Origin of the sequence: Amycolatopsis coloradensis, assembly GCF_001953865.1 — a bacterium.
In the GTDB taxonomy this organism is placed as follows: domain Bacteria; phylum Actinomycetota; class Actinomycetes; order Mycobacteriales; family Pseudonocardiaceae; genus Amycolatopsis; species Amycolatopsis coloradensis.
In genome coordinates, this window is record NZ_MQUQ01000014.1 from 55,894 (window position 1) to 112,221 (window position 56,328).

Genomic DNA, 56,328 nt, shown 5'->3' on the forward strand with positions numbered 1-56,328 from the left:
GCCGGATGGTGCGTCCCTGGTCGGCCATCCCCCTGGTGATGGCCTGGCGGATCCACCAGGTGGCGTAGGTCGAGAACTTGAACCCCTTGGAATAGTCGAACTTCTCCACCGCGCGGATCAGGCCCAGGTTCCCCTCCTGGATCAGATCGAGCAGCGGCATCCCCCGGCCGGTGTACCGCTTCGCGAGCGAGACCACGAGGCGGAGGTTGGCCTCCAGCAAGTGGTTCTTCGCGACGTGGCCGTCACGCACGAGAGCGGACATCTCGGAGCGCCGCTTCGGCGTGAGGCTCTCGGCGGTGTCCAGCATGTGCTGGGCGAACACTCCGGCTTCGATGCGCTTCGCCAGCTCCACCTCGTCGGCGGCGGACAGCAGCGCCGTCTTGCCGATTCCGTTGAGGTACACGCGAACGAGGTCCGCGGCCGGGCTCTGGGCGTCGAGGTCGGCGTCGGTGAGGGCCCCCGCGCTCACCGGCTCCTGGGTGGATTGCGCCGGGATACGGCGCTCGCGAATCCCGCGCGCTTCGCGTTCGAGAGTCTGGACTGACATTCTGCCTCCCCGGTCACGGGCTGAACGTGCTGCGATGTGTCCGCCGGATCCGCCTCGGCGTAGCAAGCCCTGTGGAAAACCCGCTACTCCTCGTCGGCCCAGCTTGGCTGGACACTTCGCTCAACGCCGGGAGGGTCGAAAACGTTCCCGGCCGCTATACCGGAGACGGGCGGCTGACCTGGGGCGTTGCTCGACCAACCCTGAGCTTTTCCTGAGAATGCGCGTGCGGGGGAGAAACAACGTGGTCTAGACCTCTATGAGAAGAGTGAAAGGACCGTCGTTCACGCTCCGGACCGCCATCATGGCCCCGAACCGGCCGGTTTCGACCCGCGCGCCACGTTCGCGCAAGGCGTCGACGACGGCCGTCACGAGCGGTTCGGCGATTTCGGGGCGGGCGGCCGCCGAGNNGGCCGCCGTCCACGACGGACGGCGGCCTTTGCGGGTATCGCCATAAAGGGTGAACTGGCTTACGACAAGTAGGGGAGCGCCGGTGGTGGCACACGACTCCTCGTCACGAAGTATGCGTGCTTCGTGCAGTTTGCGTGCCATCGTGGCCGCCTTCGTCACGTCGTCGTCGACGTGAATTCCCAGCAGTACCAGCAAACCCGGTTCGCCGATGGCACCCGTCACCTCGTCGCCGACGGTCACGCTCGCTTCCGTGACCCGCGTCACCACCGCCCGCATCAGACGGCGGGCAGCAGCATGCCGTGCCGGACCAGTTCGCGGACGACGGGCAGCGCGGCGGCGGCCAGTTCCTCCGGTTCGAGGCCCCGCGCGGCCGCCAGGAGCACGATCAGGTCTTCCAGCGGCAGAGCGCCCTGGCAGCCGGCGAGCAGCCGGGTCGCCAGTTCGTCGACTTCGTGCGACCACCCCGGGCCGTCGGTGCGATGCAGCCGCTGGACGGTCGTTGCCCAGCCCTCCACACCCGGCTCCGCGACGCTCTCCAGAAGGACGCTTTCCGGGACGCGGAATCGGACATCCAGTAACGAATCCCCGTTCGTGCGCAGCCACTCCACCCGGTCCAGCCAGTTCGCCGCCTCGGCGCCCAGCGGGTCGTCGTAGGCCTGGCGAAGGTCCTCGCACACGATCGTCGGCGTCCGGCCCGAGGCGTGGCGGAGGGTGACGAAGCCGAAACCGATGCCCTGGACGTCGTTCTCGGCGAACCAGTCGAGCCAGGCGCCGGATTTCGCCCGGCCCTCGGGGGAGCGGGGGTCGATACCCGCGTCGCGCAGCCACGTGCCGACGTACAGGCCCGGATCCGCGATGTCGCGCTGCACGAACCAGGCGTCGGTCTCGGCGGGCAGCCAGCGGGTCACCCGATCGCCCCAGTCCTCGCCCTCGACGTGCAGCCAGGACGCGAGGAGGTGGCCGGTGCCACCGTCTTCGAGGAACCCGGGCAGCTGCCGCACCACGAGCGCGCTGGCGTCGTCGCCGGCCAGACCGGAGTCGCGGTAGGTGTAGTCCACCCGGGGCGGGCCGACCACGAACGGCGGATTGCAGACGATCTGGTCGAACCGGCGCCGCGCGACCGGCGCGAACCATTCGCCCCGTACGAGTTCGACGTCCAATTCGTTGAGCCGGAAGGTGGCCGCGGCGAGCGCCAGCGCGCGGGCCGAGACATCGGTGGCGGTGACCTTCTTCGCGTGACGGGTGGCGTGCAGCGCCTGGACGCCGTTGCCGGTGCCGAGGTCGAGGAGACTGCCGACCTCGCGGCGGCTGGTCGCTCGGATCAGGCTGAGCGACGCGTGCCCGACGCCGAGGACGTGGTCCTCGGGCACGGTCTGGCCGAGGATGTCCGCGTCCAGGTCCGCAACGACCCACCATGAGCCGTTGTCGTCGCCGTGCGGGCGGACGTCGAGACCGGCCCGGTAGCCGTCGGCGGCGGGGACGAGCAGCGTCGCGGCGACCGCGTCATCGATCGGCAGTGGCGCGAATGCGGCCTCGACGTCCTTCTCCGGTTCGGTCGAGCCCAGCAGGAACAGCCGGATCAGCGTGCCGAGTTCGCCGGAATCGCGGGTCGCGCGATGGGCCGGTTCGGGTTCGCCGCGGCCGAGGGCGGCGTGCGCGGAACCGAGCACGTCGACCACGCCGTCGGCGTCGTATCCAGTCCGGCGGAAGGCGTCCCGCAGCCTGGCGCAGACGTCGTCGGACAGGTCGGGGAGGGCCGCTTGTGTGCTCACGGTGGGTGATTGTGCCGGAGGAGGTGTGATCGGGCTTCTGCTCACGGTGGGTAATACTGTCAGGATGAGGTCGTGAGCCTTGAAAGTGTCCTGGCACCGCTGCGAGCGGCGCTGCCCGGATTGGAAGACCTGTACACCGACCTCCACCGGCATCCGGAGCTGTCGTTCGCCGAAACCCGCACCGCCGCCGAACTGGCCCGGCGACTGGAGGCCGACGGCTACGAGGTGCACACCGGCATCGGGCGCACCGGCGTCCTGGGCGTGCTTCGCAACGGGCCCGGCCCGAAGGTGATGCTGCGCGCCGACATCGACGCGCTGCCGGTCGAGGAGAAGACCGGCCTGCCCTACGCGAGCACCGCGCGTGGTGTCGACGCCGAAGGCCGCGACGTGCCGGTGATGCACGCCTGTGGCCACGACATGCACGCCACCTGGCTCTCCGGCGCAGCCTCCCTGCTGGCGTCCGGGCGCGAGCACTGGTCCGGCACGCTGATGGTCGTCTTCCAGCCGGGGGAGGAGGCAGGGGACGGCGCGGTCGGGATGGTCCGTGACGGCGTTTTCGAGCCCGCCGGCAAACCCGACGTCGTGCTCGGCCAGCATGTCGTGCCCGGTCCGGCGGGCTGGGTGCTGACCAGGCCCGGCGTGATCATGGCCGCCACCGACGCGCTCCGCGTCACGCTGCACGGCCGGGGCGGGCACGGCTCGCGCCCCGAGACCACGGTGGATCCCGCGGTGCTCGCCGCGTCCGTGGTGCTCAAGCTCCAGACCGTCGTTTCGCGGGAGATCCCGGCGACCGAGTCGGCCGTGGTGACCGTCGGGTCGCTGCACGTCGGCACCGCGCACAACATCATCGCCGACCACGCGGTCCTCGAGATCAACATCCGGTCGTTCGACCAGGCGGTGCGGGAGAAGGTCGTCGCGGCGGTCGAGCGGATCGTCAACGGCGAGGCGGCGACCGCGGGCGCGCCGAAGGCGCCGGAGATCGAGCGCATCGGCGCCTTCCCGGTCACCGAGAACGACGAGAAGGCCACCGAAGGTCTCGCCGCCGCTTTCCGTGACCACTTCGGTGAGGGCCGGGTCATGCCCGCGCCGCTGGTCACCGGGAGCGAGGACTTCAGCGAGTTCGGCCGCGCCGCCGGGGTGCCGTCGGTGTTCTGGCTGGTCGGCGGGCTGGACGAGGGCCAGGTGCTCTCCGCGATGACCGGCGGCCGGTTCGAACAGGACATCCCGTCGAACCACTCGCCGCTCTTCGCGCCGATCCCGCATCCGACGCTTTCGGCGGGCGTGGAGGCGCTCGTGGTCGCGGCCTTGCACCGGCTCACCCACCCGGGTGTCAAATGAGCCCGGCGAGTGGGAGCATGGAAGCCGGAGGTGGTGCTGTGAACGCGCCCGCCCACGGTCCCGAACCGAGGGAACCCGCTCCGGTGCTGATCACCGAAGCCGCCCCGTCCTACGAAGAGCAACTCGCCAAGCGGAAGCGGAAGTACATCATCATGATGTCGTTCCGCATCCCGTGTCTCATCCTCGCCGGGATCTTCTACGAGACCTGGTGGCTCGCGCTGGCGCTGATCGCGATCTCGATCCCGCTGCCCTGGATCGCCGTCCTGGTGGCCAACGACCGGCCGCCGCGCAAGAGCGAGACGGTCAACCGTTTCCAGGCCGAACCGACCCGTATCGAGGGCGGCAACCATCGAGTCATCGACGGCGGCTGACGCGCTTCGCGTGTGTTATGAACGGACCGTTTATAACAAAATCCGTTATGAACGGTCCGTTCATAACACCTGCGCTACGGCTGAGGCCCGACCTTCGCGACCGCGCGGGCACCCAGCCGGGTACCGGCCCGAAGAACCTCGACGGTGGACTCGCCGCGCAGCCACGCCGCGAGCACACCGGCGTCGAAGGCGTCCCCGGCGCCGGTGGAGTCGATGCAGTCGACGGGTTGCGACGGCACCGAGGTGATGGTGCCGCCCGCGTCGATCCAGCTGGCGCCGCCGAGCCCCGCGGTGACCACGACCTCGCCCACGTAGTCCAGCAGTTCCGTCGCCGCCTCCGGATCACTCGACCCGGTCAGCGCGACGAGTTCGCTCGTGTTCGGCATCAGCAGGTCGACGCCGCGCACGTCGTCGAGGAAGGCCGCCGGGTCGGTGATCAGCGTCGCCGCCTGCGGATCGACCGACGTCGTCAGCCCGGCCTTCTTCGCCGCCGCTAGCGCGGCGAGCGCCGCGGGCCGCGACGACGGCTGCAGCAAGACGTAGCCCGACAGGTGCAGGTGACTTGCTCCGGTCAGCGCCTCCTCGGTGATGTCGGAGGGACTGAACCGGGAGTTCGCGCCGCGGTCGGCGAGCATGCTCCGCTCACCGGCGCCGTCGACGAGCACCACGACGCAGAACGTCGGTTCGTCGGGGTCCACCGCGAATTCGCAGCGGACGCCCGCCGCTTCCAGCTCGCTCTTCACCATGCGGCCGCCGGAATCGTCGCCGATCCGGGCGATCAGCGTGGTCTCCGCGTCCTCGGCGCGCAGCCAGAGCGCGGTGTTCGCCCCCGCGCCGCCGCTGGTGAAGTGGACCTTCGCGCGGATGTCGCCGCCGTGCGGGATGGGGCCCTCGTGCCGCGCGACCACGTCGAGGCCGACGTCGCCGACGACGACGATGCCGCTGCTCCCGCTCATGCCGCGTTCCCGGCGAGCGCGACGGCGACCTCGGTGGCCAGTTCCGCGTTGGACAGCACCAGTGCCTCGTTCGCGTCGAGGCTCACGCCGCCGCTGGCGGTGTGGAAGTGCTCCAGCAGCACCGGTGTCACGTCCTTGCCGTGCACTCCTCGCGACCGCAGGAGTTCGAGCCCCTCGGCCAGCAAGCGGTCGTGCAGCTCTCTGTCCATTTCGGACGCTTCCGGAATCGGGTTCGCCAGCAGTACCCCGGAATCGGCGTGCGCGCGATGCGCGGCGATGACCGCGGCGGCCCGCGCGGCGTCGTCGACCCGCCACGGCACCTCGAATCCGGACGAGCGGAGGTAGAACGCGGGGAACTCGCTGGTGCGGTAGCCCAGCACGGGCACCGAGTTGGTCTCCAGCACCTCGAGGGTCGCCGCGATGTCGAGCACCGATTTCACACCGGAGCAGACGACCGTGGTCGGTACCTTCGCGAGCACGCCCAGATCCGCCGAGACGTCCCAGCTCCGTGCCGCGCCCTGGTGCACGCCGCCGAGGCCACCGGTGGCGAACATGCCGATCCCGGCCGCGGCGGCGAGCGCCGCGGTGCTCGCGACCGTCGTCGCCCCGGACCGGCCGAGGCCGACGGCCGGGCCGAGGTCGCGCAGGGAGAGCTTGTCCAGGTCGGCGCCGGGCGCGCAGACGCGCTCCAGCTGCTCGCCGGTGAGCCCGACCAAGGGGACGCCGTCGAGCACGGCGATCGTCGCGGGGACGGCGCCGCCGACCCGGACGGCCTTTTCCAGCCGCCGGGCGACGTCGAGGTTGCGGCCGGGCGGGAGACCGTGGGAGAGGATGGTGCTCTCCAGCGCGACGACGGGATCACCGGCGGCGAGGGCGGAGGCGACCTCTTCGTGAAGGGACAGTTGCGGAGTCACGAACGAACATCATCGGTGATGTGGGTCCGCGTCACGCCATCGGGTCAGTTCGTTCGCGAGGTTCTCCCGCGCCTTGCCCTCCCAGCGTGCCCGAGCGATGTCGCTGCGGTACAACCGCGGCCGGGCCAGCAGGTTCTCCAGCACGGCCACCCGCCCCGCACGCCAGTCTTCGTCGGAGTAGATCGAGTACTCCGCCCGGACACCGGCCGCGTAGTCCTCGTACACCTCGGGTTTGGCGCCGAGAATCGCGAGGTCGGTGTCGAGCACTGCGGTGGCGAGGAGGTCTTCCCCCGGCGCGGAGTGCTCGATCGTGGCGAGGACGAGTTCCTCCGCGCGGGTGATGTCGGCGTCGGGGACCCCGGCGTTGGTGAGCTCGTCGCGGGTCCAAGCCGCGCTGGCCCGTTCGTCGTCGCCGGGACGGGCGTCGTAGACGACGTCGTGCGCCCAGGCGGCGACGGCGACGATCGCCCGGTGCCGGGCACTCAGGCCGAGCGCGACGGCGAGGTCGCCGCTGTCGTGGGCGACGGCGGTGACGTGCCGGAGATCGTGATAGTGGCGGTGCGGCTCGGCGTAGCGGGTCTCGAGGTCGTTCCACGCGACCGCGGCGACCTGGTGATCGCCGCCGAGCCGCGTGATCGCGGGCAGCCAGTCCATCAGTCGAAGATTCCGCGCGACTTGGCCACCTCGTGCAGCCATCCCTCGAGCTGTGGCTCCCACTTGACCCGGTCCAGCGCCCCGTGGTCGACCTTGAACAGGCCGAGGAACTCCTGCCCGCGCCCGCCGAACCCGCCGCTCTTGGACACCCGGACCCGTTTGGTCACCTCCAGCACGACCTGCGTCTCCGCCGCCGAGGACAGGAAGGTGACCGCCACCGAGGTGAAGACGTTCGCGAACCGCGGCGAGGGGGTGAAGCGGATCTCCTGGAAGAACGGGAGCTGCTGGGTCGCGCCGTTGATCCGGCCGCGTTCGAGCACGGCCTCGCGGAAGACGAAGCCGATCCGGCTGAAGGCGTCCAGTATCCGTTTCTGCGCGGGCAGCGGCTCGATCGCGGCGGCGTCGACGTCGGCCGGGTCGGTGACGGAGTTCGCGATGTCGAGGCTGGTCTGCAGGCCGACGGCCATGCCGTGCAGTGGGTTGCCGAAGACACTGGAGATCGGCGTCTCCCATGGCAGGGCGACCTCGAACGGGATGCGGATCTGCCGGCCGGGCGTGACGCGTTCGCGGCCGGCCAGCTGCTGGGTGCCGAATTCGAGGTCCTCGAACTTGGGGCTGTGCTCGTCCGGCGCCTGGACGCGGGCGAGCAGCTTCACCGAGAGACCGTTGATCTCTTGATCGACTTCGCCGCCGAGCAGCAGGACCTCGCCCCGCAGAGGGCGGCCGGGGGAGACCGAACGGTCGAGCAGCCGGGCGTCGATCTTGGCTCCGCCCGAACCGAATGTCGCGAGCACCTTCTGGAACATGGCCGAGATCCTGCCAGGTCCCCGGTGTGCGCAGGAGTTTTGGGGCATTATGGAGGGGTGAGTACACAGACCCTTCCGAAGCCGGATACCCGTCCCGAGGGCACCGACGGCACCGACGACGACGCGCCGAAGATGTTCCACTACGTGCGCAAGAACAAGATCGCCGAAAGCGCGGTCATGGGCACGCACGTGGTGGCGCTGTGCGGCGAGGTCTTCCCGGTGACGAAGTCGGCGAAGCCCGGTTCGCCGGTTTGCCCGGACTGCAAGAAGATCTACGAAGGTCTCAAGCCGGGCGACTGACACCTGGCCGTCCGGTGTCCGAAACCGGACAAGATCTGAAAATCCTTCACATGGTGGCTGTCCGTCCCGGTGATCGCTGGTAATCAGTACCCGCCAGCGAAAACCCCGCCGGGACGGAGCCTTCATGCGTAGAACCGGGATCGTGCTCGCCATCGCCGCGTTGGTCGCGGTGTTCTCACCAGCCGCCGCCCAGGCCGTGACAGGCTGGACCACGGTCGGTTCGGACAACGCCCGCCCGCTCGACGAGGGCCAGGGTCTGGCCACCATCGAACGGCCGTCCGGGACCGTCTACCGCTACACCGGGATCACGACCGTTCCGGTCGACCTGTCCTCGAAGGGCTGGGGTCATGTCGGCGACCCGGGTTCGGCGCAAGGCTGGTACGTCGAGCCGTACCAGCGCGACGACAGGGGCGCGAAGCTCTTCCGCGTCGAGTCGCCGAACGGGACCTGGGCGAACTACACGCATACGCTGGAATCGTGGGAAGCGAACAACAACTCGTTCGCCGCCGTGACCCCCGACGCGCGCTGGATGGTGGCCGGCGAGTGGGGCACGATGGACCGGCTGCTCGTGCACCCGATGCCTGGCGTCGCGCATACGAACCCGTCGGCGAACCTGCCGTATTCGTCCGCGATCCGGCTCGACCGGCCGGTGCGGGACATCCAGGGCTGCGACTTCGTCACCGCGACGCGGCTGCTGTGCTCCTCCGACGACCCCGAGGGCTCGCTGTTCGGGACGACCAAACCGCTGCTCCAGGTGGATCTCTCCGGTGCGCTTTCCGGTTCGGACGTCACCGGCCGGGTGACGTCGCTCGGGCAGCTGCCCCTGAAGAGCACCTGTAGCGGGAACTTCGAAACCGAAGGCGTCGACGTCGCCGCCGACGGGACCCTGCGGGTCGTGGTCCTGTCGCCTTCGTGGTGCGTGGCCTTCGACAGCAAGACCTGGCGGTTCCGGAAGGCGTGAGCGATGTCGCGAAAGCCACTTTCGGGACGTCAGATGTCCCGAAAGTGGCTTTCGCGACGTGTGGAGCGAGAGTCCACAGCGGACTGTCGCTGGTGAGCCCCCTGCGACTCCAGATGCAGATGTGACTTCCCGAGCCCCCCGCGGACGCAATGAAGGGGGCCTTCACATACTTGAGGCCGGTTCCCGCGCATTTGGTCGGCTGAATGCGAAAGGCACGCCGGCGCCCGACAGGGCCCGGCGTGCCGCTCACCCACCCCCGGGTCTACGAAGTCGCTCCGGCGTCAGCGTTTCGGAGGCCGGGGCCTGTGAGGAACGTGACCGCCGAGCGTCCTTCTTCGCGCGGCGCTTCTCTTTCCTGGTCTCGACCATCGTGTACAGCGTCGGCACCAGGATCAGCGTCAGCAGAGTCGAGCTGACCAACCCGCCGATCACCACGATCGCCAGCGGCTGCCCGATGAACCCGCCCTGGCCGGTGAGGCCGAGCGCCATCGGGATCAGCGCGAAGATGGTCGCCGCCGCGGTCATCAGGATCGGCCGCAGCCGCCGCCTGCCGCCTTCGACCACCGCGTCGGCGACGCTCATCCCCGAAGCCCGGTACTGGTTGATCAGGTCGATCAGCACGATCGCGTTGGTCACCACGATGCCGACGAGCATCAGCATGCCGATCAGCGCGGGCAGGCCGAGCGCGGTCCCGGTGGCCAGCAGCAGCCCGATCGCACCGGTCGCCGCGAACGGGATCGACACCAGCAGGATCAGCGGCTGGAGCAGGCTGCGGAACGTCGCCACCATGATCAGGTACACGATCGCGACCGCGGCCAGCAGCGCGAGGAACAGGTTCCCGAACGCCTCCTGCTGGTCCTCGCTGACCCCGCCGAGCTTGTACGCCGCGCCACCGCTGAACGTCAGACCGTCCAATTCGGACTGAATGGCCTTGGTGGTCGCGGCGAGGTCCGCGCCGGTGTTCTTGGCGGTGACCGTGGTGCTCAGCTCGCCCGAGGTGCGGTGCACCGCGGCCGGTCCGTCCACAGTGGACACGTTCGCGACGGTGTCCAGCCGGACGACGCCGGTGGCGCCCGGGATCGGCAGCGCCTTGATCGCGTCCACCGACACCGGGGCCGAGCCCGCGCGCAGCACGATGTCGGTGCGCTGCCCGTCCACCGGTAGCTGGGTCACCGTGCGGCCGGCGATGGCCTGGTTCGCGATCTGGCCGATCGTCGTCGCCGAAAGCCCGCTCGCGGCGGCCTTGGCGGCGTCGACCTCGACCTGCACACGCGGCGAGCCCTGCGCGAGGTCACTGGTCACCTCGGTCAGGTCCGGCACCCCGGACAGGGCCTGGCGGACCTGCTCGGCGGCGGGCTTCAGCGAGGCCTCGTCGGGAGCGGTGACGGTGATCGAGACCCCGTCGGAGTTGAAGCCACCGGCTTCGGCGCCGATCTTGACTTCGCCGAGTCCCGGCCCGCTCAGCTTGCCCCGCAAGCGATCCGAGAGCGCGTCGAGGTCGGTGTCCTTGGCGACGGTGGCCTGGATGTTGGTCGCCGTCCCGCCACCGCCGAAGAAGTTGCTTCCGCCGATGCTCACCTGGTAGGTCTCGACGTCGGGTTCGGCGGCGAGTGCCCGCTCCACCGCGCCGGCGGCCTTCTCCTTGGCTTCGGAACTCGTGCCGGGCGGCAGTTTCTGCGAAAGGCTCAGCGTCGTCGAGCCGGACTGGTCGAGGAAGTTCGTGTTCAGCTGCGACGCGAGCCCGACCGTGCCGCCGAAGATGATCAGCGCCAGCAGGACCACGGCGACGCGGCGCTGGGTGGCGAACCGGATCACCGGCACGTACCCGCGCTGGAGCAGCCCGCGGCGTTCCTTGTCTTCCGCGGCCTGCCGCGTGAGTTCGGCCTCGTGGTCGTTCGCCGGTGTCTTGGGCGGCTTGAGGAACCAGTACGCGAGCACCGGCACGATCGTCAGTGAGACCAGCAGCGACGCCAGCAGCGCCACGGTGACCGTGATCGCGAACGGGGAGAACAGTTCACCGACGAATCCGCCGACGAAGGCGATCGGCAGGAACACCGCGACGGTGGTCAGCGTGGACGAGGTCACCGCCCCCGCCACCTCGCGCACGCCGTCGAGGACCGCGCGTTCCTTTTCCTCGCCGTACGCCAGATGTCGTTTGATGTTCTCCAGCACCACGATCGAGTCGTCGACCACCCGGCCGATCGCGATGGTGAGCGCGCCGAGGGTGAGCAGGTTCAGCGACAGATCACCGGTCCACAACGCCAAGAGCGCCACGACGACCGAAAGCGGGATCGACACCGCCGTCACGAGCGTGGACCGCAGCGACATCAGGAACAACAGGATCACGAGGACCGCGAAAGCCAGCCCCAGCAGCCCTTCGGTGGTCAGCCCGCTGATCGCGTCCTTGACCGGGGTGCCCTGGTCGAACACGACGCTCATCTCGGCGCCGATCTTCTTCGACAGCCCGGGCAGCTTGTCCCGCACCGATTCCGAGATCGCGACCGCGTTCCCGTTCTCCACCATGGTGATCGAGAGCCCGAGGCTCGGCTTGCCGTTGGTGCGCGTGATCGACGTCGGCGGCGCGAAGCCGGCCTGGACGTCCGCGACTTCACCGAGCTTCACCGGCTTGGGCGCCTGCGCACCGGGACGCGACGACGGCGAGGCCGACGGCGTCAGGTGGAGATCCTTGAACGTGTCCACTGTGATCGGTCCGCCGCCGACCTGGACGGTGAGCGTCTTGTCCCCTTCGGTGATCGTCCCGGCCGGGACGGCGGCACCGGCGGTCTGCAAGGTGGTGGCGATCGACGACGGGTCGACACCCGCCGCGGCCAGCTTCGCGTAGTCCAGCGCGATCGTGACCCGCGGCTGCCGCGCACCGGTCACCGTGACCTCGCGGACGCCGTCGATCTTGCGCAGTTCCGGCGCGACCTCCCCGGTCAGCGCGGGCGCGAGCGCCTGCGGGTCGCCGGTGGTCCCGGCGGCGAGCAGCACGACCGGGAGGTCGTCGGTGGATCCCGCGGACACCGACGGTTCGGTGTTCTGCGGCAGCCGCGCCTTGACCCCGTCCACCACGCGCTGGATCTGCCCGACGGCGGCGTCGATGTCCGTGCCGAATTCGAACCGCGCGGTGATCTGCGACAAGCCTTCGGACGACGTCGAGTTCAGCTCTTCGAGGCCCTTCAGGCCCTGCAAACCGCCCTCGAGCGGCTCGGTGACCTGGCGATCGACCGCGTCCGGCGACGCGCCCGTGTACGGCGTGATGATCTGCGCCTGCGGGAATTGCAGTGAGGGGAACAGCTGCTGCTTGAGCTGAGGCAGCGCGAAGGCGCCGAAGCCGATGACCACCAGGGCGAGCAGCCCGATGAGACTTCGGTTGCGCAGGCTCAGTCTGGCCAGCGTGGACATGGCGGGATCCCCCAGGTAGTGCTCGGGAACGTGTGGATTACCGCGAGCCTTTCATGGCGGGGGGTGGACTGGATTCACACTACGGGTGGAATCGGGCTACGACTTCGGGATGAGGTTGTCCGCCATCCGGTGTCAACTTCGCCGTTCTGTCACCTGATCGGCGCCGCTGTGCGGTTCGTCGTTCACTGGCTGTTCCGAATCGTGTTCGGGCTCACTGTCGGCCGTTTCGCCGTCCGGACGGGGACGCCGCAGCGGGACGGTCGTCCGTTCCCACCGTTTGCGGCCCTCCTCGGCGCGGATCCGCTCGCTGGCCCGTTCCATCTCCAGCCGCCGCCATTTCCGGCGCTGGCGTTTGGTCGCCTTGGCGGGCCACAGTTCCTGGATCGCGCTGTTGAAGTAGGCGCCGCCGACCACCGCGAGGCCGATGAAGAACATCAGCAGCAGGAACGCGATCGGCGCGGCGAGCGCGCCGTAGGTGTAGCCGGTCTTGGTGATCCAGTTCAGGTAGATCCGCAGCCCGATGCTGGAGAGCAGGAACACGGCCATGGCGAGCATCGCGCCCGGCAGCCCGCGGTGCCACGGCAGCCTGCGCGGCAGGGACAGCTTGTACAGCGTCGTCAGCGCCAGCACGATCATCACGGCCAGCACCGGGTAGTACAGCGCGCCGACCCAGAACGACACCGTGCCGCGCCAGTCCGTGGGGAAGAACTGGGGGAGCAGGTCCGGCCCGATCGCCAGCAGCGGCAGCCCGACCACCAGGATGACCAGCCCGGCCAAGTAGAGCAGCAGCGCGAAGATCCGCTGCCAGACGTCGTTGCGGACGCCGTACTGGTCGTGCGCCACGGTGATCGCGTCGACGAACGACGACATCGCCGACGAACCCGCCCACAGTGAGATCAGGAAGCCGACGGAGACGATCTCGCCCTTGCCGACGAACAGGATGCTGTTGACCGTCGGCTCGATGATGTCGTGCACGGCGTTGTCACTGAAGATCGTCTTGCTGAAGGTGATGATCCGGTCGTGGACCGCGGTCACGACCTCCTGGCCGAACCAGTCGCCGACGAAGCCGAGGCAACCGAGGAGACCGAGCAGCAGCGGCGGCAGCGACAGTGTCTGCCAGAACGCGGCTTCGGCGGCCTCGGAGAAGATGTTGCCTTCCCACGCCTTGTTGAGCGTGCGGCTGAGCAGGCGCAACGGGCCCCTGCGGACCTTCGCGACCTCGGCGGCCGGCTCGTTCCGGCCGTTCTCCTCGCTCATGCAGCTCCTCCGCCAGCGCCGAGCGCCCTTGACGGGGTCCAGCATGGTCCATGTCCGGGCATTCGGCTCGCCGCCCCTGGGTTTTCAGGTGAGTAAACCGACAACGGGGGTGGCGCTTCCGGCGTTCCACGGAGGCGGCGGGTAGGCTCACTGGAGTGCCCTCACCTCAGGCGCCGGCGTCGCGGCCGGATACCAAAGTGGGGGTTTTCGCTTGTGGCAAGGCGATTGACCAGGGGTTTCGGTGAGGGAGGAGGGGAACCGCATGGCGGAAACGGTTGAACGTGATCGAGGCGAGCTGGGCGCGCCTCCCGCGGCGAAGGACAGCACCGCCCGCCCGCTGCGTGCCTGGCAGCGCCGCGCGCTGACGAAGTACCTGACGAAGAAACCGCAGGACTTCCTGGCCGTCGCGACGCCGGGCGCGGGCAAGACGGTGTTCGGGCTCCGGATCGCCGCCGAGCTGCTGAGCGACCGGACCATCGAGAAGATCACCATCGTCGCGCCGACGGAACACCTGAAGCACCAGTGGGCCGCTTCCGCGGCGGCCGCGGGGATCGCGATCGACTCGAACTTCCGCAACGGCGCCGGTGCCACCTCGCGCGACTACCAAGGTGTCGCGGTGACCTACGCGCAGGTCGCGGCGCATCCGACGCTGCACCGTGTGCGCACCGAGAACCGCAAGACGCTGGTCATCCTCGACGAGATCCACCACGGCGGTGACGCGAAGTCCTGGGGCGACGCGATCCGCGAGGCGTTCACGCCCGCCGTCCGCCGTCTCGCGCTGACCGGGACACCGTTCCGCAGTGACGACTCGCAGATCCCGTTCGTCACCTACGAACCCGACGGTTCGGGCTTCCAGCGCAGCAAATCCGACCACTCCTACGGTTACGCCGACGCGCTCGCCGACGGCGTCGTCCGGCCGGTCGTCTTCCTCGCCTACTCCGGTGAGGCCTCCTGGCGCACGAGCGCGGGGGAGGAGTTCACCGCACGGCTCGGCGAGCCGCTGACCGCGGAGCAGAACGCGCGGGCCTGGCGCACCGCGCTCGATCCCGCCGGTGAATGGATCCCGTCGGTGCTCCAGGCCGCGGACACCCGCCTCGCGCAGTTGCGCGCCAACGGCATCCCGGACGCCGGTGGCCTGGTGATCGCCACCGACCAGGATTCCGCGCGTGCCTACGCCAAGATTTTGGAGCGCCTCTCCGGCCAGACCCCGACGGTCGTCCTCTCCGACGACCCCAAGGCGTCCGGGCGGATCAAGGAGTTCTCCGACTCGACCGATCGCTGGCTGGTCGCGGTCCGGATGGTGTCCGAAGGCGTCGACGTCCCGCGGCTCGCGGTCGGCGTCTACGCCACGAGCGCGTCGACCCCGCTGTTCTTCGCGCAGGCCATCGGCCGGTACGTGCGATCGCGCAAACCCGGCGAGACGGCTTCGGTGTTCCTGCCGAGCGTGCCGGTGCTGCTGGAACTGGCCAGTGAGCTGGAGGCCCAGCGCGACCACGTCCTCGGCAAGCCGCACCGCGAGAAGGAGGGCTGGGAGGACGAACTCCTCGCCCAGGCCAACCGCACCGAGGACGAGCCGGGCGAGGAGGAGAAGGCGTTCACCTCGCTGGGTGCCTCCGCCGAGCTCGACCAGGTCATCTACGACGGCAACTCCTTCGGCACCGCGGTGTTCTCCGGTTCCGACGAGGAGCAGGAGTACCTCGGCCTGCCGGGGCTGCTGGAACCGGACCAGGTCCGCGCCCTGCTGCGGAAGCGGCAGGAAGAGCAGCTTTCGGACGAGAAGCGGCGCAAGCCCAAGGCCGAGCAGGAGGCGCCGGTCGTGCGGCCGCAGTCGGTGAGCGAACGGCTCGGCGCGCTGCGCAAGGAGCTGAACGCCCTGGTGGGCGTGCACCACCACCGGACGAGGAAGCCGCACGGCGCGATCCACAACGAACTGCGCCGGATCTGCGGCGGACCGCCGACCGCGATGGCGACGGTCGAACAGCTCGAAGAGCGGATCGTCACCCTCCGCACCTGGTAGCGCCCTCGTAAGCGCTATGAAAGGTCCTTTCATGGCATTGGGCACGGGGAGCGGCGTCGTGAGTATCTGAGGCACTGACTGCCTGCTCGGACGACACACGTGCTCGGATGGACGATGCACGTGTTTGGACGGACGACACACGTGATCGGACGGACGGCAGGCGTGTCGTCCACTCAGTCACGCGCGTCGTCCGTTGGATCACGCGTGTCGTCCACCCAAGCACGCGTGTCGTCCACCTAAGCACGCGACACCGCCGGTTCGGTCAGCGAACGCCCCGGTCAGCGCGCCACTGCCGCTGCTGCCGTCACACCGCGTGAGTGGTGGCGGTCACACTGTCAGCGGACCTAGACTGCGTACGCCTTGCTACGGCCACGTTGCCAAACCGTGTCCATTTGATGAGGCTTAATCGATCCAGCCGTCTTCCGCGAAACCCTTTCGGCGGCATATGTTGTCGCCCACAACATATGCGCGATGGTGCGATCGGTCCGCCTGGATCGCCGCCCGCGAGCAAGATTCGGAAAGGTTCGAGGATGCGCAGCAGAACCCTTACCCTCCTCGCCGCGACGGTGGGCGCCGGCCTGGTGCTCTCCGCCTGTGGCGCCAACTCCGCCGACTCGGGCAGCGGCAACTCCTCGCAGTCCGCCCCCGCCCCCGGCGGTGCCGCCGCCGGTGGCAAGGTCGGCGTCATCCTGCCGGAGACCGCGACCTCCGCGCGCTGGGAGTCCTTCGACAAGCCGTTCCTGACCAAGGCGCTCAAGGACGCGGGCTTCGACGCCGACGTCCAGAACGCCCAGGGCGACGTCCAGAAGTTCACCACGCTCGCCGACGGCATGATCGCGCAGAACGTCAAGGTCCTGATCATCGCCGCCATCAACGGCGAGGTCGGCTCGGCGGTCGCCAAGAAGGCACAGGCCGCGGGTATCCCGACGATCGACTACGACCGCCTGAACCTCGGCGGCAGCTCCGACTACTACGTCTCGTTCGACAACGAGAAGGTCGGCCAGCTCCAGGGCCAGGGCCTCGCCGACGCGCTGAAGGACAAGAAGGGCGCCGAGGTCGTCATGATCGAGGGTGCCCCGACCGACAACAACGCGACGTTGTTCGCCAACGGTCAGAAGTCCGTCCTGCAGCCGAAATTCGCCAGCAACGACCTCAAGCTCGTCCGCGAACAGGCCATCGACAACTGGGACAACCAGAAGGGTGGCCAGACCTTCGAGCAGATCCTGACCGACAACAAGGGCAAGGTCGACGGCGTCGTCGCCGCGAACGACGGTCTCGCGGGCGCGGTCATTACCGTGCTGAAGAAGAACGGCCTCAACGGCAAGGTCCCGGTCACCGGCCAGGACGCCACCGCGGACGGCCTCATGGCCATCCTGCGCGGCGACCAGTACATGACCGTCTTCAAGCCGATCAAGGAAGAGGCCGAGGCCGCGGCGAAGCTCGCCGTCCTGCTGGCCAAGGGTGACAAGGCGGGCGCCGACGCGCTGGCCACCGGCAAGGCGAAGGACCCGAAGGGCAACCGCGAGGTCAAGTCCGTGCTCCTCGAGCCGAAGCTGACCACCAAGGACGGTGTCAAGGAGGTCGTGACGCAGGGCTACGTCAAAGCGGCCGAGATCTGCGGCGGCGACCTGGCCGCGGCGTGCACGCAGCTCGGTATCTCCTGACCCGTTAATCCAGACGACCGGGCCGGGGTGTGCTCGCCAGACAGCGCGCCCCGGTCCGGTTCCCAGCCGGGAGAATTCGAGAACCCCCATGAGTGAACCCATCCTCGAACTGAAGCAGCTGAACAAGAGCTTCGGACCGGTCCACGTTCTCCACGACGTGGACTTCAACGTGCGTGCCGGTGAGGTCACCGCGCTGGTCGGCGACAACGGTGCGGGTAAGTCCACGCTGGTCAAGTCGATCGCCGGGATCCACGGCTACGACTCGGGCACGGTGAAGTTCCAGGGCGAGCCGGTGCACATCCACGGCCCGCGCGACGCCGCGGATCTGGGCATCGAGGTCGTCTACCAGGACCTCGCGCTGGCGGAGAACCTCGACATCGTGCAGAACATGTTCCTCGGCCGGGAACGCGGCAGCAAATGGCTGCTCGACGAGGCCAGCATGGAGAAGGCGGCCCGCGAGACGCTCGCCTCGCTTTCGGTCCGCACCGTGAAATCCGTCCGCACGCCGGTTTCGGCCCTCTCGGGCGGGCAGCGGCAGACCGTCGCGATCGCCAAGTCCGTGCTGTGGGACTCGAAGGTCGTCCTGCTCGACGAGCCGACCGCCGCACTCGGTGTCGCGCAGACCCGTCAGGTGCTCGACCTCGTCCGCCGCCTCGCGGAACAGGGCCTCGGGGTGGTGCTGATCAGCCACAACATGGCCGACGTCTTCGAGGTCGCCGACCGGATCGCGGTGCTCTACCTCGGCCGTCTCGTCGCCGAGGTGCACACCAAGGACGTGACCCACGGCCAGGTCGTGGAACTGATCACCGCCGGCCGCTCCGGCGACCTCGGCCTTGCCCGCCCCGAAGCCGTCGTACTGTGAGTGAGAAAGAACCGGAAATGACTGAGACTCCCGCAAAGCCCGCCTCGCCGGAGGGGGGCAAGCCGGCGGCCGCCGCGCTCAACCCGTCGGCGGCCATCACGGACTTCGGCATCGACACGACATCGATGTCAACGGGCGAGGCGATCGGCGACTACTTCTCCCGGCTCAAGGCGGGGCAGCTGGGTTCGCTCCCGGCGCTGCTCGGCCTGTTCGTCCTGGTGATCGTGTTCGCCTCGCTGTCGGACACCTTCCTGACGATGAACAACATCGCGAACCTGATGGCGCAGGGCGCCGGCAAGGCGATCATCGCGATGGGCATCGTGTTCGTCCTGCTGCTCGGCGAGATCGACCTGTCCGCGGGTACCGCGTCCGGGGTCACCGCCGCCGTCCTCGCGATGCACTACGTGCGTGACGGAAACCTGTTGGGCGGGATGGGGAACGGCGTGTTCATCGCCTTCCTCGTCGTGCTCGCGATCGCCGCGCTGCTGGGCGTGATCCTGCGGATCTGGGCCGGTGTCGGCTTCGCCGTGCTCGCCATCGCGCTGGTGCTGTCCGGAGCGGCGGCCAACCCGTGGATCGAGATCGTGCTCGCGATCAGCGTCGGTGGCGCGATCGGTGTCCTCACCGGCTTCCTGGTCTCGAAGATCGGCATGCCCTCGTTCGTCGTGACGCTGGCGCTTTTCCTTGCCTGGCAAGGTGTCATCCTCCAGTTCATCGGTGAGGGCGGCACCCTCGGCATCAGCACCTCGGACGTGCTGTTCAAGGTCGCCAACGGCAATCTGTCCACAGTGGGCAGTTGGATCCTGTTCGTGATCGCCGCCGGTGGGTTCGCCGCGGTGTCCTTGGGGCAGCACTTCTCGCGGCTCAAACGGGGCCTGGTGACCCAGCCGACGCCGATGGTGCTGCTCAAGGTCGGCGCGATCGCGGTCGTCGCGGCCATCGCGACGTACCTGCTCACGATCAACCGCGCGCCCAACCCGAACATCGTGATCTCCGGTGTCCCGTACGTCGTGCCGATCGTGCTCGCGCTGCTGGTGCTCGGCACCTACGTGCTCAACCGCACGCAGTACGGCCGCCACATCTACGCCGTCGGTGGCAACCGGGAAGCGGCCCGCCGTGCCGGTATCAACGTCGAGAAGATCCGCGCTTCGGTGTTCGTCATCTGCTCGGCAGTGGCGGCGATCGGCGCGATCGTCTACTCGTCGAAGGTCGGTTCGGTCGACCCGCAGGCCGGTGGCCTGAACACACTGCTGTTCGCGGTCGGCGCCGCCGTCATCGGTGGTACTTCGCTGTTCGGCGGCAAGGGCCGGGTCGTCGACGCGGTGATCGGTGGTCTCGTGCTGGCGGTCGTGGAGAACGCGCTGGGCCTGCTCAAGCAGTCGGCGGCGGTGGTCAACATCGTCACCGGTTTGGTGCTGCTTCTCGCGGCCACGGTGGACGCGCTGTCCCGGCGCCGCGCGGCTGCGTCGCCACGCTGAGTCCGCATGGAATGATGAAGCCCGTGACCAGCACACCCGTTGCACGACCAGACGAGGTGCGCAGGCACAACCGCACGACCTTGCTCCGGTTGCTGCACGTCAGCGGCCCGAGCACCAGGGCGACCCTGGCCACCGAGCTGGGGCTCAACCGCAGCACCATCAAGACCCTCGTCGACGGGCTCGCGGAAGCGGGCGTCGTCGAGGAGAGGGTCCCCAGGCCGGGACGAGGGGCGGGCCGCCCCTCGCTCCTGGTCCTGCCGCAGCCGCACGCGGCGGTGGTGCTCGCGGTCGACCTCCAGGTCGAGCACGTGGCCATCGCGCTGGTGGGGTTCGGCGGCCAGATCCTGGGGCGCAACAGCTGGAATCTCCACGGCCGGACGCGGGAGGCCGACGAGGTGATCACGCACGTGATCGAGTCGACCACCGTGCTGGCGGGCGACCTCGATGTGCAGCCGATCGCCGCGGGGGTGTCCGTGCCCGGCGTGGTCCGCCGGATGGACGGGCACGTCCACGAGGCGCCCAACCTGCGCTGGACCGACGTGGCGCTCGGGGAACGGCTCGGCGGTGTGCTGCGCATCCCGATCCTCGTCGGCAACGACGCCGAACTCGGCGCCATCGCCGAACACCTGCGTGGTGCCGCGCGGGGTTCGTCCGACGCCGTGTACGTCTCCGCCGATGTCGGTGTCGGGGGAGGGATCATCGCGGACGGCTCCGCGCTGCGCGGTGGCGCCGGCTACGTAGGTGAGATCGGCCATATGGCGATCCGGCCCGGCGGCCGTCCCTGCTACTGCGGGTCCAGCGGCTGCTGGGAGACCGAGGTCGGCGAGGCGGCCCTGTGCCGCGCGCTCGACCTGCCCGAGGACACTCCGCGTGGGGCGATCCTGGTCGAACTGCGCGAACTGGGCCGAGACCCGCATGCGGCCGCTGAGCGGCTCTCGGAGTTCGCGGAATGGCTGACGCTGGGCCTGGTGAATGTGGTCAACCTGCTCGGCCCGCAGCTGGTCGTGCTCGGCGACCTGCTCACCGTGCTGCCCGATTCGGTCGTGCGGTCGGTGGCGGCCGAGGTCCGGCGGCGGAGCCTGGTCAGCCGGGCGGTCGGCGGGACGCAGATCGTGAGTTCGGCGCTGGGCGCGGACGTCAAGCTGCTGGGCGCGGCCGAAGCCGCCTTCGAAATGATCCTGGACACCGTCTAGGACCCGTGAGCGATTGGGGTTGTCTTCACCGCAAGTAGTCCTCTACTTGCGGTGGGGGCAGGGAGGCGCGGGTGAGCGAGAGGGTCTGGCTGTCTTGAAGGTGGCCTCCAGGACAGCCACGACTCGCGTGCCCGATGTTCTCCGTGGCACGTGAACGAACCCGGCAACCCCGTCCTATCCGCCGTAGGTACCTGAACCGCTGTTGGCTCTAACGATTCGAATTGCTCACGAGACCCGACAGCAGGGCCACCAGAGCGGCCAGGGCCTTCTCCTTCGCCGCTTCGGGGTCTTCGGCGTGCGCGATCATCAGCGCCGCCTCCGCGCAGGCGCTCAGCACCAGTTGCGCCAGCTCCGGGATCGGCGCCTCGATCAGCAGCCCGTCCGCCGCGGCGGCCTCCAGGATCTCCGTGATCAGGCCCAGCCCGTACCGATTCTCCAGTTCGCGCCATTCCTGCCAGCCGAGGACGGAGACGGCGTCCGTGAGCGCGATCCGCACCACCTCGGGCCGCAGGCACAGGTCCAGGAACCGGCTCAGCACGCCGAGCGCCCCCGACCACGGATCGGCCGTCGACCGCAGGACGGCCTTGAGATCGTCGGTGAGCTCCGTTTCGATCTGCTCGATCACGGCGCGGAACAGCCCTTGTTTGTCCCCGAAGTGGTGGTACAGCGCGCCGCGGGTGACGCCCGCCGCCCGGACGATCTCGTCGGCGGGCACGGCGGCGTAACCCTGTTCGGCGAACAGCGTCCGCGCCGCCGTGATCAACGCGGTCTGCGTCGATCGCGATCGTTCGGTCTGGCTACGTCGTGGCGTGGGCACGCAGGAATTCCACCATCACGGCGCTCAGCCGCTCCGGCTGGTCCTCCGGCACGAAGGCGTAGGAGTCCTCGATCGTCTTCAGTTCGGCGTTCGGAAGGACCTTGGCGAGCTTCTCGCCCAGCCACAGCGGGAAGTGCCTGTCTTCGGGCGCCCAGGCCAGCAGCACGGGCTTCTCGAAGGCGGGCAGCCGCTCGGCGGCGGTCAGGGTGTACCGGTTGTCGATTCCGGCGAGGAACCGCGCGAGGTCTTCGCGGATCGCCCGGTCCCGGCGGCTGGGCAGCAGGTACGCGTCGAGGATGTGGCCGGGGACCGGGTGTTTGGCCAGCCAGAGGAAGTCCGTCGTCTTCAGCAGCCATCGCCAGCGCAAGGCCTGGATCATCGGCCAGGTGCCGCCGGGGATCCGCGCCAGCGGGCTGAGCGGCGAGAACATCGGCGGCAGGAAGCGCTCGAAGGAATCCGACGGGGTCAGCACGACCCGGCCCACCCGCTCCGGACTCGTGATCATGAGCAGCTGGGTGAGCGCGCCGCCGGTGTCGTTGGCGACCACGGTGACGTCGGTCAGGTCGAGTACCTCCAGGAACCGCGCGATGAGCGCGGCGACCCCGGGCGGGCTCAGGTCGGCATCGGGGACCGGGATCTCGTGCGAGCCCAGCGGCCAGTCCGGCGTCAGGCAGCGGAATCCCGCTTCGGCGACGGAAGGGGCCACGTTCCGCCAGAGCAGGCCGTTGGTCAGGAGACCGTGCACGAAGACCACGGGAGGGCCTTCGCCGCGGTCGCGATAGCGGATACGGGCGTCACCGAGGTCCACCTCGCAGAATTCGCTGATGGGCATAACGACAACATACATGCTGTCTGTATGTATTCGCCGGGCGAAAACAGGGCGGCCGGCGTGCTCCATGGGGAGCAGCCGGCCGCCGGGTGGTCGTGGACTGGTGGCTACCGCTGAATGTCCGCGGACATTTCCTTGAGCTTCGTTTCGTGTGCGCGGGCGTGGTGACCACAGAAGAGCAACTCGCCACCGGTGCTGAGAATGGCTCGAACCTGGGCTGCAGCTCCACACCGGTCGCATCGGTCGGCAGCGGTCAGTTCGGGGCGGGTGAGCGTCGGTGAAGTCATTGGAGTCTCCCTCCGTCCCGGCACCGGTGACCCGGTGCCATCGATCCAGCTACGACCACTTCGGCACTGATGCCGGCAACGTTCGTTCCCGGCCCCGCCGTGTTCGTGCTTCCACTCTTCCAGACGTTTGGCGGCCCGCAAGTGTTCCCGTGCGGGTGTCTCATTTGTCACTGGTAATTACCTCGTATGTCGTAGCGTAATCACGCAACGTGGGAGACGACTCCCCGCCGGACCGCCTTTTCCCACGTCAGGCACCATGCGGGGGTGGGTATCGCAGTCGTCCGGAACCGGTTCGCGGGCGTGCCGCCGCCGGTCTTGTTCGTTCTCAGCGGAATTTCGATGTACGCCGGCGCGGCCGTCGCCATAGGTCTCTTTTCGGTCGCCTCACCCGCCGGGGTGGCCTGGCTCCGCTGTCTCGGCGCCGCCGTTGTCCTCCTGGCGTGGCGCAGGCCACCTCGTTCGGCGTGGACCGGGCGCGCGTTCCTGCTCGCCGGGGTCTTCGGGATCGTCACCGCCGGGATGAACGTGCTCTTCTACGAAGCGATCGCCCGGTTGCCACTGGGCACGGCGGTCGCGCTCGAGTTCGCCGGGCCCGTGCTGGTCGCGGCGTTCGGTTCACGCACCCGCCGTGACGTCTTCGCGTTGCTGCTGGTGGTGGCGGGTGTCGTGGCCATCGCGGACGTCCGCCTCGAAGGCAGCCTGCTCGGCGTGCTCTTCGCGCTGGGGGCGGCGGTCGCCGGGGCCGGGTACATCCTGCTCGGGAAGCGGGTCGCGGTCGGCGGGAACGGGATCGACGGGCTGGCCGTCGGGTTCGCCGTCGGCACCTTCGTGCTGTCGCCGCTGGCGTTCGGCACCGGCGCGGTGTGGGGTTCACCACGTCTGCTGGTGCTGAGCGTAGGTGTGGGTGTGCTCGCGACCGTCGTGCCGTACGCGCTCGACCAGGTGGTGCTCCGCAAGGCCGGGCAGGCGCGGTTCGCCGTGCTGCTCGCGTTGCTGCCGGTCACGGCCGGGGTGATCGGCCTTCTCTGGCTCAAGCAGGTCCCGGCCCTGCCCGAGGCGCTCGGCACGCTGGCCGTCGTCGCCGGGGTGGCGCTGCGGTCGCCGGGGAAACGTGATGACTCGGCGCCCCTCTGAGCGCGATACTGACCAGCCTGTAGCGCTACCAGCACCGGGAGGACACGTGGCCGACATCCGGCGGGCCAGCACCGTCGAGGAGGTCGTCGCCGCCGAGCACCTGTTCGACGGCCCCGCACAGCGGACAGCCTCCGAAAAGTTCCTCGCGGGGGAGGAGAACCACCTGCTGATCGCCTACGAGGACGGTCACCCGGCGGGGATGATCACCGGCACCGAGGTGACGCATCCGGACAAGGGCACCGAGATGTTCCTCAACGAACTCGACGTCAGTCCGGACTACCAGCGGCGCGGTATCGGCCGTGACCTGGTCGACGCACTGGCCGGGATCGCGCGGGAGCGCGGCTGCCGGGGGATGTGGGTCGGGGTCGAAACGGACAACGAAGCCGCGTTGGCGACCTACGCTTCGGCAGGGGCGGCGAACGAAGGGCCGTTCATCATGCAATCGTGGGTCTTCGAAGACTGATGTCCTCCGGAATCGACGGCGACCGGATCGGCCTGTCCGGTCGCCGCTGGCTACCCGGCGGAGAGCATCTCGTCGCCGTCGCGCGGGCCGAACTCCCGCAGAAGGACGGCCTCGCCGGACCCTTCGCGGCGCTGGCCGCCCTGCGCGCCGCGGGGTTCGGCGTCACCGACCAGGACGAGGTCGCGGCATCGGCGGGCACCACTCCGGACGGCCTGTCGCGGGCGATCGTGGCCTTGTCGGGTGGACGTCTCGCCGCGGTGCCCGCCGCCGGGAACTGGGCGCCGCAGTCGTTGTTCATGCTCCTCGCCGCGTTGTGGCAGCTGCCGCGGGTGGCGTTGATCGCGGAGGTCGACCCGGCCGAATTCGGCGCGCACGACACCCCGCCGCGAGCACTGCTCGACTACCTCGACACGGGTGTCCCGCCGCTGTGGTCGTCCCGCTGGCGTCCGGCGGCCCGGCACTCGGTACTGGTGACCGGGATGCGGATCGGCGCCGAAGGGACTCTGGTGTCCATTATGGACGGTTATCCGTCCTTGGGGGACAACGGCTTGCACGACCAGCCGGTGGAATGGGTGGCCGCGGCGCTGCACCGGATGCTGATCGTGGTGGACGACGGCGACACCGAGGCCGCCGTCGCCGCGATCACGACGGCGGGTCTGTGGAGCTGAGGCCGTCCTTCGCGAAACGGGAGTTCCTGCGCCCGTGGAAGACGTAGATCAGCAGGCCCAGCAGCAGCCACGCGGCGAACCGCAGCCAGGTCATCACGTCGAGGTTGAGCATCAGGTAGAAGCACGCCAGCGCCGCCACGACGGGCAGGTAGGGCGAGAACGGCACGGTGAACGGGCGCTTCAGATCCGGGCGGCGTTTCCGCAGCACCGGGACGGCCACCGCGACGATGATCATCGCCGACAGCGCGCCGATGCTGACCATGTCGGCGAGTTCGGAGATCGGCACGAACGCGGCCAGCGCCGCGATCAGCACCGCACCGGCGATGGTCATCCGGTGCGGGGTGCCCCAGCGCGGATGCGCCGTGCCGAACTTCTCCGGCAGCAGGCCGTCGCGGCCCATCGCGAACCCGATCCGGCCGATCGTCACCAGTTCCACCATCATCACCGACGTCAGCCCGGTGACCGCGCCGAGTGAGATCAGCGCGCCGACCCAGTGCTGTCCGACCCGGTCGAAGGCGTCGGCGAGCGGGGCGCCCGTGTCGATCTCGGTGAACGGCACCATCCCGGTCAGCACCAGCGAGACCCCGATGTAGAGCAGGGCGCAGACCCCGAGCGCGCCGAGGATGCCGACCCGCAAATCGCGTTCGGGGCGCACGGTCTCCTCGCCGAGGTTGGCGAGCGCCTCGAAACCGGTGTAGGCGAAGAAGACGACCGCGGCCGCGGTCACCATTCCCGCGATGCCGTAGACGGACTGTTCGAGTCCGAGCGCGGCTTGCACGATCGGCTGGTGCAGTGTCCCCGCCGTCTCCGTCGGCGGCTGGGACGGCGGGATGAACGGGGTGAGGTTCTCGCCGCGGACGTAGAACACGCCGACCGCGAGGATCAGCACGCAGACCGCGACCTTGACCAGCACGAGGAGATTCGTCACCCGCGCCGACTCCTTGATCCCGACGACGGCGATCACGGTCAGCACGGCGATGATCACGACCGCGCCGATGTTCACTTTCGCGTCTTCACCGAACCAGTCGGGGGAGAGCCCCATCAGGTTCGCGAGGTAACCGGACCAGCCGCGGGACACGACGGCCGCGCCGAGGGCGAACTCGAGCAGCAGGTCCCAGCCGATGATCCAGGCGAACGTTTCGCCGAGGGTGGCGAAGGCGTAGGTGTAGGCGCTTCCGGCCGTCGGCACGCTGGAGGCGAGTTCGGCGTAGCAGAGGGCGGCCATCCCGGCCACGACGGCGCCGAGCACGAACGAGAGGGTGACCGAGGGGCCGGCATGGGATTTCGCCTCGACACCGGCGAGGGTGAAGATCCCGGTGCCGATGATGATGCCGACCCCGAAGCCGATCAGGTCGCGCCCGTGCAGGCGGCGCTTCAGCTCCCCCGAATCCTGTCGCTTCAGGACCTCGTCCACGTCCAGTGTTCGCCGCATGGAGGGTCACGCTAGAAGATCGCCGTCCACCCCGCAGATCGGTGGGGATCAGTCCTCCAGGACGACGCCGTTCTCCTGCGCGAGGATCGCCGCCTGCACCCGCGACCGCAGCTCCAGCTTCGTCAGCACCCGCGACACGTGCGTCTTCACCGTGGTCTCGCCGATGTGCAGCCGCGTGCCGATCTGCGCGTTGGACAGGCCGCCGCCGAGGCACGCCAGCACGTCACGCTCGCGTTCGGTCAGGTCGTCGAGTCCGTCGGGGACGAGGGACGGCTCGCGGGTCCCCGCGGCGAACGCGGCGATCAGCTTCCGCGTGACCTGCGGGGCGAGCACGCCTTCACCCGCCGCGACCAGCTTCACCGCCTCGATCAGCCGCGACGCCTCCACCGACTTCAGCAGGAACCCGGCCGCGCCCGCCCGCAGCGCGGCGTGGACGTACTCGTCGAGATCGAAGGTGGTCAGGACGAGGACCTCACACAGCCCTTCGGCGGTCAGTTCCCGGGTGGCCGCGATGCCGTCGACGCCGGGCATCCGGACGTCCATCAGCACGACGTCCGGCTTCAGCGCCTTCGCCTGGCGGACGGCGGTGGCGCCGTCGGCGGCCTCGCCGACCACCTCGACGCCCTCGGCGTTGCCGAGGATCATCATCAACCCGGCACGGATCGCGCCGTGGTCGTCGGCGACCAGCACTTTGATGTTCTCGTCGCTCAAGACCCCTCCAGAGGAAGTTCGGCACGGACCAGCCAGCCACCGCCGGACGGCCCGGCGGTGAGAGTGCCGCCCACCGCGGCGGCGCGTTCCCGCATGTTCAGCAGGCCGAGTCCGGTCCCGCCGTCGTCACCCGAGCCGGAGCCGGGGCGGAGATCATTGCGCACTTCGACGGTGAGTATGCCGCCGTGCGCACGGATGTCGAGCAGCGCCCGCCCGCCCGCGGCGTGCTTGGCCGCGTTGGTGAGCGCTTCCTGGGCGATCCGGTACGCGGTCAGATCCACCGCGGCCGGCAGGGCGGGGGACTGGTCCACCACGGAACCGATCTCGACCTCCAGCCCGCTGGCGCGCGCCGATTCGACCAGTTTGGACAGTTCGGCCAGCCGGGCCGGTGCGGTCGGTTCGATCTCGGCGTTCCCCGTCGAAGCATCCGCGCGCAGCAGCCCGATCATCGCGCGCATCTCCTCCAGCGCGCTCACACTGTTCTCCCGCACCGATTCCAGGACCTTCCTGGACAGTTTCGGGTCGGCGGTGGACATCGACAACGCGGCCTCGGACTGGATCGCGATCGCCGAAAGATGCCCGGCGATGACGTCGTGCAGATCCCGCGCCATCTTCGAGCGTTCCCCCGCCACGGCCGCCTTCCGGTCCAGCCTGCCGATCTTGGCCAGCTGGACCGCGTTCGCCCGTTCGCTGTCGGCGATGTCCCGCTGCTGCCGCACGTTCGCCGCCCACCACACCGGGGTGACCAGGAACGGCAGCAGCGCGAAAGCGGCGAGGATCGCCGTCCGCCACTGCGCCGAGAAGACGAGCGCGAGGCAGACCACCCCGAGCGTCCCGATCGCGGCGACGCCGATCATCAGCCTGCTGGTGCGCCGCGAACCGTAGAGCGTCGTCGCGTAGAGGAAGTCGGTGAAGACGACCAGGATCGGGAGGGAGGGACCGAACGCGATGTCCACGGCGAGCACGACCAGCGCGCACAGCAGCGCCAGCGGGACCTTGCGGCGCAGCATTTCCAGCGCGCACAGCACGGTCAGTTCGGTCAGCCGGATCCACAGTGGAGTGTCGTCCTTGCCGCTGAGCAGCACCTGCATCCCGCTGACATAGACCAGCACGCCGACGACCCAGGTGCCGAAGGCGATGACGAGGTCCTGTTTCCATTCGGCGAGGTGGTTCAGGCGCGGGACGAGCGTGGGCACCCGTCCATCCCAGCACACCGAGGTGCGCGACGGGGTCCTACTAACTGATGACGGTGATCTCGTGCCGTAAGCCGACGCGCGGGCCGGTTCGCTGAGCGAGGCTTACCCCGTGAACAAGATCCTGGACTTCATCGCGGAAAACCCGATGGCGGCGGTGATCGCCGGCGGGGAGATCGGCTTCTGGGTCGCCATCGTCGCCGGCCTGGTGGCCCGCTACCTGCTCAAGCTGAAGCGGACGAGCGTCGTGCTTCTGCTCCTGACCCCGGTGATCGACCTCGTCGTGCTGGCCGCGACGGTCATCGACCTGCAAAACGGTGCGAAGGCGAACTTCGTGCACGGCCTCGCCGCGGTGTACCTGGGCTTCAGTGTGGTGTTCGGGCACTCGATGATCAAATGGGCCGACGTGCGCTTCGCCCACCGGTTCGCCGGCGGGCCGCCACCGCCGCCCAAGCCTGCCGGCCGGGCGAGGACGCGTGCCGAATGGCGTGACTGGTTCAAATGCGTGCTGGCCTGCGGGCTCGCCGCGGGGGTGCTGCTCCTGCTGATCGCCATGGTCGGTGACACCGAGCAGGTCGACCAGTTGTGGGGCTGGCTGCCGAGGCTGGGGGTCGTGACGGCCATCTGGTTCGCCACCGGACCGCTGTGGCAGGAGCTGTCCCCCAAGGACGACCGGATCGAGGAGAGGGCGGGACGATGATCGAACTACTGGGAATCCTGCTGCTGGTGCAGGGCGGGGGCGGGCTGATCAACCGGTTGCTGGGCAGCGGCAACCCGAGCTGGTTCGTCCAGCTCCACCTGCTCCCGCCGGGTATGCACGTGGTGGCGAGCGCGCTGATGGTGGCCGCGGGCGTGGCGGTGCTGTTCTCCGAACGCGCTCGCAAGCAACGCCGCCGGTCAGAGTGACACGATCACCTGCATGACCCCGAGGACGATGGTGACGACCGTCAGCACGACGGTCACCACGGTGAGCCGCGTGACCCGCGCGCTCACCGTGTTCTCGTAGGAGTACCGGGTCTCCTCGTCCATCGCCTCGGCCTGGCGGTCGAGCTGGGCGATGATCCGCTCCACGCCCATGCTGGTGACCAGGCGGCGCTCCAGCGAGTCGACTTCGGGCGGGAGCACCGAATGCAGCATTTCGAGGATGTCGTCGAGCGAGCTGCGCAGCAGCCGGGTGCGGCTCGCCGACTTCTTCCGCTCCGCCAGCGCCCGGATCTCCCGCTGGGCGTTGCGCAGCCACTGGTCGGCCAGCGCCATCCGGATCAGGACCCGTTCGAGGATGAAGAGCATCCCGTGGTCGAGCCCGCCGACGTCGCTGTCGATGCCGAAGTACGGCTCGGCCGCGCCGAACGGGCCGCGCATCAGCTCGTCCTGTTGCTCGACGTAGTCGGAATCCTTGCTGTTGAGGCAGACGATCCCGCCCGCCATCGTGTAGGCGGAGACGAAGGAACGCGTGCCCCACGACGGGCCGAGCGCTTCCCCGGCGACCTCGCGGGGCACGAACCGCCAGCCCTCGTCGCCGGTCGCCATCCCGTAGAACGGACGGGGATCGGCGGCGACCCGCTGGACGGGCGGATGCCCGTCGTGGGACCGCAGTTCGACGCACCAGCCCTTGCGGCCGAGCCCTTCGGACAGCCCGCAGCCCTTGGTCAGATCCTCGAAGATGTGGGTGACGGCCTTGAGGAGCGAGGGGAAGGACTTCTCGCCGTAGCCGCCGTGCAGCCCGCTCTCCCCGTTCGCCGCCTCGCGGCCCTGAAGGCTTTGCAGGACGGCGATGGCGAGATCGAATTCGGCGGCGGGCCTGCCTGCCTCCGGTCCGGAGATCGTGGTGGCGAGGACCAGCGTCATCGCGTGATAGGCCGGATGCCAGGTGACGATGAGCTCGCACGGCAGGCTGACGGCGCCGACGCGGATCGACAACCGGGAACCACCGGAGCGTTTGCGCAGCACACGGCGTCGTGGCGGCGTCGTGTAGCTGGCGAGGAAATTCTCCGCCGCCGCCCATTCCTCGCCGAGTTTTCCGTCGAGGTGGGCCAGCAGGCCGCGATCCCGGCCGCCGTCCAGTACCTTCTCCGCCTCCCGCTCGGTCAAGGGGACCGCCCAGGCGAAGGTGAGGAGAACCGCGGTCATGCGGCGGCGCGGCGCAGCAGGGTGACCAGGTCCCGGCCGAGGTGACGCCGCAGCGGACCGGAGGCGTTGACCAGTTCGTCGCGGTCGATGTGCTCGTCGGCGGGGCCGAGATCGTCGAGGACGTGGTACGTCCACTCCCACTCGGTTCGCCAGCCCGCTTCGGTGGCTTCGGCGGCGACCTCCAGCGGGTCGAGGTACCGGACCGGGAGCGCCTGGCCACCACCGCCTCGCAGCGCTTTGTCGAACACCTCGCGCGATACGCGGCGGGAGCGGATTTCGGTGCCGTCTTCGACGCTGTCGAGACTGAACGCGCCTTGCCCGATCGGTGACCGGCTGTAGGCCAGCACCAGCGTGCCGCCGGGCGCGGTGATCCCGGCCAGCCGCCGCAGGATCGGCGCGACGTCGGGGGTCGGCACGTGCTGGATGACGTGACTGCACATGACGAGGTCGTACGGGCCACCGTCGAGTCCGGTGATCGGCGAGACGGTGAACGAGCACTCGGTGTCCTCGATGACGGTCTCGCTTGCCTTGGCCAGCCTGTCCCGGTCAGGATCCGCGGCGGTGACGTCGGCCGAGAACCGGGCGAGCCAGGGGAGGAGGCGCCCTTCCCCGCAGCCGGCGTCGAGTGCCTTGACCCTCTCGCGCGGGCCGAGGACGGCGGTGAGCTGTTCGGCGACCTTCGCGAGCGCGCGGTCTTCGCTGGCCGCCCAGTAGCCGTCGTAGGGTTCGTGCCGTCGGATGAACGTCCCGGTGACGTGGTCGCCGGTGTCCGGATAGCGGTAGCTCTCGGTCAGCACAGTCGCGAATATAGCCGGATTCGCGGGTTTCTCCGGCCTCCCGCGCGGGATTACCCATGAGTGACGGCCACCGGGCCTGTCGCGCTGTACACGAGGGATCCCTGGCTGAGCGCGGACTTTTCGTGTCCTGACGCGGTTTGTATCGAAAGTATGCGCGGGGCCGGGAGGCTCGCGGGTATGAAGAGGCTGGGACTTCTCGCTTCACTGCTGCTGGTGTTCGCGCTCATCCCCGGGGCCGCCTCCGCCGCGGCCGCCTTCCCGAAGATGGACGCGGCCACGGTCGACGGCTTCCGCTGGACCTCCGGTACGACCTTCGGCACCTATGGCGCCCGGATCGCCGCGCTGGAGAGAAAACTCCCGCCACGCGGCGTGGCGGAGATCCTGTCGTCGGCCAACCGCAAGGCCCGTCCGCTGTGCCACGGCACGTATCTCGCGGCGGCGCTGAAACCGGCCGGATTCTGCTGGGAGGACGCCAACGACGACAAGACCAACGACTGGATCCCGCAGGGACTGACCGGTTCCGGCGACGCCGACGCGGCGACCGGGAAGGTCGGCGGCAAACGGGTCGTGGCGACGTCCTGGCACACCCCCGGCGACACCATGGTCCGGCTGTCCTTTGTGGACGCGACCGGCCTCGGCTACCGGCACGTGCTGCTCGTCGAGCCGACGTCCGACGACGACTTCGCCGTCGTGCAAGGACATGGGCACGGAATGACCTGGATCGGGAACCGGCTGTTCGTCGCGACGACCGGGGGAGTGGTGCGGGTCTTCGACACGACGCGCTTCTGGAAGGTCGACGACAGTTCCGGTGTCGTCGGGAAGGGCGCGGACGGCAAGTACCACGCGGCGTTCTACGACTACGCGATGCCGCAGATCGGCGCGTTCTGGTATCCCGGCGGCGGGACCTGCACCAACGCGCCCGGGCCGCGTCCGTGTCTCTCGACGATGTCCTTCGACCACGGTGACGGCTCGATCGTGACCTCGGAACACGTGCCCAACGCCTCCGGCAGCCGGGTGCTGCGGTGGCCGTTCGACCGCGCGACCGGTCTGCCCAAGCTGTCCGCCGACGGGACCGTGCACGCGAAGGAAGGGTTCGTGTCGCCGGTGTGGGGCATGCAGGGAGCGGTGGCGCGCAACGGATACTTCGTGATGACCGGCGTCTGCCCCGAGTACGCCGGCGTGGCGGGCGACCATCCGTCGTGCCTGCACGGCGGGGTCGGCGGCACGTCGACGTCGCGGCTGAGCGGCAAGGCCCCGGTGAACTCGCAGAACCTGTCGTACTGGCCTGCGACGGGGGAACTCTGGCTGATGAACGAACAACTCCGGGAACGCGTGACCGTGCACGTCCCCTGGACCACCCTGACCGGCCGCCCCTGACACCGCAATTCGTCCTCTAGTTGCGGTAGTTCGTGTTGCCAACTACCGCAACTAGAGGACGAAACGCGAAAGACCCCGTCACCCCAAGCGTGGGTGACGGGGTCTTTCGTGAGCCCTGGGACCTAGTCCAGGTAGTCGCGCAGCACCTGCGAACGCGACGGGTGACGCAGCTTCGACATCGTCTTCGACTCGATCTGCCGGATGCGCTCACGGGTCACCCCGTACACCTGGCCGATCTCGTCGAGCGTGCGCGGCTGGCCGTCGGTGAGGCCGAACCGCAGCCGCACCACCCCCGCCTCACGCTCGGACAGCGTCTGCAGCACCGACTGGAGCTGGTCCTGCAGCAGCGTGAACGACACCGCGTCGACCGCGACGACGGCCTCGGAGTCCTCGATGAAGTCACCGAGCTGCGAGTCGCCCTCGTCGCCGATGGTCTGGTCGAGCGAGATCGGCTCGCGGGCGTACTGCTGGATCTCGAGGACCTTCTCCGGGGAGATGTCCATTTCCTTCGCGAGCTCTTCGGGGGTGGGCTCGCGACCGAGGTCCTGCAACAGTTCGCGCTGTATACGGCCGAGCTTGTTGATGACCTCGACCATGTGCACCGGGATACGGATGGTGCGGGCCTGGTCGGCCATCGCGCGGGTGATCGCCTGACGGATCCACCAGGTGGCGTACGTGGAGAACTTGTAGCCCTTGGTGTAGTCGAACTTCTCGACCGCGCGGATCAGACCGAGGTTGCCCTCCTGGATCAGGTCCAGGAACGCCATGCCGCGGCCCGTGTAGCGCTTGGCCAGCGAGACCACGAGCCGGAGGTTCGCCTCCAGGAGGTGGTTCTTCGCCCGCTCACCGTCACGCACGATCCACTTGAGGTCGCGCCGCATCTGGGTGACGAGTTTCTCGCCCTCCTCTTCGGCGTTGCGGACGCGCTCGGCGGCGTAGAGCCCGGCCTCGATGCGCTTGGCGAGCTCCACCTCCTCCTCGGCGTTCAGCAGGGCGACCTTGCCGATCTGCTTGAGGTACGCGCGGACCGAGTCGGCCGAAGCGGTGAGCTCGGCGTCCTTGCGGGCCTGGCGCAGCGCCTCGGACTCCTCCTCGTCCCAGACGAAGTCCGGGTTGTCGGAGGTCTTCCCGGCGTTCTTGTCGGTCGACGTGCGGCGCCCGCGGGGGGGCGTCTCTTCGACGTCCTCCTCGGACTCCGCGTCCTCTTCCGTCTCCTCGGTCACCGTCGCGTCGACGACGTCCACCTCGACCTCTTCGAGGTCGGACAGATCCGGGGTTTCGAGGTCGGCTTCGTCGAGCTCGCCCGGACCGTCTTCCGGTTCGCCGTCTTCGGTCTTGGCACCCTTGGTGGTGGGTTTCTTGGCCGGAGCCTTCTTCGCCGGGGCCTTCTTCGCGCCTGCCGCCTTGGCGGCGGTCTTGCGCGCCGCGGGCTTCGCCGCGTCGGTGGCTGCCTCGTCGGCCGGCTCGCCGGCTGCGGTCGCTGTCTTCGTCCCGCTTCGGGTTGCGGTTCTTGCGGCTGCCACTTACGCCCTTTCGCAGCGGTCGAACATGACGAGCCGAGGCGTGATGGTCTCGGCTGCCTCAAACTTCGGGGAACACCCCTCGGCCTGCGGTTTCCCTCGTTTTCGTTGGCACCGCCGCCGTGGGCCGTGTTCCATTGTAACGACGATACGTGACAGCGTCGCGGCGCGGACCACCACCCGGCGGGCGCGACACGCCGTCCGACCCGCCGAAGTGACATCCGCGGCGCGGATGTCAGCACGGGCGCGTCAGTGCTCGATGCCCTCCGCGGCGGCGGCCGCCGCGCCGACGATGCCCGCGTTGTTCTGCAGGGAAGCGACGAGCACCGGCGTGCGGATGTCCAGCAGCGGGACCCATTTGTGCGACTTCTTGCTGACCCCGCCGCCGACGATGAACAGATCCGGCCAGATCAGGTTTTCGAGCACGGAGAGATACCTGTTCACCCGTTCCGCCCATTCGGGATAGGACAGTTCCTCGTTGTCCTTCACCGACGCCGCGGCCTTCTTCTCCGCGTCGAAACCGTCGACCTCGATGTGACCGAACTCCGTGTTGGGCACGAGCTTGCCGTCCTGGAAGACCGCGCTGCCGATACCGGTGCCGAAGGTCAGCAGCGCCGTCACGCCGCGCCGCGCGATCGGGTCGCCCCAGCGGATCTCGGCCATGCCCGCGGCGTCGGCGTCGTTGAGCATCGCGATGTCGTCCACCCCGCGGCCGAGCCGCTTGGCGAACAGCGCGTCGGCGTCGGTGCCGATCCATTTACGGTCGATGTTGGCGGCGGTGTGCGCGACACCCTTCTTGACCACCGCGGGCAGGGTGACCCCGACGGGCCCGTCCCAGCCCGCCTGGCCGGTGATCTCCGCGACCACGTCCGCCACCGCCTCCGGCGTCGACGGCTTCGGCGTGTCGATGCGGATCCGGTCGCCGATCAGCTGCCCCTCCGCCAAATCGACCAGCGCGCCCTTGATCCCGCTGCCGCCGATGTCGATACCGAAACCTCGGGTCGCCTCCACCACGGACGTGGTCCCTTCTCGCACGATTCAGAAGCCTGCCTCGGAGACTTTAACCGGATGTGGTGACATGGCGGACGTGGGAGTTGACGAGACGTTGCTGAAAAGTGTCGCCGAGCGTGTCGCGGGCGAGGCCGCCGAACTGGTCCACGAGGCCTGGACCGGGATGAACGGAGGCCGCGAGGTGCGGGTGGACACCAAGTCCGCCGACACCGACGTGGTGACCGCGGTGGACCACGAGTCGGAACGGCTGGTGCGCGCGCGGCTGGCCGAACTGCGCCCGGACGACGCCGTGCTCGGCGAGGAGGGCGGCGGGAGCGCCGGTGACGGGGTGACCTGGGTGGTCGACCCGATCGACGGAACGGTGAACTTCCTCTACGGCCTGCCGTGGTTCGCCGTGTCGGTGGCCGCGCAGGTGGCCGGGGTGTCGGTGGCGGGCGCCGTCATCGAGCCGGTCAGCGGCCGCCGCTGGAGCGCCGCCCGCGGACAGGGCGCTTTCCTCGACGGACGGCCGCTTTCGGTCAACGCCCCTTCCCGGCTGGATCTGACGCTCGTCGGCACCGGATTCGCCTACAAGGTCGAACGGCGCACGAAGCAGGCGCGATTCGTCGCCGAACTGGCGACGCGGGTGCGGGACGTCCGGCGCAACGGGGCCGCCTCATTGGACCTGTGCGCGGTCGCGGCGGGCTGGCTCGACGCCTACGTCGAACACGGTCTCGGGCAGTGGGACTGGGCCGCGGGGGCGCTCATCGCCGCCGAGGCGGGCGCCCTGGTGTCCCTTCCGGGGGAAGACGCCGAGCTGGGTCCGGACGCGACGTTCGCGGTGGCGCCGTCGATCGCGACGCCGTTGCGGCAGGCGCTCATCGACTCGGGTGCGGGCGGGATCTGAGGGTTTCCGGATGTTATGAACGGACCGTTTATAACAAATTCTGTTATGAACGGTCCGTTCATAACACGCGTGACAGCCTCAACAGGGTGTTTCGCGGGCGGCCTTCAGCAGCGCCTGGTCGATCACCGGGGCGCCACCGGCCGACTGCTCACCGCCGCCGCTGCCCTGCTGCGCCTTCGACCATTGCGTGAGCTGGTCGAGAACCTCGCGTGCTTCCGCCTTCGGGCGGATGTCGCCGAACAGGGTGCCGGTGGTGAGCGTGACCGAAGCGTCCTTGCGGTTGTCCTTGAGCAGTTCGGCGCACGGGACCACCAGGCTCAGCGTGCGGGCCGCGGCCGCGCCGTTCTCGCCGAAGCGGATCTGACCGCGGCACTTGGCTTCGACGTTTTCGTACGCCGGGTCGGCGGCGGGCTCGAGTGCCTGGGAGAAGCCCAGTTCCTTGAGCGTGCTGGTGGCGATGCCGCCCTGGCCGCGGACCTGGGAGCCGTTGAGTACCTGGACGGCGACCTTGTCCGGCGGGACCGGCGCGCGGTCGTCCAGTCCGTCGTGTGCCAGCTGCGTGTAGGTGACCCCCGGCTGCGGAACGGGTGGCGGATCGCAGCGGACCTTGGCGTCGACGTCCGAGCCGCTCGCCACGACGTTCACCCAGACGATCACCGCGCCGAGCGCCAGCACCCCGATCACGATGAGCGCGGGCAGCGGCTTGTGCTTGCGGTACGGACTCGTCCCGCGGTCCCCGATGCCGTTCCCCGACGCCACCTGCCAGTCCCTTCCCCAAAGCCCGGATCCCCGGACGGTGCGTTATCTCACCATCGTGTCCGATCAGCCTATGCGTTGCGGCGGAGGTGATCGGCGCGGGCCTCCGGATAGCACCACGGGACAGCCACTCCGGGCAAGCGGCCGGGCCCGTGGGGTGAGGTTCCCGACGCAGGGGCAACCCATTCGGGCGGCAGGCGTCTTTCAGACCAGGTTCCCCCTGTTGGGTGACGTAATCGCGGCAATGTCTGACTCGTTGCAGAGCCGGTATCGGCGTGAGCTACCCTTCGCGGGCTCAGGCGGCAGTAAGAGGCGCAAAAGAGAGACCTCGCTCACTGCCCAGCCGGGCACAAACAGGGGCGCTGGGACGTTAACCAGCGGCACGAAGGACTCACGAGCCGCGCGCTCGCGGGTCCGGGCCATCTGACATCGAAGCATCGCAGGGGTGAGGGACAAATGGCGACCGACTACGACGCTCCGCGCCGCAGCGAAGCCGACGAGCTGGCCGAAGACTCGTTGGAAGAGCTCAAGGCACGGCGCAATGAAAACCAGTCCGGCGTCGTGGACGTCGACGAGGACGCGACCGCCGAGAACTTCGAACTGCCGGGCGCGGACCTCTCCGGACTTTCCGGCGAGGACCTGACCGTGAAGGTCGTGCCCAAGCAGGCCGACGAGTTCACCTGCTCCGTCTGCTTCCTGGTGCATCACCGCAGCAGGCTGGCGGAGGAGAGTGGCGGACGGCTCATCTGCCGCGACTGCGCCTGAGCCTACGGGCACAGGGGACGGCGCGACAGGGGTTTCGGGGTTCTAAACAGGAATAAGGGGGTCGGCCGCGAGGCCGGCCCCCTTTCCTTTGCCTGAAACCCGCTCAGGCCATCGAAGCGGGCTGGCGGAGCAGCGCGGCCACCTTCTCCGGATGCCGGGTGCTGAACAGCCAGTACGGCGTCGGGTCGTCGGGATCGGTGAGCCAGACCCGCACGACCGGGCCGACCCAGCCCCGGTGCAGCACGAAGGCCGCCGGATCGGCGTCGCGGCCGAGGGCCTTCCGCTTGTCTTCCTTGCCGATGACCTCGACATCTCCCGCGAACTTCAGCGGCAGGTGCGCGTCGCGGAGCCACAGTTCGGGCTCGGCGCCACCGGTCACCCGGACGCGGGACCGGCCCAGCGAGATCATCAGCGCGATCACCGCGGGGATCAGCACCACGTACGGCAGCCAGCCGCGGAGCCCGGGATAACCCATGTCGATCTCCGCCGCCAGCAGCCCGCCGCCCAGCAGCGGCAGCGGCCACCCCCACCACGGGACGTAGAGCCGCTCTGCATGCTTGCCGGCGCCGCCTTCGGCCGTGTTCACGCTTTCACCCACGCCTTCAGGGTAGTCTCGCCGCCCGTGTCCACCGTTCAGGTACTGCTTTCCCGGATCGACCCTTCGGTCCCTCTTCCCGCCTACGCGCGCCCCGGCGACGCCGGGGCCGACCTCGTCACCACCTCGGATCTCGTCCTCGCGCCCGGTGAACGCGGCGTGGTCGGAACGGGTGTCGCGATCGCCCTGCCGCCCGGGTACGCGGGCTTCGTCCACCCTCGTTCGGGTCTCGCGGCCCGCGTCGGCCTCTCGGTCGTCAACACGCCTGGCACGATCGACTCCGGGTACCGCGGTGAGATCCGCGTCTGCCTGATCAACCATGATCTTACCGAGAAGGTCGTGCTCACCCGCGGCGACCGGATCGCGCAGCTGGTCGTGCAACGGGTCGAACAGGCCGAGTTCGTCGAGGTCGCCGAACTCGAGTCGTCCGAGCGCGGCGAGGGAGGGTATGGCTCCACCGGCGGACACGCCACACTGGGAGCCGGAGCCAGGGAAGGAACGGAGAACTAGTGGGGATTTTCGGACGCAAGCGCGAGGCCAAGCCCAGCGGACGGCACGCCGCGCCCGAGGTCGAGGACCGCCCCGGCGACGACGCCGACGAACTCGGGCCGCAGCTGTCGGAAACCTCCGACGGTCCCTTCGACGTCGAAGACGCGCCCGAGGACGGCATCCCGAGGATCGACCTCGGTTCGGTGAAGGTGCCGGTGCCCGACGGCTCCCAGGTCCAGGTCGAGATGGACCCGGAGACCGGCGGCGTCCGGGCGGTGCACGTCGTCACCGAGCAGGGCCAGATCACCGTCAGCGGCTACGCGGCGCCGCGGTCCGGCGGCCTGTGGAAGGACGTCAGCACCGAACTCACCGAGCAGCTGCGCGCCGACGGCGCCAAGGTTTCGGTCGGCATGGGGGAGTGGGGACTGGAGCTGTCCGCGATCATCGGCGACGTCGCGCTGCGGTTCGTCGGGGTCGACGGTCCGCGCTGGATGCTCCGCGGCGTCATCGCCGGTCCGCAGTCGGAGGCGTCGCAGGCACCCGCGGTGCTGCGCGAGATCGTGCGGCACACCATCGTCGACCGCGGTGACGCGCCGATGCCGGTCCGCACCCCGCTGACCATCACGCTGCCCGACGCCGTCGCGCAGCACATCGCGGAACAGCAGAGCTAACGAGCCTTCAGCCAGGCCAGCACGGTCGCCCGGCCCAGTGCTTCCCGGTCCGCGCCGAGTGCGGTGAGTGTCGACTCGCCGACCTCGGCGCGCGGCAGGGCGTCCGCCCACGCGCGGGCGACCTCCACCGGATGGATCGGGTCGTCCACGCACGCACCGATTCCCGCCGGCACGTCGAGGCCTTCGAGTTCCTCGATCGCCGGGGCGGAATGGGACGCCGCCGTCCGCAGGCTCGCCGCCAGTCCGGCGCCGTGCCGCCGCCACGCGCGGCCGAGTTCCGCCGAAAGCCACTCCGGGACGCCGTCGGAGGATTTCGCGAGCGCGCCGCCGACCCCGTTTTCGGCCACCAGATCCGCTGACAGCCGTGCGGCGAGCGATGCGGGTGCTTGCCCGGCAGGGCCGTTCCAGGCCGGGAGCGCGGCCAGCAGGCCGGTGCAGCGGCCCGGATTGCGCACCGCCCACTCCGCGGAGAGATGCGCGCCGAACGAGATGCCGCCGACGAGCAGCGGACCGTGCTCGCCGGAGAGCCGGTCCAGCTCCGCGAGATAGCCGTCCGCGAGCCGGTCTCCCGGCGGTGGCGGCGGGGCGAGCAACCGGATGCCGAGCGCCCGCAGCGGACCGGAGAACACGCTGCGCACGAACACTTCGTCGGACCCGGTGCCGGGGAGTACGACCGCCGTCGTAGGCGGAATAGCGGAGGTCACGTTGCGATCTTCTCCCAAAGCGGTTTCCCTGGCTTGAGCACAGTTACGCTGGATTACGCACGGGCCGTTCGAGTCGGGGGCCCCGGAGCACAGGAGCACCGTTATGTCCGCCAAAGACGGCGGCTACTTCAGCCGGTTGGTTCGCAAGCTGACCAGCGACGTCGAGGATCTCGACGCCGACGACCTGTCCGAAAAATCCGAGGCCGGCGGCGCGCAGCGTGCCTGCGACTGCCGGTCGGGTCAAGAGGTGACGGTGCTCGGCAGACTCCGCAGCGTGGAGCTCTGCCCGACCAACGAGGCCGCGACACTGCAGGCCGAGCTGTTCGACGGCACGCAGGGTGTGACGCTAATCTGGCTCGGACGCCGCCGGATCCCCGGAATCGAACCCGGGCGAACCATCAAGGTGCGCGGCCGGATGGCCGAACGTGATGGTCAGAAGGTGCTGTACAACCCCTATTACGAACTTCAGAGCCCTGTGAGTTGATCCCCTATCGTGACTGAACCCGCCGGCGGCGAGCAGAAGAACGACGACAAGAAGCCTCAGCCCACCCTCCTGGAACAGATGGGTGGGCTGTCAGGACTGTTCTATTCCTCGCTGCCGGTCATCGTGTTCGTGATCGCGAACGCGATCTTCGGGCTCACGGTGGGCATCTGGGCCGCCGTCGGCAGCGCGGTGGCCATCACGGTGCTGCGCGTCGTGCGCAAGGAGCCGCTGCAACCCGCCATCTCCGGGTTCTTCGGAGTGGCGATCGCGGCGTTCATCGCCTACCGGACCGGGTCGGCCAAGGGCTTCTTCCTGTTCGGCATCTGGACGAGCCTGGTCTACTTCGGGGTCTTCATGCTCTCCATCGTCGTGCGCTGGCCGCTCGCCGGCGTGGTGTGGAACGCGCTCAACGGCAGCGGCCACGCCTGGCGCAAGGACAAGAAGTCGCTGATCTCCTACTCGATCGCGACCGGTGCGATGGCGCTGATCTTCGGCGCCCGGTTCATCGTGCAGCGCTGGCTCTACGACGAGGACTACACCGGCTGGCTGGCCTTCGCGAAGATCGCGATGGGGTACCCGCTGTACGCGCTCGGTCTACTCGCCGTCGTCTGGGCGGTGCGGCGGTCGGAGAAGCATCTCAAGGCGCGGGCCGAAGAGACGCCGCGCGAAGAGACCGACGCCGAGGTCGAGGCCCGCCTGCGGGAGAAGTACGCCCAAGCGCCGGTCGTGGAGAAGTAGCCGCTCTCTCAAGCCCCCCGTGTTATGAACGGACCTTTCATAACAGGATTTGTTATGAAAGGTCCGTTCATAACACGCGCTGGGGTCGTGACAGTACCGTTCAGTAACCCAGCGCGGTCCGGATCTCCGGCTCCACGTCCGACGTCGCCACGAACAGCAGCTCGTCGCCCGGCTCCAGCGGGTCCTCCGGCTGCGGCACGATCACCCGGTCACCACGCAGGATCGTCACCAGCGCCGCGTCACGCGGCAGGTTGATCTCGCTGACCGCCTTGCCCGCCAGCGGGGTCTCCTCCGGCAGGGTGAGTTCGACCAGGTTCGCCTGACTCTGCCGGAACGTCATCAGCCGCACCAGGTCACCGACGCTCACCGCCTCTTCGACCATCGCCGCGAGCATCCGCGGGGTCGACACGGCGACATCGACACCCCAGGCGTCGTTGAACAGCCATTCGTTGGCCGGGTTGTTCACCCGTGCCACCACCCGGCGCACCGCGAACTCGGTCTTCGCCAGCAGCGACACCACGAGGTTCGCCTTGTCGTCGCCGGTCGCGGCGATCACGACGTCGCACTCCTCGATGCCGGACTCCTCGAGGATCGACACCTCGCACGCGTCGCCGAGCACCCAGTCCGCCTGCTCGACGGTGTGCGGCTCGAACTGGTCGGCCTCGCGCTCGATGAGCATCACCTGGTGGCGCCCGTCGATCAGCTCCGCGGCGATCGACCGGCCCACCGCGCCGGCCCCGGCAATCGCGACCCGCATCAGTTCTCCTCTTCCGGTTCGCGAGCGGCGACCGTGGTCACGTCGCTGACGGTGCCCGATTTCGCGGCGACGTACACGACGTCGTCGGCCTGGATCACGGCCTTGGTGTCGGGCAGCACCGCGGTGCCGAACCGCATGATGAACGCGACCCGCGCGCCGGTGGTGTCCTGCAGATCGCGCACGCTGTGCCCGACCCACCCCTCGTGCAGCGGGAGTTGCAGGAGCGCCACGCTGCCGGACGGGTCGCGCCACTCCGAGGCGACGCCGTCGGGAAGCAGGGTGCGCAGGAACCGGTCGGTCGTCCACGGCACGGTCGCCACTGTCGGGATGCCGAGCCGTTCGTAGACCGCCGCGCGCTTGTGGTCGTAGATCCTGGCGACGACCTTGTCGATGCCGAAGTTCTCCCTCGCCACCCGCGCCGAGATGATGTTGGAGTTGTCGCCGCTGGAGACCGCCGCGAAAGCACCCGCGCGTTCGATCCCGGCCTCGATCAGCACCTGGCGGTCGAATCCGACGCCGACCACCTGCTGACCGTGGAAATCACTGCCGAGCCGCCGGAACGCCTGCTGGGTCTTGTCGATGATGGCGACGTCGTGCCCGAGCCGCTCCAGCGCCGCGGCCAGGGATGCGCCGACCCGGCCGCATCCCATGATCACCACGTGCACGCACTGCCTCCTCTACTTCGCGGACGTTTCACCCGTCCGCAGGTACCCAGACACACCAGCGCCGAACCTACCGTGCGCACCGCTCAGTACTCCACCTTCCTCCCCGCCGCCACCCTCAACGGAGACGCTGCGCGTCACAGCTAGTCTTCCCGGGTGTCGAAGTTCCCGACCGTATTGAAGCGGCTCGTCCTCGGACGTCCATTCCGGAGTGACCGCCTCTCGCATACGCTCCTGCCGAAGCGCATCGCGCTGCCGATTTTCGCGTCCGACGCGTTGTCGAGCGTCGCCTACGCGCCTGAGGAAATCTTTCTGACGCTCAGCGTCGCCGGCTTGTCCGCGTACGCGTTCGCGCCCTGGATCGGGGTCGCCGTCGCGGTCGTCATGCTGGTCGTCGTCGCGTCCTACCGGCAAAACGTGCACGCCTATCCCAGCGGCGGCGGTGACTACGAGGTCGCCAACACCAACCTTGGCGGCAAATTCGGGCTTACCGTGGCCAGCGCGCTGCTGGTCGACTACGTGCTCACGGTGGCGGTGTCGACGTCGTCCGGGGTGGCGAACATCGGCTCGGCGGTGCCGTGGGTGGCGCAGCACAAGGTGATCGCCGCGGTCGTCATCGTGGTCGTGCTGACCGCGTTGAATCTGCGCGGAGTTCGCGAATCGGGCAAAACCTTCGCGATTCCGACCTACGGGTTCATCATCGGCATCCTCGGCATGGTGATCTGGGGCCTGATCGAAGCGGCTTCCGGTGCCGACATGCGGGCCGAGAGCGCCGATTTCGACCTGCACGAAGAAGCCTCTTTGACCGGTTTCGCGTTCTTCTTCCTGCTGCTGCGGACCTTCTCCTCCGGCGCGGCGGCGCTGACCGGGGTCGAGGCGATCAGCAACGGTGTCCCGGCGTTCCAGAAGCCGAAATCGAAGAACGCGGCGACCACCTTGCTGATGATGGGTGTGCTCGCGGTGACGATGCTGGTCGGCATCATCACGCTGGCGATCATCACCGACGTCAAATTCGCCGAGCACCCCGCGACGCAGCTCACCGGCGCTCCGGCGGGCTACGAGCAGAAGACGATCGTCGCGCAGATCGCGGCGGCGGTGTTCGCCGACTTCACGCCGGCGTTCTACTACATCTCCTTCGCCACCGGCATCATCCTGCTGCTGGCCGCGAACACCGCGTTCAACGGCTTCCCGGTGCTCGGCTCGATCCTCGCCCAGGACCGCTACCTTCCGCGTCAGCTGCACACCCGCGGTGACAGGCTGGCGTTCTCCAACGGCATCCTGTTCCTCTCGGCCTTCGCGCTGGTGCTGATCATCGCGTTCGACGCCGAGGTCACGAAGCTCATCCAGCTTTACATCGTCGGGGTGTTCGTCTCCTTCACGATCAGCCAGGCCGGCATGATCCGGCACTGGAACCGCCTGCTGGCCAGGGAGACCGACCCGGCGGTGCGGCGGCGGATGCGGCGTTCGCAGACGGTCAACGCCGTCGGTCTCACCATGACCGGCACCGTGCTGATCATCGTGCTGATCACGAAGTTCCTGCTCGGCGCCTGGATCGCGATCGCGGCGATGGTGGCGATCTACATCCTGATGACCGCGATCCGGAAGCATTACGACCGGGTCGCCGAGGAATTGCGCGAAATGGACCGGAAACCGGTCGTCCTGCCTTCGCGCAACCACGCGATCGTCCTGATTTCGAAACTGCACCTGCCGACCCTGCGCGCGCTTTCCTACGCCAAGGCCGTGCGGCCCGATGTGCTCGAAGCCGTCACCGTGAACGTCGACGACATGGAGACGCGCAAACTCGTCCAGGAATGGGACGACCACAATTTCAAGGTGCCGCTGAAGGTGATCGAGTCGCCGTATCGCGAGATCACGAAACCCGTGCTGGACTACGTGAAGCGCGTCCGCGGCGACAATCCGCGCAACGTGGTCACCGTGTTCATCCCGGAGTACGTCGTCGGGCACTGGTGGGAGCAGGTACTGCACAACCAGAGCGCGCTGCGGCTCAAGGGGCGCCTGCTGTTCCAGCCCGGCGTCATGGTGACCAGTGTGCCGTGGCAGCTCGAATCGTCGGAAAAGGCGATCAAACGCGACCGGAAGGCGCGTCCCGCGGCCGGTGACGTCCGGCGTGGATTCTCCCCCGTGGTCAAGCAGACCGAAAAGACGAAGGACAAGGAAAAATCAGAATGAGTGTGGACGCGTCGACCGGTACGTGGCTCGGACGGACGATCGAGCTGGAGGTCGGCGCGGTGGCGCACGGCGGGCACTGCGTCGCGCGGGCGGAGGGGCGGGTCGTGTTCGTGCGGCACGCGCTGCCCGGCGAACGCGTCCTGGCCTCGGTCACCGAGGACAAGGGCGGCTCGTTCTGCCGCGCCGACGCGATCGAGATCCTAGAGGAGTCACCGGAGCGGGTGAAGCCGCCGTGCCCGCTCGCGGCGCCGGGGGAGTGCGGCGGCTGCGACTGGCAGCACGCCACCCCCGGGCACCAGCGTGAACTCAAGGCCGCCGTGGTCATGGAGCAGCTGAAGAGGATGGCCGGGATCGAGCGCGAGGTCGTCGTCGAAGCGCTGGAGGGCGGCTCGCTGGACTGGCGCAGCCGGGTCCGGCTCGTCGCGGGCAAGGACGGCCGCGCGGGTTTCCGGGCGCACCACAGTCACCGCGTGATCCCGATCGACGACTGCCCGATCACCGTCCCCGGCGCGCTCGATGACGTCGTTTCGCGGAACTGGCGGCCCGGCAGCGAAATCGAGGTCACCAAGGACGGCGAGGGGCACGTGCATCTCCGTGACCTGTCGACGGTCCACGGGAAGACCAAGTCCCGGCAGCTGGCGGGCGGGCTCGCCGTCCAGCACGCGGCGGGCCGCGACTGGCGCCTGGACGCCCACGGTTTCTGGCAGGTCCACCCGGCCGCCGCGGACACCCTGGCCGCCGTCGTCGCCGAATGGGCCGAAGCCCCGCGCGACGGCGTGGCCTGGGATCTGTACGCCGGTGTCGGCCTCTTCGCCTCCGTGCTCGCTTCGCAGGTCGGCCCGGGCGGGCGGGTCTTGGCCATTGAATCCGGCCGCCGCGCCGTGTCGGACGGTGAGGAGAACCTGGCCGACCTCCCCCAGGTCCGCTGGCGCTCCGGGCGCGTCGAGCATCTGCTGGCCGATGCCCCCAAACCCGTCGACGTCGTCGTCCTCGACCCGCCGCGCAAGGGCGCGGGCAAGGCCGTCGTCGAGTCGATCGTCGAGGGTTCGCCGGACCGGGTCGTCTACGTGGCGTGCGACCCGGCGGCACTGGCCCGCGACATCGCGCTGTTCGCGGAGCACGGGTATGGGCTCAGCGACCTGCGTGCTTTCGACGCTTTCCCGATGACACACCACGTCGAATGCGTTGCGTTGTTGCAATAACGGTGAATTCGTAGACCGTCGGAATGGCTGAGTCCCTTTTGACTTGTCCGGGTGCCGGGTGCTCGCTAACTTGAGTCTCGTTGTTTCCGAAAACGCGGAGAACGGGAACTCGCAGTGCGAATCACGAATTATTTGACGTCAGTTTGCGGCGATTGTGACGGTAAAGGCTGCGCCGGTTGCGACGGGCATGGCACGATCACCATCGTGGAGGACTGACCCAGTGCTCCCGTCAATGCTCCCTCCCGGGGTCACCGCGCAGGAAATCAGCTATCGGAACGGCCGGAAGCAGGTCATCTACACGGCGCCGTACCCGTCCGAAGGTCCGGTTCTCGTGCAGGACCTGCTGGGGCGGCAGGCGTGGGTGTTCATGTACGCCCACTTCGTCTTCACCTGGGCCGAAGGCGCGGTCCAGGTGCAGGTCAGTCACGGCACGTTGAGCGGGCCGAAGATGCCGCTGTGGCAAGGGGTCAGTATCCCCGGCTTCTGGTCTGGGCCCACATTGGCGAAATTCGGACGGGCGTGGGCGCTGGAGCAGATGTCCGGCAGGCGCGGTACTCCGGCCGTCATCACCGAGTGATTCCGAGCACCGGCAGGCAGTCGTGGACGGCGACGAGTTCGATGTCGCCGCGCCGCCGCGCGGCCCACTGCTCGCGGGTCAGCCTCCATTGCTTGATCTCCGCCGGCTCACCGCGACGGGTGTCCCAGGAGACGCCGTTCGGCTCGTAACCCAGAGCTTGGGAGACGCGATTCGAGGCGTGATTGTCGAAGAAGGCGTCGCTGCCTGCTTCACTAGCTCCGAACCCGTCGAAAGCGAGATGCAGCACCGCCTGCCGCATTTCCTTGCCCAAACCGCTGCCCCGCAGATGCGGATCGAGCCAGGAGAAGGTGGTGACCGTTCCGAATGTGGCGAAGTCGGTGCCGATCAGATCCTGCATGCCCACCGGCTCGCCGTCGACGACCACGACGAAGTACAAACGCCAGTGGCTCGCGCTGACTCGGCCTCGGCCCAGCCACACCCCGCGTAGCCAGCGCCACTCGCGCTCCGGGCTGTCCTCGTAGAGGGAGGCCGGATCGTCGAAAGGCCAAGGAGGCTCCGTGACCACGCCCTTGCGGACCGTGGGGACCAAACGCTCCAGGAGTTCGTCCGTCGCGCCGAGTAAGGACAGCCGGGGTGTGTGCACCCGCACGTTTAACGGCGGATACGCGGACAAAGGCGAGGCTGTCGTCGGCATGGGCGCGACGATAGGGCTCGGCTCGCGGGGAGCGCATCACATATTTGGGGCCGAGGCGCCCGGCCGGCGATTCGGGTTCTCTTGAGGGGAAGTTGAATGTGGGGTGTCGGGGTCCCTGCGGGAGAGGGACGCTTCTCGGCGGCTGCCTGGCCGGTTGATTCCCCTATGTACGGTTGCTGCGGCAAAGGTCGAGCGGGGAAGATTCAGGACGTTCAACGTCCTGAATCTTCCCCGCTCGGCTGTGTGTGTGGGGGGGGCATGGGCAACGGTTCGAGACCGCGCCTGCGACAGGACTCTGCGACGTGTCGTCCGGCTGGACACGCGCGTCGTCCACCCAAGCACGCGAAACGCCGCCTAGCGAGCCCTGGAGCACCAAATCGCAAGTAGTCGACTACTTGCGAAGGGCAGGGCGGAAGTCAGGAGCGCGCGTCCTCCTTCAGCATGTCCGCGCACCGTTCGCCGATCGCCATCGTCGTGATGCACGGGTTCACCGCGACCAGGAACGGCATCGCCGAACCGTCGGCGACCCGCAGGCCCTCGACCCCGCGCACCCGCAGCCGCGCGTCCAGCACGGCCGACGGGTCCCCGTCTCCGCCCATTTTCGCGGTGCAGGAAGGGTGATAGACGGTGTTGTGCGTCTTGCGCAGATAGTCGGCGATCTCGTCGTCGGTCTTGACGTCCTTGCCGGGCGCCAGTTCCTTGCCCGCCCATTCGTCGAGGGCGGGTTGTTCGGCGATCTTGCGCGCCAGTTTGATGCCGTAGGTCATCACGCGCATGTCGTGCTGATCGCTGAAGTACCGCGGGTCCACCTTCGGCTTGTCCCGGTAGTCACGGCTGCGCAGCCGCACGGTGCCGGTCGAACGGGACCGCGTGACGTTCGGCGTCAGGCAGAAACCGTTCTCGGTCGTCGGGTAGCCCTGCCGCAGGGTGTTCATGTCGAACGGCACGGAACCGTAGTGGAACATCAGGTCCGGCCGGTCGAGGCCTTCTTCGGTGGTGGTGAAGATGCCGATTTCCCACCATTGCGTGGATTCCGTCACCATCGGCTGGAGCGCGTCCCACTGGATGACGCCTTCCGGGTGATCCTGAAGGTTCTCGCCGACGCCGGGGGAGTCCACGAGCACGTCGACACCGACCTCGCGCAGGTGAGAAGCGGGGCCGATGCCCGACAGCATCAGAAGCTTCGGGGTGTCGATGGCGCCGGAGGACAAGATGACCTCGCGCCGCGCCCGCAGCGGAACGCCGTGGATCAGGTCGTCGGCCAGGTATTCCGCGCCGGTGCAGCGTTTGCCGTCGAACAGCAGCCGCCGGACGCGGGCGCCGGTGATGATCTCCAGGTTCGGCCGCTTCCCGATGATCGGGTGCAGATAGGACACCGACGCCGACGAGCGGGTGCCGTCCTCGCGTGCGTTGATCTGGAACCAGTTCGCGCCGTGCGTCACGGTCTTGCCGGAGTTGAACTCGGTCCGCGGGATGCCCGCCTGCTCACACGCTCGCAGCAGCGCGACGCCGGTCGGGTCGTTCGGCGGCACCGAGCGGATGGTCACCGGGCCCGAGCGGCCGTGGTGGTCACCCGGGCCGTCATTGGTCTCAAGACGTTTGTACAGCGGGAAAATATCCTTGGCCGACCAGCCGGGCAGGCCGAGTGACGACCATTCGTCGAGGTCTTCCGCCGGTGCCCAGAACGCGATGCACGAGTTGTGCGACGAGCAACCGCCGAGCACACGCGCACGGGCGTGGCGCAGGAAGGAGTTGCCGGATTCCTGCGGTTCGACCAGATAGTCCCAGTCGTACCCGGATTCGAGCAGCGCCATCCACTTCGTCAGTTCCAGCACCGCCGGGTCGTCCACATCGGACGGTCCGGCTTCCAGGAGCGCCACGGTGACGTCCGGGTCTTCCGAGAGTCTCGCCGCGACCACCGAACCCGCCGTCCCGCCGCCGACGACGATGTAGTCGAACTCTCCGGTCACTGTACTGCCTCCTCGGGAAGTGCTTCCGCGGCGTGATCGGCGAGGACGCCGCTCTTGTGCCGCAGGACGAACCAGTAATACGCGAAACCGACGATCGCCACCGCCCCGACGAACAGCACGGCCCCCCATTCGAGGTACCAGTGATACGGCTCGGTCGCGTTGTAGACCTCGCGCCGCGGCCACGCCAGGTTCACCACGATCGCGCCGCCCCACAGCACGCCGAGGATGTTGACCGGCAGGCCCAGTTTGCCGAGGGAGAAGTACCGGGTGCCTTTCCCTTTCGGCGGGGGCCACTGCCCGCGCAGGCGCTTGACCAGCATCGGGATGGTGACCAGCAGGTACGCCAGGTAGATCATGATGATGCCGATGCTGGTGATCACCGTGAAGATCTGCGGCTGGCCGACGTTGACCACCAGGATCAGCACCGCGATGACCCCGGAGACGATCGCGGGGATCACCGGCGTCTTGGTCTTCGGTGACACCCGTGCCAGATGCTTCCCGGCGGGCAGGTTGTTGTCCCGGCCCATCGCGAACATCATCCGGATCGACGCCGATTGCACGGCCAGGTTGCACACCGTGATGGCGATGACGACCGCCAGCAGGAAGATCGTGCCGAACGTGCTGCCGAGGACGTCGAGGACGATGAACTGGAGTCCGCCCGTGGCGATCTCGGGGTTGTTGATGTCACCGACGGCCATCAGCGCCAGGATCAGGATCAGCCCGCCGATGACGAACGACGCGATCAGCGCGCGCAGGATCGCCTTGGGCGCGTTCTTGCGCGGATCGTGCGATTCCTCGCCGAGCGAACTGGCCGTGTCGAAGCCGTACATGACGTAGGTCGACGCGAGCGAGGCGACCAGGAAGGCCCCGAAATAGCCCCACGGCTGGTCGGCGCCGGTGTTGTTGGTCTGCATCACGACGTCGGGGCCGCGCGTGATGTTCACCGCGAGCGCGATGATCAGCAGCACCGCGGCGACCAGTTCGATGAACACCCCGGCGCTGTTGATCCGGGCCATCAGCTTGACGCCCCACGCGTTCACCAGCGTGGTGAACAGGATCAGGACGGTGCCGAGGATGACCGCGTTCACCGCGCTGTCGCCGGAGAACGAGAAGAACGACGAAATCTGGGGGAGCGTGATCTGGTACGCCAGCGCGACGGCGGCGATGCTGACGATCGACGCGGTCAGCATCATCCACCCGGCCATCCAGGCGACGTGCGGGCTGCCGAGCCGTTTCGACCAGTTGTAGATCGAGCCGGCGACCGGGTAGTGCGCGGCCAGTTCGGCGAACGACAGCGCGACCATGAGCTGGCCGACGAACACCATCGGCCATGACCACCAGTAGGCGGGCCCGCCGAAGCTGAAGCCGAAGTAGAACAGCTGGAAGGTGCCCGTCAGGATCGAGATGTAGCTGATTCCGGCGGCGAAGGTGTGGAAATTGCCGAGCGTTCTTTCGAGTTCCTGTTTGTAGCCGAAACCGGCGAGGCCGTCGTCGGAAGGATTACTCATCGGCTTTTCCCGTCTTCAGTTGGACGCTGGCTCCCCTGAGAACCAGCGCTGTGGTTCGGGCCGAAGGTTCTGATAGATGTGCTTGGCCTCCACGTACTCGGCCAGACCGGTCGGGCCCAGCTCGCGCCCGAAACCGGATTGCTTGTAGCCGCCCCATTCCGCCTGCGGCAGGTACGGGTGGAAGTCGTTGATCCAGATCGTGCCGTGCCGCAGCCGGTTCGCGACCCGCTGCGCGCGCGAGGCGTCGGAGGTGAACACCGCGCCCGCGAGGCCGTAATGCGTGTCGTTGGCGATACGGACGGCGTCGTCCTCGTCGGTGAAGGTCTCGACGGTGAGCACCGGGCCGAACGATTCGTCGACGACGGCGCTGCTGCCCTGCTTCACGTGGTCGAGGATGGTCGGCAGGTAGTAGTGCCCCTTCGCCAGCTCACGATCGTCAGGGCGTTTGCCGCCGGTGCGCAGGACGGCGCCTTCTTCGAGCGCCGCGGCGACATAGCGTTCGATCTTCTCCAAATGGGCGGCCGAGATCAGCGGACCGGTTTCAGCCTTCGGGTCGAAAGGTCCACCCAGTCGGATGAGTTCGGCGCGGCGGACGAGTTCGTCGACGAACCTGTCGTGCCACTCCTCTTGGACGATCAGCCGCGCGCCCGCCGAGCAGACCTGTCCGGAGTGCAGGAACACCGCGGTCAGCGCGTAGTCGACGGCGGTGTCGAAGTCCGAGTCGGCGAAGACGACGTTCGGGTTCTTGCCACCCAGTTCCAGCGCGACCTTCTTGACGGTCGCGGCGGCGGACGCGGCGATGATCTTCCCGGTCGCGAGCCCGCCGGTGAACGAGACGAGATCGACATCCGGATGCTCCGAAAGAGGCGCCCCGGCCTGCGCGCCCGCTCCGAGCACGAGGTTCGCGACGCCGCCCGGCAGGCCGGCCTCGGTCAGCAGCCTCATCAGCATGATGCAGGTGTGCGGCGTCAGCTCGCTGGGCTTGAGGACGAAGGTGTTGCCCGCGGCGAGGGCCGGGGCGACCTTCCAGATCGTCTGCAGGAGCGGGTAGTTCCATGGCGTGATCAGCCCGCAGACACCGACCGGTTCGTGCACGATCCGGCTGAACGCGTCCGGGTTGCCGGTGTCGACCACGCGGCCGGCGTCGTTGGCGGCGAGTTTGCCGAAGTAACGCAGGCACGCGGCGATGTCGGCCATGTCGTACTTGCTCTCGACCAGCCGTTTCCCGGTGTCGAGCGACTCGGCGCGGGCGAAGGCCTCGGTGTCGCGGTCGAGCAGGTCGGCGGCCTTGAGCAGCAGGTCACCGCGTTCGGGCGCCGGGGTGTTCGGCCAGGGCCCGGTTTCGAAGGCCTTCCGAGCGGCGGCGATGGCCGCTTCGGTGTCCTCGCGAGTGCCTTCGGCGACCTCCGCGACCAGCGATCCGTCCGCGGGACAGCGGATTTCCCGGCGACCACCGCCGACCGCGTCGACCCATTCGCCACCGATGAAGAAATCCGCCATCAAACCCTCCGAAACCGGCTCCTGCTCAACCGTCGATCAGCGATTATCGCGGCCACCCGACGTGACCGCTACTTGGCAAAAGAGACCATGTTCACACCTTCGGGTGCCGTGTGGTGATTTTCTGACATGTGACCCGTGACGCGGTGGACGGAAGGCTCTCAGGTGCCCTCCGTAGACTGGCCGGAACGGCGGAATGAGGAACCAGGCGAGGTGGGAGAGTGACGTTGCTCGAGTCCGTGCACGGACCGGCCGACTTGAAGCGGATGGACCAGGAACAGCTCGGCGAGCTGGCCGCGGAGATCCGCGACTTCCTGGTCGAGAAGGTGCGGCTCGCCGGTGGTCACCTCGGCCCGAACCTGGGTGTGGTCGAACTGACCATGGCGCTGCACCGGGTCTTCGACTCGCCGAACGACGCCATCGTGTGGGACGTGGGCCACCAGGCCTACGTGCACAAGATCGTCACCGGCAGGCACGACGGCTTCGGCAAGCTGCGCCAGCTCGGTGGCCTCACCGGTTACCCGGCGCGCGCCGAGAGCGAGCACGACCTCGTCGAGAACAGCCACGCGTCGACGGCGTTGTCCTATGTGGATGGTCTGGCGAAGGCGTTCGAACTCGGCGGTGGTGGCAGGCACGCGATCGCCGTCGTCGGCGACGGAGCGCTGACCGGCGGCATGTGCTGGGAGGCGCTCAACAACATCGCCGCGAACCCGCGTCGTCCGGTCGTCATCGTCATCAACGACAACGGTCGCTCGTATTCGCCGACCATCGGCGGCGTCGCGGACCACCTGGCGTCGCTGCGGTTGAAGCCGGGTTACGAGCGGGTCCTGGACCGTGGCAAGGAACTTCTGCGGCACACGCCCTTCGTCGGCAAGCCGATCTACGCGGCGCTGCACGCGGCGAAGGCGGGGCTCAAGGACGCGCTGAGCCCGCAGATGATGTTCTCCGACCTCGGCCTCAAGTACCTCGGCCCGGTCGACGGGCACGATCTCGTGGCGCTGGAGAAGGCCTTTCAGAGCGCCCGCGACTTCGGTGGCGCGGTCATCGTGCACGTGGTCACCGAGAAGGGGCACGGTTACGAGCCCGCGGTGACCAACCAGGCCGACCAGATGCACCAGACCGATCCGATCGACCCGGAGACCGGCCTGCCGCCGGTCAAGGGCCCGAGCTGGACCGGCGTCTTCGCCGACGAACTGGTCAAGATCGGCGCCGACCGCGACGACGTCGTCGCGATCACCGCGGCCATGCTGCGCTCGACCGGGCTGCACAAGTTCGCCGAGGCGTACCCGGACCGCTGGTACGACGTCGGGATCGCCGAGCAGCACGCGGTGACTTCGGCCGCCGGTCTCGCGATGGGCGGCAAGCATCCCGTCGTCGCGGTGTACTCGACCTTCCTGAACCGCGCGTTCGACCAGGTCCTGATGGACGTCGCGCTGCACCGCCAGCCGGTGACGCTGGTGCTCGACCGTGCCGGGATCACCGGGCCGGACGGGCCGAGTCACCACGGGATGTGGGACCTTTCGCTGCTGGGCATGGTGCCGGGGATGAAGGTCGCCGCGCCGCGTGACGCCGGCACGCTGCGCGAAGAACTGCGCGAGGCCGTCGCGGTCGAGGACGGGCCGACGGCGCTGCGGTTCTCCAAGGGCGGCGTGATCGACTCGGTTCCTGCCGTCGAACGGGTCGGCGTGGTGGACGTGCTGCGCAAGCCCTCCGGTGACGCCGACGTGCTGCTCGTCGCGGTGGGCGCTTTCGCGACACTCGGCCTCGCCGTCGCGGACCGGCTGGCGGACCAGGGCATCGGCGTGACCGTGGTGGACCCGCGCTGGGTCGTTCCGGCGCCCGCCGAACTGGTCGCGCTGGCGGAGCAGCACAAGCTCGTCGTGACCGTCGAGGACAGCGGCCGTCACGGTGGTTTCGGTTCCGCGCTGGCCGCGCTGTTCCGCGACGCCGAATGCGATGTGCCGCTGCGGGATCTGGCTGTGCCGCAGGTGTTCCACGACCATGGGTCGCGTGAGGAGGTGCTGGCCCGCGTCGGGCTCACCGCGCAGGACGTCGCGCGGCGGGTCACCGAGTGGTCCGCGAACCTGGCGAGCCGGACTCCGGCGCCGGAGGACACGCACCGCTGATTCTGGACGCGGTTGATCACGGGTCCGCCGCGTGTCGTCCCTGCCGTCATGTGAGTCTGCGGCCGCAGTGTCGCGAAAGCCACTTTCGGGACACCAGGCGTCCCGGAAGTGGCTTTCGCGACACTACCCGGCCTCACTCGACACGAGGGGTCAGTCGGGTGGGGCCGTGAGCGAATCAGAGGGTGCCCGGTGTCCTGAAGGCCCCCTCCGAGACGTTAAGTGTCCTCAAGGGGACCTTCAGGACACAGAGACAGACACCCTCGCGGTCCTTGTGAGTGGTGCGGACGGCTAGGGCTAAGGGGTCTTGGTTACCTACCGGCTTCTGGCTGCGGTCGTTCACGGGTTCGGACCGTCAAGGGCCCCTTACCTACCTTCAAAGTAGTGATGGAGGCCTTCACTACCTTCGCGATCGCCACGGCCACCACTTTCGCCCCACCGGCACCAATGATCACAGCGGCCGCGCGTGAAGGCCCCCTTCCCTCGGCTCAGCCGAAGAAATTCGACCCTCACACCTTGCCGAAGTACGTGAAGGCCCCCTTCCTTGCGCCTAGCGCAAGGAAGGGGGCCTTCACGTACTTCGGGGTGACCAGGGCGTCGGTACCGAGTGGATCGGGGTGGTCGTGAGTGGCGATTCGGGTTAGAACACGAACGCCACGGCCCGTTACTGGCAAAATCTGCCAGTAACGGGCCTTTCACGTCACGCGCTAGGGGCGCCAGACAGTGCCCCGGCGCTCGTACTCCAACACGACCTCCGCCCGCTGAGCCGCCTGCGCGCCCAGGAACCGCTCCACGAGCCAGAGCGAAACCTCAAGCCCCGAAGTGATCCCGCCGCCGGTGATCAGGTCGCCATCGTCGACGACGCGCGCGTCGATCACCTTCGCGCCTTGAGCGGCCAGATCCGCCTTCGCGCCGCTGTGCGTCGTCGCGTTGCGGCCCTTGGTCAGGCCCGCCGCGGACAGCACCATCGTCCCGGTGCAGATCCCGACCGGCAGCGCCCGCGAAGTTTTCAGGCGCCGTAGGAAACCCTGATCGGCGTTGAGCCGGTGCACGCCCGGACCGTTCCGGTCCTTGTAGCCGCCGCCCGGCACCACGAGGATGTCGGCCTCGTCGGGTGACCAGCCGCGCGGGACGTCGACGGTGGTGCCGTAGGTGCAGCGCACGGGCCCGGGCCGCCTGGCTGTCACAAGCGAGGACTGAAGGGCGCCGCCGGTGAGTTTCCCGGCCAGCCCGAGTACTTCGACGGGCGCGATGAAGTCCTGTTCCTCCACGCCATCGAACATCAGGATCTGAACGCGCAAAGGTGACGCGGCCGTGGCGGCGGGCACGGTGACCCCGGCGGCGACGCCGGCGGACAAGGCTGAAGCACGCAGAAAAGTTCGACGCTGCAAGACGACCTCCCAGGTGTGTACCCAGTGGTCGCGCGAAAACCCGGTCAGGTTCCCGTGAGCCGGGCGACCGAGCGGACGACGAGGTCACGGGTCGCGGCGGCGGAGGTGAGGCCGAGGATCGACAGGTGCACGACGAGGCTCAGGAGTTCCTCGGCGTCGAAGTGGTCCGGCACCGACCCGGCGCGCTGGGCTTCCTTGATCGCGGCGACCTTGTCCGCGTACGCCCGTCGTTCGGCTTCCGGCATGGCGTCGAAGCCCTGCTCCAGCCGGAGCCAGCCGATGAGCCGCAGGACTTCGGGGTGCTCCAGGTAGCGGTCGAACAGGCGTCCCGCGTAACCGGGCAGATCGTCGGGGGTGATCGGGACCGACTTGATCGCGAGATCCACCTGTTCCCGCACGACCATCTCGAAAAGGTATTCCTTGCTGCAGAAATAGG

The 56,328-nt window shown here is 68.6% G+C and carries 55 protein-coding genes (2 of these 55 cut by a window edge); 25 read left to right on the forward strand and 30 right to left on the reverse strand.

Annotation, left to right across the window (positions count from 1 at the left end; genetic code table 11):
- The 3 genes from BS329_RS24140 to BS329_RS24150 all read right to left on the reverse strand — a co-directional run.
- Positions 1-547 carry the 5' portion of a sigma-70 family RNA polymerase sigma factor gene (locus tag BS329_RS24140; protein WP_076163537.1) on the reverse strand. Its footprint begins 485 nt before the window's first position, so the window shows 547 of its 1,032 coding nt (coding positions 1-547); its start codon is at positions 545-547; its stop codon lies beyond the left edge, outside the window.
- Between the two features lie 246 nt (positions 548-793).
- Positions 794-1,231, reverse strand: coding sequence for a D-aminoacyl-tRNA deacylase (dtd, locus tag BS329_RS24145; protein WP_076163538.1), 438 nt, complete (start codon positions 1,229-1,231; stop codon positions 794-796).
- Entirely contained in the window at positions 1,231-2,727 is a 1,497-nt protein-coding gene (locus BS329_RS24150) for a DUF7782 domain-containing protein (RefSeq protein ID WP_076163539.1), read from the reverse strand. The genes dtd and BS329_RS24150 overlap by 1 nt, the downstream gene beginning before the upstream one ends.
- Positions 2,728-2,799: 72 nt before the next feature.
- Between BS329_RS24150 and BS329_RS24155 the strand changes: the two genes are divergently transcribed.
- Both BS329_RS24155 and BS329_RS24160 read left to right on the forward strand, forming a co-directional pair.
- Entirely contained in the window at positions 2,800-4,065 is a 1,266-nt protein-coding gene (locus BS329_RS24155; RefSeq protein WP_076163540.1) for an amidohydrolase, read from the forward strand.
- Between the two features lie 17 nt (positions 4,066-4,082).
- Entirely contained in the window at positions 4,083-4,436 is a 354-nt protein-coding gene (locus tag BS329_RS24160; protein ID WP_076163541.1) for a DUF3099 domain-containing protein, read from the forward strand.
- A 74-nt stretch (positions 4,437-4,510) separates the two neighbouring features.
- Here BS329_RS24160 and BS329_RS24165 read toward each other — a convergent pair whose 3' ends face one another.
- Genes BS329_RS24165 through BS329_RS24180 form a run of 4 tightly spaced genes read right to left on the reverse strand, consistent with a single transcriptional unit; the run spans position 4,511 to position 7,766 of the window.
- The gene (locus tag BS329_RS24165) at positions 4,511-5,392 is read right to left on the reverse strand and encodes a carbohydrate kinase family protein (protein ID WP_076163542.1); all 882 of its coding nucleotides are present in this window, start codon (positions 5,390-5,392) and stop codon (positions 4,511-4,513) included.
- On the reverse strand, positions 5,389-6,306 hold the full coding sequence (locus BS329_RS24170) for a pseudouridine-5'-phosphate glycosidase (RefSeq protein ID WP_076163543.1): 918 nt from the start codon (positions 6,304-6,306) through the stop codon (positions 5,389-5,391). Before BS329_RS24170 ends, BS329_RS24165 begins: the two co-directional genes overlap by 4 nt.
- 9 nt (positions 6,307-6,315) lie before the next feature.
- Complete coding sequence (locus tag BS329_RS24175; protein ID WP_076163544.1) at positions 6,316-6,960, reverse strand: HD domain-containing protein; 645 nt, start codon at positions 6,958-6,960, stop codon at positions 6,316-6,318.
- A complete protein-coding gene (locus BS329_RS24180; RefSeq protein ID WP_076163545.1) occupies positions 6,960-7,766 on the reverse strand; it encodes a sporulation protein in 807 nt (268 codons plus the stop codon). The genes BS329_RS24175 and BS329_RS24180 overlap by 1 nt, the downstream gene beginning before the upstream one ends.
- Positions 7,767-7,823: 57 nt before the next feature.
- Between BS329_RS24180 and BS329_RS24185 the strand changes: the two genes are divergently transcribed.
- Both BS329_RS24185 and BS329_RS24190 read left to right on the forward strand, forming a co-directional pair.
- The gene (locus BS329_RS24185; RefSeq protein WP_076163546.1) at positions 7,824-8,066 is read left to right on the forward strand and encodes a DUF3039 domain-containing protein; all 243 of its coding nucleotides are present in this window, start codon (positions 7,824-7,826) and stop codon (positions 8,064-8,066) included.
- Between the two features lie 124 nt (positions 8,067-8,190).
- On the forward strand, positions 8,191-9,027 hold the full coding sequence (locus BS329_RS24190) for a hypothetical protein (RefSeq protein ID WP_076163547.1): 837 nt from the start codon (positions 8,191-8,193) through the stop codon (positions 9,025-9,027).
- Positions 9,028-9,273: 246 nt separating this feature from the next.
- On the opposite strand, the gene BS329_RS24195 is transcribed toward BS329_RS24190, so the two are convergent.
- Positions 9,274-12,432 (reverse strand): efflux RND transporter permease subunit, encoded by a 3,159-nt coding sequence (locus BS329_RS24195; protein ID WP_076163548.1) that lies wholly within the window; start codon positions 12,430-12,432, stop codon positions 9,274-9,276.
- Between the two features lie 132 nt (positions 12,433-12,564).
- Positions 12,565-13,689, reverse strand: coding sequence for a YihY/virulence factor BrkB family protein (locus BS329_RS24200; protein WP_076163549.1), 1,125 nt, complete (start codon positions 13,687-13,689; stop codon positions 12,565-12,567).
- Positions 13,690-13,951: 262 nt separating this feature from the next.
- On the opposite strand from BS329_RS24200, the gene BS329_RS24205 reads away from it, so the two are divergent.
- The 5 genes from BS329_RS24205 to BS329_RS24225 all read left to right on the forward strand — a co-directional run bounded on the left by BS329_RS24205 (position 13,952) and on the right by BS329_RS24225 (position 20,903).
- Positions 13,952-15,706 carry a DEAD/DEAH box helicase gene (locus BS329_RS24205; protein WP_076163550.1) on the forward strand — a complete coding sequence of 585 codons (1,755 nt, stop codon included), beginning with the start codon at positions 13,952-13,954 and terminating at the stop codon, positions 15,704-15,706.
- 530 nt (positions 15,707-16,236) lie between these two features.
- Positions 16,237-17,370 carry a sugar ABC transporter substrate-binding protein gene (locus BS329_RS24210; RefSeq protein ID WP_076163551.1) on the forward strand — a complete coding sequence of 378 codons (1,134 nt, stop codon included), beginning with the start codon at positions 16,237-16,239 and terminating at the stop codon, positions 17,368-17,370.
- Between the two features lie 88 nt (positions 17,371-17,458).
- On the forward strand, positions 17,459-18,232 hold the full coding sequence (locus BS329_RS24215; RefSeq protein WP_076163552.1) for an ATP-binding cassette domain-containing protein: 774 nt from the start codon (positions 17,459-17,461) through the stop codon (positions 18,230-18,232).
- A 17-nt stretch (positions 18,233-18,249) separates the two neighbouring features.
- Complete coding sequence (locus BS329_RS24220) at positions 18,250-19,710, forward strand: sugar ABC transporter permease (protein WP_084750159.1); 1,461 nt, start codon at positions 18,250-18,252, stop codon at positions 19,708-19,710.
- Between the two features lie 11 nt (positions 19,711-19,721).
- The gene (locus BS329_RS24225) at positions 19,722-20,903 is read left to right on the forward strand and encodes an ROK family transcriptional regulator (RefSeq protein ID WP_076163553.1); all 1,182 of its coding nucleotides are present in this window, start codon (positions 19,722-19,724) and stop codon (positions 20,901-20,903) included.
- Positions 20,904-21,111: 208 nt separating this feature from the next.
- Here BS329_RS24225 and BS329_RS24230 read toward each other — a convergent pair whose 3' ends face one another.
- The 3 genes from BS329_RS24230 to BS329_RS44700 all read right to left on the reverse strand — a co-directional run bounded on the left by BS329_RS24230 (position 21,112) and on the right by BS329_RS44700 (position 22,836).
- A complete protein-coding gene (locus BS329_RS24230; protein ID WP_076163554.1) occupies positions 21,112-21,720 on the reverse strand; it encodes a TetR/AcrR family transcriptional regulator in 609 nt (202 codons plus the stop codon).
- Positions 21,701-22,552, reverse strand: a complete 852-nt coding sequence (locus tag BS329_RS24235; RefSeq protein WP_076163555.1) for an alpha/beta fold hydrolase — start codon at positions 22,550-22,552, stop codon at positions 21,701-21,703. Before BS329_RS24235 ends, BS329_RS24230 begins: the two co-directional genes overlap by 20 nt.
- 104 nt (positions 22,553-22,656) lie before the next feature.
- Positions 22,657-22,836, reverse strand: a complete 180-nt coding sequence (locus BS329_RS44700; RefSeq protein WP_016332937.1) for a DUF7455 domain-containing protein — start codon at positions 22,834-22,836, stop codon at positions 22,657-22,659.
- Between the two features lie 339 nt (positions 22,837-23,175).
- On the opposite strand from BS329_RS44700, the gene BS329_RS24245 reads away from it, so the two are divergent.
- Genes BS329_RS24245 through BS329_RS24255 form a run of 3 tightly spaced genes read left to right on the forward strand, consistent with a single transcriptional unit; the run spans position 23,176 to position 25,101 of the window.
- Positions 23,176-23,970: an EamA family transporter gene (locus BS329_RS24245; protein WP_076163780.1), complete on the forward strand. Its 795-nt coding sequence runs from the start codon at positions 23,176-23,178 to the stop codon at positions 23,968-23,970.
- A 46-nt stretch (positions 23,971-24,016) separates the two neighbouring features.
- Positions 24,017-24,433 carry a GNAT family N-acetyltransferase gene (locus BS329_RS24250; RefSeq protein WP_076163556.1) on the forward strand — a complete coding sequence of 139 codons (417 nt, stop codon included), beginning with the start codon at positions 24,017-24,019 and terminating at the stop codon, positions 24,431-24,433.
- Positions 24,433-25,101 (forward strand): DUF6885 family protein, encoded by a 669-nt coding sequence (locus BS329_RS24255; protein WP_076163557.1) that lies wholly within the window; start codon positions 24,433-24,435, stop codon positions 25,099-25,101. Before BS329_RS24250 ends, BS329_RS24255 begins: the two co-directional genes overlap by 1 nt.
- On the opposite strand, the gene BS329_RS24260 is transcribed toward BS329_RS24255, so the two are convergent.
- The 3 genes from BS329_RS24260 to BS329_RS24270 all read right to left on the reverse strand — a co-directional run bounded on the left by BS329_RS24260 (position 25,076) and on the right by BS329_RS24270 (position 28,440).
- Complete coding sequence (locus tag BS329_RS24260; RefSeq protein ID WP_076163781.1) at positions 25,076-26,515, reverse strand: APC family permease; 1,440 nt, start codon at positions 26,513-26,515, stop codon at positions 25,076-25,078. The genes BS329_RS24255 and BS329_RS24260 overlap by 26 nt on opposite strands.
- A 66-nt stretch (positions 26,516-26,581) precedes the next feature.
- On the reverse strand, positions 26,582-27,244 hold the full coding sequence (locus BS329_RS24265) for a response regulator (protein ID WP_076163558.1): 663 nt from the start codon (positions 27,242-27,244) through the stop codon (positions 26,582-26,584).
- Positions 27,241-28,440, reverse strand: a complete 1,200-nt coding sequence (locus tag BS329_RS24270) for a sensor histidine kinase (protein WP_076163559.1) — start codon at positions 28,438-28,440, stop codon at positions 27,241-27,243. The genes BS329_RS24265 and BS329_RS24270 overlap by 4 nt, the downstream gene beginning before the upstream one ends.
- Before the next feature lie 109 nt (positions 28,441-28,549).
- Between BS329_RS24270 and BS329_RS24275 the strand changes: the two genes are divergently transcribed.
- Both BS329_RS24275 and BS329_RS24280 read left to right on the forward strand, forming a co-directional pair.
- Entirely contained in the window at positions 28,550-29,137 is a 588-nt protein-coding gene (locus BS329_RS24275; protein WP_076163560.1) for a hypothetical protein, read from the forward strand.
- Positions 29,134-29,343 carry a hypothetical protein gene (locus BS329_RS24280; protein ID WP_076163561.1) on the forward strand — a complete coding sequence of 70 codons (210 nt, stop codon included), beginning with the start codon at positions 29,134-29,136 and terminating at the stop codon, positions 29,341-29,343. Before BS329_RS24275 ends, BS329_RS24280 begins: the two co-directional genes overlap by 4 nt.
- Here BS329_RS24280 and BS329_RS24285 read toward each other — a convergent pair.
- Positions 29,335-30,567 carry a hypothetical protein gene (locus BS329_RS24285; RefSeq protein ID WP_076163562.1) on the reverse strand — a complete coding sequence of 411 codons (1,233 nt, stop codon included), beginning with the start codon at positions 30,565-30,567 and terminating at the stop codon, positions 29,335-29,337. The two genes, BS329_RS24280 and BS329_RS24285, sit on opposite strands and share 9 nt — an antisense overlap.
- Complete coding sequence (locus BS329_RS24290; protein ID WP_076163563.1) at positions 30,564-31,364, reverse strand: class I SAM-dependent methyltransferase; 801 nt, start codon at positions 31,362-31,364, stop codon at positions 30,564-30,566. The genes BS329_RS24285 and BS329_RS24290 overlap by 4 nt, the downstream gene beginning before the upstream one ends.
- A 177-nt stretch (positions 31,365-31,541) precedes the next feature.
- Here BS329_RS24290 and BS329_RS24295 point away from each other — a divergent pair, with 177 nt between their 5' ends.
- On the forward strand, positions 31,542-32,741 hold the full coding sequence (locus BS329_RS24295) for a hypothetical protein (RefSeq protein WP_244197275.1): 1,200 nt from the start codon (positions 31,542-31,544) through the stop codon (positions 32,739-32,741).
- Between the two features lie 122 nt (positions 32,742-32,863).
- On the opposite strand, the gene BS329_RS24300 is transcribed toward BS329_RS24295, so the two are convergent.
- Together BS329_RS24300 and ppgK are read right to left on the reverse strand one after the other, a co-directional pair.
- Positions 32,864-34,264 (reverse strand): RNA polymerase sigma factor, encoded by a 1,401-nt coding sequence (locus BS329_RS24300; protein ID WP_076163565.1) that lies wholly within the window; start codon positions 34,262-34,264, stop codon positions 32,864-32,866.
- A 246-nt stretch (positions 34,265-34,510) separates the two neighbouring features.
- Positions 34,511-35,272, reverse strand: coding sequence for a polyphosphate--glucose phosphotransferase (gene ppgK / locus BS329_RS24305; protein WP_076163782.1), 762 nt, complete (start codon positions 35,270-35,272; stop codon positions 34,511-34,513).
- Between the two features lie 67 nt (positions 35,273-35,339).
- Between ppgK and BS329_RS24310 the strand changes: the two genes are divergently transcribed.
- Positions 35,340-36,158, forward strand: a complete 819-nt coding sequence (locus BS329_RS24310) for an inositol monophosphatase family protein (protein WP_076163566.1) — start codon at positions 35,340-35,342, stop codon at positions 36,156-36,158.
- A 78-nt stretch (positions 36,159-36,236) separates the two neighbouring features.
- Here the strand turns inward: BS329_RS24310 and cei are convergent, their stop codons facing one another.
- Positions 36,237-36,917, reverse strand: a complete 681-nt coding sequence (gene cei / locus BS329_RS24315) for an envelope integrity protein Cei (RefSeq protein WP_076163567.1) — start codon at positions 36,915-36,917, stop codon at positions 36,237-36,239.
- Between the two features lie 453 nt (positions 36,918-37,370).
- On the opposite strand from cei, the gene BS329_RS24320 reads away from it, so the two are divergent.
- Positions 37,371-37,679 (forward strand): DUF4193 domain-containing protein, encoded by a 309-nt coding sequence (locus BS329_RS24320; RefSeq protein ID WP_005164528.1) that lies wholly within the window; start codon positions 37,371-37,373, stop codon positions 37,677-37,679.
- 103 nt (positions 37,680-37,782) lie between these two features.
- Here BS329_RS24320 and BS329_RS24325 read toward each other — a convergent pair whose 3' ends face one another.
- Positions 37,783-38,277 carry a DUF3093 domain-containing protein gene (locus BS329_RS24325; protein ID WP_076163568.1) on the reverse strand — a complete coding sequence of 165 codons (495 nt, stop codon included), beginning with the start codon at positions 38,275-38,277 and terminating at the stop codon, positions 37,783-37,785.
- 24 nt (positions 38,278-38,301) lie between these two features.
- Between BS329_RS24325 and dut the strand changes: the two genes are divergently transcribed.
- Both dut and BS329_RS24335 read left to right on the forward strand, forming a co-directional pair.
- Entirely contained in the window at positions 38,302-38,784 is a 483-nt protein-coding gene (gene dut, locus BS329_RS24330) for a dUTP diphosphatase (RefSeq protein ID WP_076163569.1), read from the forward strand.
- Positions 38,784-39,434, forward strand: a complete 651-nt coding sequence (locus BS329_RS24335; RefSeq protein ID WP_076163570.1) for a DUF3710 domain-containing protein — start codon at positions 38,784-38,786, stop codon at positions 39,432-39,434. Before dut ends, BS329_RS24335 begins: the two co-directional genes overlap by 1 nt.
- Here the strand turns inward: BS329_RS24335 and BS329_RS24340 are convergent.
- Positions 39,431-40,138: an alpha/beta fold hydrolase gene (locus BS329_RS24340; RefSeq protein WP_208619267.1), complete on the reverse strand. Its 708-nt coding sequence runs from the start codon at positions 40,136-40,138 to the stop codon at positions 39,431-39,433. The genes BS329_RS24335 and BS329_RS24340 overlap by 4 nt on opposite strands.
- A 103-nt stretch (positions 40,139-40,241) precedes the next feature.
- On the opposite strand from BS329_RS24340, the gene BS329_RS24345 reads away from it, so the two are divergent.
- A complete protein-coding gene (locus BS329_RS24345; protein WP_034316985.1) occupies positions 40,242-40,622 on the forward strand; it encodes an OB-fold nucleic acid binding domain-containing protein in 381 nt (126 codons plus the stop codon).
- A 9-nt stretch (positions 40,623-40,631) separates the two neighbouring features.
- Complete coding sequence (locus tag BS329_RS24350; RefSeq protein ID WP_076163571.1) at positions 40,632-41,360, forward strand: DUF3159 domain-containing protein; 729 nt, start codon at positions 40,632-40,634, stop codon at positions 41,358-41,360.
- 100 nt (positions 41,361-41,460) lie between these two features.
- Here the strand turns inward: BS329_RS24350 and BS329_RS24355 are convergent, their stop codons facing one another.
- Together BS329_RS24355 and BS329_RS24360 are read right to left on the reverse strand one after the other, a co-directional pair.
- Positions 41,461-42,117, reverse strand: a complete 657-nt coding sequence (locus BS329_RS24355; RefSeq protein ID WP_016332961.1) for a potassium channel family protein — start codon at positions 42,115-42,117, stop codon at positions 41,461-41,463.
- A complete protein-coding gene (locus tag BS329_RS24360; RefSeq protein ID WP_076163572.1) occupies positions 42,117-42,782 on the reverse strand; it encodes a potassium channel family protein in 666 nt (221 codons plus the stop codon). Before BS329_RS24360 ends, BS329_RS24355 begins: the two co-directional genes overlap by 1 nt.
- Before the next feature lie 153 nt (positions 42,783-42,935).
- On the opposite strand from BS329_RS24360, the gene BS329_RS24365 reads away from it, so the two are divergent.
- From BS329_RS24365 to BS329_RS24375, 3 genes are all read left to right on the forward strand, one after another.
- Entirely contained in the window at positions 42,936-44,969 is a 2,034-nt protein-coding gene (locus BS329_RS24365) for an APC family permease (protein WP_076163573.1), read from the forward strand.
- Positions 44,966-46,171 carry a class I SAM-dependent RNA methyltransferase gene (locus BS329_RS24370; protein WP_076163574.1) on the forward strand — a complete coding sequence of 402 codons (1,206 nt, stop codon included), beginning with the start codon at positions 44,966-44,968 and terminating at the stop codon, positions 46,169-46,171. Before BS329_RS24365 ends, BS329_RS24370 begins: the two co-directional genes overlap by 4 nt.
- Positions 46,172-46,403: 232 nt before the next feature.
- Positions 46,404-46,748, forward strand: a complete 345-nt coding sequence (locus BS329_RS24375; RefSeq protein WP_244197276.1) for a hypothetical protein — start codon at positions 46,404-46,406, stop codon at positions 46,746-46,748.
- On the opposite strand, the gene BS329_RS24380 is transcribed toward BS329_RS24375, so the two are convergent.
- From BS329_RS24380 to BS329_RS24395, 4 genes are all read right to left on the reverse strand, one after another.
- The gene (locus BS329_RS24380; RefSeq protein WP_076163576.1) at positions 46,738-47,403 is read right to left on the reverse strand and encodes a GNAT family N-acetyltransferase; all 666 of its coding nucleotides are present in this window, start codon (positions 47,401-47,403) and stop codon (positions 46,738-46,740) included. The genes BS329_RS24375 and BS329_RS24380 overlap by 11 nt on opposite strands.
- 416 nt (positions 47,404-47,819) lie before the next feature.
- Entirely contained in the window at positions 47,820-49,373 is a 1,554-nt protein-coding gene (locus BS329_RS24385; RefSeq protein ID WP_076163577.1) for a GMC family oxidoreductase, read from the reverse strand.
- Entirely contained in the window at positions 49,370-50,881 is a 1,512-nt protein-coding gene (locus BS329_RS24390) for an APC family permease (RefSeq protein ID WP_076163578.1), read from the reverse strand. Before BS329_RS24390 ends, BS329_RS24385 begins: the two co-directional genes overlap by 4 nt.
- Positions 50,882-50,896: 15 nt before the next feature.
- Positions 50,897-52,381: an aldehyde dehydrogenase family protein gene (locus BS329_RS24395; RefSeq protein ID WP_076163579.1), complete on the reverse strand. Its 1,485-nt coding sequence runs from the start codon at positions 52,379-52,381 to the stop codon at positions 50,897-50,899.
- Positions 52,382-52,599: 218 nt separating this feature from the next.
- Here BS329_RS24395 and dxs point away from each other — a divergent pair, with 218 nt between their 5' ends.
- Positions 52,600-54,504, forward strand: a complete 1,905-nt coding sequence (gene dxs, locus BS329_RS24400; protein WP_076163580.1) for a 1-deoxy-D-xylulose-5-phosphate synthase — start codon at positions 52,600-52,602, stop codon at positions 54,502-54,504.
- A gap of 704 nt (positions 54,505-55,208) precedes the next feature.
- On the opposite strand, the gene BS329_RS24405 is transcribed toward dxs, so the two are convergent.
- Positions 55,209-55,859 (reverse strand): DJ-1/PfpI family protein, encoded by a 651-nt coding sequence (locus BS329_RS24405; RefSeq protein ID WP_084750142.1) that lies wholly within the window; start codon positions 55,857-55,859, stop codon positions 55,209-55,211.
- A 77-nt stretch (positions 55,860-55,936) separates the two neighbouring features.
- Positions 55,937-56,328: the 3' portion of a TetR/AcrR family transcriptional regulator gene (locus BS329_RS24410; protein ID WP_076163582.1), read on the reverse strand. It continues 136 nt past the right edge of the window; the window shows 392 of its 528 coding nt (coding positions 137-528); its start codon lies beyond the right edge, outside the window; its stop codon occupies positions 55,937-55,939.

Excerpts from the sequence above, each read along its gene's own strand:
- BS329_RS24160 (WP_076163541.1), top strand. The coding sequence starts at position 4,083 with ATGGAAGCCGGAGGTGGTGCTGTGAACGCGCCCGCCCACGGTCCCGAA.
- BS329_RS24165 (WP_076163542.1), bottom strand. The coding sequence starts at position 5,392 with ATGAGCGGGAGCAGCGGCATCGTCGTCGTCGGCGACGTCGGCCTCGAC.
- BS329_RS24175 (WP_076163544.1), bottom strand. The coding sequence starts at position 6,960 with ATGGACTGGCTGCCCGCGATCACGCGGCTCGGCGGCGATCACCAGGTC.
- BS329_RS24180 (WP_076163545.1), bottom strand. The coding sequence starts at position 7,766 with ATGTTCCAGAAGGTGCTCGCGACATTCGGTTCGGGCGGAGCCAAGATC.
- BS329_RS24190 (WP_076163547.1), top strand. The coding sequence starts at position 8,191 with ATGCGTAGAACCGGGATCGTGCTCGCCATCGCCGCGTTGGTCGCGGTG.
- BS329_RS24195 (WP_076163548.1), bottom strand. The coding sequence starts at position 12,432 with ATGTCCACGCTGGCCAGACTGAGCCTGCGCAACCGAAGTCTCATCGGG.
- BS329_RS24200 (WP_076163549.1), bottom strand. The coding sequence starts at position 13,689 with ATGAGCGAGGAGAACGGCCGGAACGAGCCGGCCGCCGAGGTCGCGAAG.
- BS329_RS24205 (WP_076163550.1), top strand. The coding sequence starts at position 13,952 with ATGGCGGAAACGGTTGAACGTGATCGAGGCGAGCTGGGCGCGCCTCCC.
- BS329_RS24210 (WP_076163551.1), top strand. The coding sequence starts at position 16,237 with ATGCGCAGCAGAACCCTTACCCTCCTCGCCGCGACGGTGGGCGCCGGC.
- BS329_RS24215 (WP_076163552.1), top strand. The coding sequence starts at position 17,459 with ATGAGTGAACCCATCCTCGAACTGAAGCAGCTGAACAAGAGCTTCGGA.
- BS329_RS24220 (WP_084750159.1), top strand. The coding sequence starts at position 18,250 with ATGACTGAGACTCCCGCAAAGCCCGCCTCGCCGGAGGGGGGCAAGCCG.
- BS329_RS24225 (WP_076163553.1), top strand. The coding sequence starts at position 19,722 with ATGATGAAGCCCGTGACCAGCACACCCGTTGCACGACCAGACGAGGTG.
- BS329_RS24235 (WP_076163555.1), bottom strand. The coding sequence starts at position 22,552 with ATGCCCATCAGCGAATTCTGCGAGGTGGACCTCGGTGACGCCCGTATC.
- BS329_RS44700 (WP_016332937.1), bottom strand. The coding sequence starts at position 22,836 with ATGACTTCACCGACGCTCACCCGCCCCGAACTGACCGCTGCCGACCGA.
- BS329_RS24245 (WP_076163780.1), top strand. The coding sequence starts at position 23,176 with ATGTACGCCGGCGCGGCCGTCGCCATAGGTCTCTTTTCGGTCGCCTCA.
- BS329_RS24255 (WP_076163557.1), top strand. The coding sequence starts at position 24,433 with ATGTCCTCCGGAATCGACGGCGACCGGATCGGCCTGTCCGGTCGCCGC.
- BS329_RS24280 (WP_076163561.1), top strand. The coding sequence starts at position 29,134 with ATGATCGAACTACTGGGAATCCTGCTGCTGGTGCAGGGCGGGGGCGGG.
- BS329_RS24285 (WP_076163562.1), bottom strand. The coding sequence starts at position 30,567 with ATGACCGCGGTTCTCCTCACCTTCGCCTGGGCGGTCCCCTTGACCGAG.
- BS329_RS24295 (WP_244197275.1), top strand. The coding sequence starts at position 31,542 with ATGAAGAGGCTGGGACTTCTCGCTTCACTGCTGCTGGTGTTCGCGCTC.
- BS329_RS24310 (WP_076163566.1), top strand. The coding sequence starts at position 35,340 with ATGGCGGACGTGGGAGTTGACGAGACGTTGCTGAAAAGTGTCGCCGAG.
- BS329_RS24320 (WP_005164528.1), top strand. The coding sequence starts at position 37,371 with ATGGCGACCGACTACGACGCTCCGCGCCGCAGCGAAGCCGACGAGCTG.
- BS329_RS24345 (WP_034316985.1), top strand. The coding sequence starts at position 40,242 with ATGTCCGCCAAAGACGGCGGCTACTTCAGCCGGTTGGTTCGCAAGCTG.
- BS329_RS24355 (WP_016332961.1), bottom strand. The coding sequence starts at position 42,117 with ATGCGGGTCGCGATTGCCGGGGCCGGCGCGGTGGGCCGGTCGATCGCC.
- BS329_RS24370 (WP_076163574.1), top strand. The coding sequence starts at position 44,966 with ATGAGTGTGGACGCGTCGACCGGTACGTGGCTCGGACGGACGATCGAG.
- BS329_RS24375 (WP_244197276.1), top strand. The coding sequence starts at position 46,404 with ATGCTCCCTCCCGGGGTCACCGCGCAGGAAATCAGCTATCGGAACGGC.
- BS329_RS24380 (WP_076163576.1), bottom strand. The coding sequence starts at position 47,403 with ATGCCGACGACAGCCTCGCCTTTGTCCGCGTATCCGCCGTTAAACGTG.
- BS329_RS24390 (WP_076163578.1), bottom strand. The coding sequence starts at position 50,881 with ATGAGTAATCCTTCCGACGACGGCCTCGCCGGTTTCGGCTACAAACAG.
- BS329_RS24395 (WP_076163579.1), bottom strand. The coding sequence starts at position 52,381 with ATGGCGGATTTCTTCATCGGTGGCGAATGGGTCGACGCGGTCGGCGGT.